Raw genomic sequence first — 57,406 nt, forward strand, 5'->3', positions numbered from 1 at the left:
CGCCCACTCGGATCTACCGTCACCGCCGTGGGAGTCGTCCCGGTTGCCACCGGCGCGCCAAGGGACGTCAACGCTCCGCTACTCCCATCAATCGCAAAGGCTGACACCGTGTTGGACCCGGAGTTCGCCACATAGGCCCACCGCTCGCGCAAGTCCACAGCTACATCACGCGGGGCCGTCCCCGTAGCAAACGGACCACCTGCCACAGCCGTCAACGCCCCCGTCGTACCATTGATCGTAAAGGCCGACACATCATTGGATGCCTGATTCGCGACATAGGCGAACTTCGGCGTCACCTGAACCGGCACCGGTCCACGGACCAGGGCCAGTGAGCTCGGCGAGGTGCGCGCCGCAACCGTCCCGGATGCCGCCAAAGGCGTCAGCGCCCCCGTTGTGCTATTGATCGCAAAGGCCGATGCCGTATTCCCAGACTCGTTCGCCACATAGAGAAATTGCAGACTCGGGTCTACCACGACGGAGATCGGGCCCGCCCCGGTTGACACCGGGCTGCCGACCGCCGTCAGTGCCCCTGTCGTGCTATTGATCGTATAGGCCGACACCGTATTGGCCCCGAAGTTCGCCGTATAGGCGAACCGTCCGCTCGGGTCCACCGTGATCGCTCGCGGGTCCACCCCGGTCGCCACCGGACTGCCTAGCGCGGTCAACGCGCCGGTCGTCGGATTGATCGTGAACGACGAAATATTGCTGGAGTCGCGGTTGGCGACATAGACCCGCTGTCCGCTCGGATCCACCACAATGGTCCGTGGGCTTGCACCCGCAGCAAACGGGCTCCCCACCACTGGCGTTAAGGCCCCCGTGGTGTTATTGATCGTATAGGCCGATACGTTGTCAGAATAGAGATTCACCGCATAGACAAACCGCCCGCTCGGGTCCACCGTCACCACCATGGGCGCCGTCCCGGCTGCGACCGGCGCACCCACTGCCATCAATACTCCCGTCGTGCTATTGATCGCATAGGCCGACACCGTATGGGACAGACGATTGGCCACATACGCAAACCGTCCGCTCGGGTCCACTGTCACCGACATGGGCAACGGCCCGGCGGCAATCGTGCCGACCGCCGTCAACATCCCCGTCGCGCTATTGATCGCATACGTCGACAGACTGTCGCTTTGATTCGCCACATAGGCAAACCGCCCACTCGGGTCCACCGCAATGGAGAAGGGATAGAGCCCGGAGAGCACATAGCCGAGCGAGCGCAACTGCCCGCTCACCGCATTGACCGCATACATCGAGATAGTATTCTCGTCCGTGTTCGTCACATAGGCGAACCGCGGAGCGTCGGTGCCAGTTGGCGTGCCAGATCCAAGACTCCCGCCTGTTGTGACCGATGCCACAGGTGCAGATGTCCCACCATCTCCCCCGCTTCCACAACCTGCCACTGTGAGACTGACGATGCTTAGCGCCACAAGCCCCAGTAACGAGGCCACGTTACGCCTGAAGCGCCCGCGAGTGCTAGGAGGTTGAATCATGGAAAGAACGCCGATTGCTTTCATGAAAATATCCTTTCGAAAGTGCATATCTTGGAATAGGTCATGGGGCTAGTCTTCAGGTCGTCATAATTTCCGATCAGCCTCGACAAGTGAGGGCATTTTGCCGGATTCACCCGTATTTCGAAACCCCTATTTGGGGGGGGATCGATTGGGACAGAAATGAACAGCCTTAGCGGATGTCCTGAAAAAAATGCACCCTGCAGGGACGTTAGACGGAATCCGACGTGGAGAATGATGCACAACACATGAAGAAGGCTTCCCAGATACTCACTTTCAAGAACTTGAAGGCGATTGTGCCTCCCGGGGGTGAACGTAGAAACAGACTGACGACAATGATCAGCTTTTCGCAGAAGGCGACGGCTGAGAAAGTCAGCTGAGAGGGAAACCCAGCAAGCGGGGTAGAACAAAGCACAACGAACGAAGAGAGCTCAGTCGCCCTAAGTCAATGATCCTGCTGCGGATGCATCGGAAATTATCCAGAAACGAAATCAGCTTCAACCGCCAATCGTCACAGGAAAATAGGTGGGCGATCTCAAGTGGTTCGTTTGACCTCATCGCACACCAGCATGGACGTGCAGCCCGGCAGGAGCAGGGCAATTGAAAAAACACACGCACTCGTTTTTGGATGGATCTGCCGCATGGAACTCTCCTTTTAGCCTCGCCTGTGATGGGCTAGACGGAGGAGTGGAAGAAAGGTAAATGGGATATGGCCTATGTTTATCGGACGTCCCGGAAGAACGCGCGGGGCAGGACCGGCAGGCGGAACTCGACGTGGAGGATGATGAGCAACACACGAAGAAAGCTTCGCCAGATACCCATTTTCAAGAACTTACGAGCATCTGTGACGACCGGAGGAGAAAGTAGGAGTGGGCTGGTAATCGCGATCAGTCGTTCGCAGAACGCGACATCTTCAAGGATCGGCTGGTTGGGGAATCCTCCGAGCTGTTCGAATAGACCGCGGCGGACGAAGAGGGCCTGGTCGCCATAAATAATTCGGCTGCGGATACATCGGAAATTATCCAGAAACGAGATCAGCTTCAGCCTCCAGTCATCACCGGAAAATTGGTGCATGAAGCCGCCGGCTTGGATAGTCTGGTCCGCCTCCATCTCGTTCAGCCGCTGAATCGCACCGGACGGCAAGACCGTATCGGCATGGAGAAAAATCAACCATTCGCCCGCAGCCTGCTTCGCTCCGGCATTCATCTGAGAGGAGCGGCCTTTGGGCGCCGCTAGCATGACCCGTGATTGGCGCTGGGTGATGAATGAGGAGTCGAAACAGAACCCCTGTTCGAGAAGAACCTGTAGCGTCCGATCGGTACTGCCGCCATCGACGACGATAACTTCGTAGTCACCGGACTGGCGAAGAAGTTCGCGCAGCGTATGTGGAAGCGCCTTCTCTTCGTTGTAGGTCGGGATCACGACTGTAACCATCGTTCCTTCTTCGGCTATAGGCTATCAGCCATCTGCCATCGGCTCTGGTGTCAACCACTCCGGCAGAAACTTCCGCACATCGTTAGCCCAGGCCGTGGGATCTTCGGCGATCGACTCGAACAGATCGCTCAGGGCCAGCACCATCTGATCGGTCAACGCCAGATAATCCTGCGCGCGGCGGCGCAATGTCTCGGCATCGATCCGGTCCTCGGCCATAGCCCGTTCGAGCATGTGCCGGCCGAATCCATGATGGGCCTCTTCCTGCTGCAACAGGATTCTCCGCAGTCGACCGAACGGCGCCGCGCGTTTAGTTAACCCTTCCTCGATGCGCGTCAAGATCGCTTCGCCAAGCCCTTCAAGAATGACCTGTTCGGCCAGAAACGCTTCGAGCACGTCCTGCCTGGCCAACGCATCGTCGAGCATCTTCCGGTAGACTTCCAACGCGGGAAGAAATGGCGTATCGCCGAGGTGTTTCGGCGCTAACCAGGCAATGGCTCCCTGGAAAACCAGCGCATGTGCAGTCTCCTGGCGAGCCTGCCTGAAAAGAAACCGGCGCGCCCCCCCATCCGGCATCAAGACAGCCTGAGCCCTGGCACAATCGTGGGCCATTCGCTCACCATGTTCGAGAAAGGTGAGCAGGCGGGCGATGGGCACCTTTTCGTCAGAACGTACCAGCACGTGTGCTCTCCTTGGGCGCAATGCCGTTGAGGCTCCAATCGTAATCAAGATATTCGATGCGGTAGCCAGGCTGCATCAGCTCCTTCGCCAATTCAGGATCGTCGACGTAGTGCGCGATATAGGCCAAGACCGATCCAGTTGCGTCGGCGAAATCTGTTTCGAACCATTGAAAGATCATCGACAACGACGCGATCTTCCGCTGTCGGTCGAACCGATTGCGAGAGGGATCATTGATAAACCCTCTGGCGGCATACGCGAGCTGACGATCGAGTTGATCAGGTTGATAGGCCCAGGGCTGCAGTTTCGGACAGGAAGCCGATGCGCAGACAATGCCAAAATGCATCAGCGGCTCATGGAACTGCTTGATCAGCACATCCCGCTCAAGATCATAAAGATTGATGGTGACACCACCGACATGATAGTCCCGGCCGATGAAATACCGATAGCGCCCCCAAAGCGTCATCGGTGAATAGTGGTCGAGGATGCCCTGGACGGCAAAAGCATTGTAGGCATTGATCCAAAACGCCAGCTGTTCCTCCCGCTTCGCCAACCTTGTCGGATCGATGCGGTTGAGTGCGCTCACATAGCCATCGAACGTGCCATCGGCCTGTATGGCTGGATAGTCCACCTGTCCATCGTGAACGTGAGCCTGAACGATCCGATCCCAGGCCTGGTGAGAAACCCGATCAGGGGCAATGGGATCGGTGGGCTGGAAGGTTCGCGGTGTGATTGAACAGCCGGCCAGCATGACGAGAACGAGGACCGCACCGATCCAGCGACTCATGAGAGGGCTCCTCGTGAGGTGAAGGACCGCGCCGTGCGCAGCGCGACGATCGGATGGCGCAAGATTGTTCCGACAACACGGCCATCAAGACGATTACATGAGGAGTTATCGGAACAGATCTTGATGGCTCCCCGGTCAAACCGGTCCAGGATCTCGCTCAGCGACGACTCCAGCAGGTTTCCCACAGACGAAAAGGCCAAACAAGGAGACACATTCCCGGATGCGTCGATGGCCACGCTGTACCGTCCCGCGTCACACGGTTCAAGCTTCTCTCCACTCAGCCAGCTCGCATTGTCTTCGACGAACGTTCGAAGGTAGCCCGGAGGCATCAGCTCGTCATCGAGGAGCCCGCGAAAGACGGCGGCAGCACTCGATTGCTCATACATGAGTAATTCGTCTCGTCGGCCATAGGTCCCAACGTTCCAATGGTAGGCGCCTACCACCGGCAAAAACCCCTGTGCTCGTGCGAATCGAACAACCGCCTGGACCTCGGTTCGATTGGCCTCGCTCACGATGCAGGTCAGAAACTTCTGATGGGGAAACCCCCTCAGCAACCCGATGCCTCCCAGCACCTGTTCCAACTGATCGGCCCCGCGTATACGCTGATAGATCTCTCGGTTCAACGTGTCCAAGCTCACCGAGATGGCCAGCGGCAGCCGACCCAGTCGCTCAACAAGTTGCGGTGTGACCTTCGTGCCGTTCGTAATCAGCGTGAGATGATAGCCGATCGCTGAGAGGTCTTCGAGGATTTCCGGCAAATCGCGCCGCAACAACGGCTCACCCCCCTGCACCAGCACAAACCGCACACCCTCGCGATAGAGACCGGAAAAGACCTGCTGGATTTCCTCCCGCGTCATCTCGTACCGCCCGATATTGAGCGGCAGGTCGCAATAGCCACAAGCGGAATTACATCGCAAGTTGACCTGGAAGATGGCCAAGACCGGCCGACTTGCCACGAGATTTCTGAGTGGCTTGAGCACATGGCTCAACATCGCCAAGGGCCCTGCCATTACCTATTCTCACAGCGGCAGATAGGGTCATATTTGGACAGGTTCATGCCGTTTTTTTTCCTATATTTATTGGCATTTCGAGGCACTTCCCGCAACAACTCTCATAACCTGCTGAATTCCCTTGATCAGTCTGACCACCTGTTTCGGCATACGCCTTGCTGAGGGGTTCTAGGTTGAAGACAACTCTCACGTTGCAAGGAGGTTTTGGCATGAAGAAGATAAACAAGCACACGTTTACGGTCCTGGTGAGCACCCTGGCTATTGTGGCATTGGCGCTGACCCCGGCGTTGGCTAAGGACTCGAAGAGCAAGAAGTCCGGCCATTCGTCTGCCAAGGCGGCGGCTGAAGCCGTCAGCCACGTCCCCGAGCAGGGCGTGGCCCCCAAAGCCGGCCACCATGACTCCAAACCAGGCCCGGCCTGGAAGACCCTCGGTGGAACAGTAAAAAATGTCGAAGGCGACATCTATACGGTTGAAGACTACGAAGGTAACCAAGTCAGCCTGCGCGTCGGGCAAGGCACGAAACACATCAAGCAGAAGAAGGTCGGGGACACCGTCCGCGCGGAAATTACGCGAGGAGGCTTCGCGAACTCTATTCAGTAAGCCCATTTCGAATCCGCGCACCCACCTCACGCGCGATGGTGTCCATGAACGGGCTGGCCCTGAACAGGCCGGCCCGTTCACAATAACCCATCACACAGATCACGGCTCCCGATTCGACATCGTCACCGATCGGTGAAAGACAATATCGCCGTAGTAGGCCGTCGCCTGTTCCTTCGTATTATCCGTATCCGTCATGATCGCCACACCATTGATCATCGGCGGCTCTTCCCCGAAGGCTCGCTTGTAATCCTCGTAGATATTCCGTTCCTCCACGACCCATGTCCCGACCTTCTGAGGCCCACTTTCGACCACGATCATCTGTGCGAAGTCCGTATAGGCATTCTCGACGATAGTCCCAACCGGGGTCTTGGTTTCCCAGATATAGTTGAGCGCCCCGATAGGAATGTCGCCGAAGATCGCACGTCCGGCCTTATACTTCAGCTTCTTGCCAAAACTCACCTTCTCGGAATCGTATTCGAAGGTGATGTAGAGCCGGGCAGGAAAGTCGTCGCCCGCCTTGAGCGCTACATCGCTGCCGTTGAGTACATGATCGATTTTCCACCGCCATCGAACGATCGGGTACTCTTTGGGATCGATCCTCACCTCTTTGGTCAGACCTGAGGCAGAGGACTGACTCACAGCCTTTACCACCACCTCGCCCCCATCATTCACGACTTCGTACGAGGTATGTTTTGGAATTTTCTTAAAGGTGAGCGGTTTCCACCCCTCGGGCATCGCCTGCCCGATCGTCCCGCTCGAAAACTTCGCCACCTCGATCACCGCAGCTGGTTGGCCCCACGAGGGTTGATGCCGGCCGGATACCACGAGCGTGAACAACACAAACGCAGAGACTAGAAGTAGAAGCTTCATGTTAACGCCTCATCCAGGCAAACAACCTCATCAAAAAATTCTTCGTCCGCGGTGTGAAATGCGCCTTCCTCCACAGATTCACGACTTTCTTGTTCACCTCGGCTTGCGTCGGATAGGGGTGGATCGTCCCGGCAATGATTTTGGCCCCCAGCCCGGCCTTCATCAGCACGGAAAACTCGTTGATCATCTCGCCGGCATGCGCCGCAACGATGGTCGCGCCGACAATCTTGTCCGTACCTTTCTGGATGTGAATTCTCGCGAAGCCTTCGTCTTCTCCGTCTAAAATCGCACGATCGACTTCGTCGAGTTTATACGTGTAGGTTTCGACCTCAAGGCCTTTCTCCTTCGCATCCTTTTCGTACAGCCCCACATGAGCCACTTCCGGCTCCGTAAAGGTACACCACGGCATGATCAACGATTCGACGCTCGCATAGCCCAGACCCAAGGGGTGCGGGAACAGGGCATTCTGGATGACGATCTGCGCCATGGCATCAGCGGCATGAGTAAACTTGTAGCGGGAACAGATGTCGCCCGCCGCAAAGATGCGGGAGTTCGTGGTCTGTAGCCGGCCATTCACCTTCACCCCGTTCTTGTCGTACTCAACGCCGACCGCTTCCAACCCTATTCCATCTACGTTGGCCGTCCGACCGACGCCGACCAGAATCTCGTCGACCGTGAAATCGTATTGCTGGCCGTGAGAATCGACGGTGAGTCGCTTACCGCCATCCGTTTTGCTGATCGTGAGATCTTTTCCGCAACAGAGCAGCTTCACGCCGTCGCTCAGCATCTGCTGTTTCACAATCTCAGCTGCGTCTCGGTCTTCGTTCGGCATAATGCCGTGCTGCGCTTCGATCAAATACACCTGGCTACCGAACCGCGCAAACGATTGCGCCATTTCGCATCCAATGGGACCGGCTCCGATCACGCCGATGCGCCGTGGCAGTTCCGTGAGCGAGAACACCGTTTCATTGGTGAGATAACCTGCCTCTTTCAGACCCTGGATCGGAGGCGCTGCCGCCCGCGCACCGGTGCAAATCGCCGCTTTTGCAAAGGTAAGGATTCGATTGCCCGCTGGCCCTTCGACCTGGATTGTCCTGTCCCCTGTGAAGCGTCCGCTGCCAATGTAGACGTCCACGCCCAGCTTGGTATAGCGGTGGACTGAATCGTTAGAACTGATCCGTGCTCGTAGCTTTCGCATGCGCGCCATCACCGCGCCGAAGTCGTACTTCACGCCAGCCGGAATATGGAGACCGAACTCTGCCGCCTGCCGCACATCGGCCCAGGCGCGAGCCGCCCGGATGACCCCTTTCGACGGCACACACCCGACGTTCAGACAATCGCCGCCCATGAGATGCCGCTCGATCAACGCGACCTTAGCCCCTAGACTCGCGGCGATCACGGCAGTGATCAGCCCGGCCGTGCCGGCGCCGATCACGACGAGGTTGTAGCGGCCCGTCGGCTCAGGATTGACCCAATTGGAAGGATGGACATTGGCCACGAGCGCCTGATTGTGCTCGTCGTTCGGTAGGACGAGATGCTCTCCGTGCAGGTTCATCGCACTGATCCTCTCTGGGAAAAGACGGTACGCGCGGTCATGACTGCCTGGCTTTGAACTTGTTATGCGCCGTGGGAACAAGGGCCAGGAGGCCTAATAATACAAAGGCCCCGATCACATTCGGCGAGGCAATTTCCTTGAGTGAATTGATCGTCCCCAGTTGCCGCCCGGCGTAGGCATACACGAACGAACCGGGGATGATGCCCAATGCCGTCGCCGCCACATACGTCCCAACATTCATGCGGGTGAGGCCTGAGACCAGATTCACGACAAAGAAAGGGAACAAGGGAATGAGCCGCAGGGTCATCAAATAGCTGAAGGCGTTGTTCGTAAATCCCTGTTGAACAGGTCCCAGCCACTTCCCGAACTTCTGCTCGACCCAATCCCGCAGCAGGTAGCGGGCCGTCAGAAATGCCAGGGTCGCCCCGGTCGTCGCCCCCAGATTCACGAACAGCGTGCCGAACAGGCTCCCGAATAAGAACCCGCCAGCCAAGGTCAGGATGACCGCGCCAGGCAACGACAAGCCCGTCACGACAATATAGGCGAGGATGAATAGCCCTGCCGAAGAGACATAATTCGCCTCGGTGAAGGACAGCAATGTATCTCGATGCTCTTTAAGAGCCGTCAGCGATAAAAATTGTCCGAGGTCAAAGTAAACAAACGCACCGACGGCCACCGCGATCACCGTGGCCATGACAATTTTCCCGGCACTCGACCCGGCCGGTTCGGCTGTCTTAGGTACTGACGTTGGCATCGTAACCTCAGGCTGTATCATGGGGGCTCCTCTCAAGGCTGTCAATGTCGCCTCCTGCGAGATGAGTCGCGGCCCGCGCAACTTTCTTACATCAGCCAAGGCCAAACAGGCATGCGCAGGCTCAGCCACGGCGAGTGGTCTGTATGGGACCTACGACTAGGTTCGTGAGATGGACCTGCAGACATGCCGATGGAATTCTGATGACCTGCGGGCGAGTATTGACGGGAGCAGACTGAACGAACGAGGACTAGGGCTCTTATGGCCTGGGCATCCGCACGGCTGTGGCGGCGCCACTGAGCATCTCACCGACGCGGGTCCAGCCTGTTGATGGGAAAGAGCATCGTCCTTCTGCTGCGGGCCCTCTTTCCATCGAAGGCTGGCCGGGGCGACAGATATTCCCGGAAGACTCGGCATTGACGTGAGGGCGTGAGACATCCGGACCGGCGCACCCGAATCCGAACAAAAGAATGAGGAACAGGCCTGCGCGCATAAGAAAATCCTTCCCCCTTGATAATCGCTACCTCACTTGTCGGTCGAGCCAACGTGAATCTGTAGGGAGAGCTTGTACGTCAGAATAGCTATTCCCTCTGGTGGTTGCTCACATCACGATCCATATCGAGGCGTCCGAACGCACGCTCGAACGGATCGATCATGCCGTCATGATTTTTATCGAGTTCCTGGAAGTGCTCGTGCTGAAGCTCACCGGCCTGAGGATTTAGCGCTCGCCCTGTCTGGCGATCCCGGCTGGGGTCATAACGTTGCGGCTGCTCGAACATGCCATGATAGGAGAGATCCGGCTTCGGCTGAACGATCGCCGGTGGGCGCCGCTTGTTCCCAGCCTTCCGATAGCGAGAGGTCTTCCGATGAGCTCGATCGACAGACGTTGATCTCTGAGGCCCTGCGACCAAAGCTTTATTCGGCTCCGGCTTGGCCTGTGATTTGGCGCTCGCCTTGGGTGGTACAGACGAACCCTTGCGATCCAGCCCGAGGGACTGACCGGCCGACGACTGAACCCCCTGCTTCGAGTTGGGAGGAGCGGCCCATAGGAGCGGCTCCCAATCGCTGAACCCACCCAGGGTCGCAAGGACGGCTACCAACAGAAGCCTGCATGGATCTGGATGTGACGACATCATACCCCTCACGAATTGAGCCAAACGTCCCTCAAATCTACCAGCTCCATGATGCCCCATAGACCGCTGATTCTCGAAGAGAAATCCCACTCCTGTTACAATAGTCCTTGCCACCGACTCACTATCTAGTTGTCAGAAAGACCCTGGCTCCCGTACTCTCTCGTGAGGAGGCCACCATGGACGATCCCAACCGACTGACCGAGAAGAAAGAACAATGGGCCAAGGCCCGACGTGGAGGAGAAGAACGCGAGGTCTTCTACGAAGGCGATGACCGGCTGCCCCAGGGACAGCATCTCGTTGAAACGTTCCCCGTACTGGACCTGGGCTTCAAACCGGACATTCCCCTTTCCGAATGGACGCTCACCATCGGTGGGTTGGTGGCTCATCCCATCACCTGGACCTGGGAGGAATTTCTCGCCCAGCCTCAATTCAAAAACATCTCGGATTTTCACTGCGTGACCAGTTGGAGCCGCTTCGACAACGAATGGGAAGGGGTCAGCTTCAAACACCTGCTGTCCGTCGTAAAGCCGCTACCCTCGGCGAAATTCGTACTCTTTAAATCCTTCGACGACTACACTACCAATTTGCCGCTGGACGCCTGCGACGACCGGGACGTGCTGCTGACCTACACCTGGAACGGCAGGCCCCTCACGAAAGAGCATGGCGGGCCCGTGCGGGTGATCGTGCCGAAACGCTATGCCTGGAAGGGAGCCAAGTGGGTGAAGGAGATTACGTTTTCAGAGAAAGATGAAAAAGGGTTTTGGGAAGTCCGTGGCTATTCCAACACCGCATTTCCCTGGAAGAATGACCGTTACGGGTGAGCTCCCTATTTCTTGACCCAGCCGCCTGCGCCCTCAATGAAATTACCGGAACTCGTATTCTGAACTGCCTTCTCCCCTGCCAGGATTTCCACCGCAGTCACGCTGGTTCCATTACGGCGGGCAATTTCCTCATAGGCCTGACGCCGTTTCTGATTCACGTCGGTCATGAGAGCTTGCGCCTCACCGCTGCCTGGCGAAACAAGGCCCAAGTACCCATTTGATTTTTCTCCGACCAGGCCCTTCGCCTTCGCGTCGTCAAGCGTAAGGGCTAACAACGGCTGCACTGCCACAAGACACCACAACATTGTGCCGACCGTGATCACTCGTTTCCACATTGTCATCGCCCTCCTCCTCTGCCTAACAGGTGCCTGAGAAACCATGCAAATATTCATGAGCTATCCCGTCTTGGAAAACAGAGCACTACCGTGCAGGATGCTAAAATAGACCGCTCTTGTCGGACAACACCTGGTCTAACTCTTTGTCCACTTTCACGCGAATCTCATGATCGATCTTTACGTTCAAATTGATGGTAATCGGCTTATCCGACGGCGCCACTTCGATACGTGGCGTGCAGGCTACCGAGGCAACCAATGTCCAACCGGCCACCATTCCGATTGCGATCGTCAACATCGTCCTGCTCTGCATGGTCATCCTCATGGAATTCATGGCCGTTTGAGTTTCTTCTGAACCGTGTCTTGAATATCCTGGGTCAGGCGAAGACTGTTCATGAGGGTCGGAATGTGCTCCTGCACCGTCAGATTGAAATGGATAGGAGGGCTCTTGGCGAGGTCCGGATTCCTCCCCTCGAGCCGTGCACTCAAATCCAACATTCCAGTCTCCGCATACTCTACACCAACTCGCAGCCGCGTGTAGTGAAAGTTATTGAGAGCCTGCGAAACCAGGGATAGCGGGCTGTCGGACTCCGAAATGATTTTCGATGACTCAGGAGTCGACAGATACCGTATCACCCCGCCCGGAGGCTGCGCCTCAACCACCCCACCTTCGATGACTACACCATCAGGGGTGATCGTGAGAGGCAGCGTCCCGTTCAACGTTCCTGTGCCCAGGAGTCCCTTCTGCTGTTCCACGCTGAGGATCTTGGCCAAGTCGAGGCTGCGTAACGAAAAAGTCGACTGATAGGAACGCTTGGCCAGATCGACCAGCAGCCCAGGGCTCGTAACCGACCCCCCGAACACATCACATTGGAAGTCCTTCACGTCGATGACCGGCAGTCCGTTCGGCAGCCTCCACTTTACCTGGAACAGGGTGGAGAGGTTCGTCACCTCGACTCCCGTCTGCAGGGAGGCGATCGTCACCGGCACCGGTTGCACCGTCGCAATCGATTCAAACCCATCAGCGCGCAACGCCATCGTCGCACTGACCCCCTTCACGCTATAGTCTCGATAATGACCGGATAGCTTGTCGGCCACGATCTTCGCCGTCCCCGATGTCACCTGAAACCCCTGTACCGAATCTCCGAGACCACCAGACCAAGACGCATCGAAGGTCGCCGTCAGTTGGCCATCTATCACATCCGTAGACAGAGGTAAGCCCATCAGCAACTTGCTCAACCGCCGTTCAGCTGCATCGAAGCCCATCGGCCCGATTGTTCCATGCAACACCCCTTTCGCTTGGCTCAAGGGTTGCTCAATCTTGGCGGTGATCAGCCCCTCCCGGGCGAGCGCGTCGACGCGAAGGTCGGCTTTAATCCCCGCTTGGTCTGCCGAAAATCTGACCTTCCAATCGGTCGATGGCAGTCCCCAAGGAGCAAGATCCACCGCCAATCCGTTCACTGCGAGGACACCCTGGGCATTCCAGGCCGTCCCGGTCGTCTCGGCCTGCTGAACCCGTAAGATTCCCTCAGCCATGCGAACACGCCTGCCCATGACGCGGAGACCTGGAGCCCGGATCTCCACCGTTGCTAGCCCCGCCGTACAATGAGTCGCTGCGATATCGCACTGTACGGTGAGGGCCTCGTCAAGTTGCAGCGTCACGCTTGAGGCCACTACCGCCTCCTGCTCGATCTGCTTGACTATCACGGAGGACGACGGCAAGAGGATGCCCTTCACGTGGGTGCGAGCCAGCGTCACCGTTCCTCGAAACCCTCCCGTCGCCTCCCTGGCCGAGAGAAGGTCCGTCACCGCCTTCGGAAGAACACCCTCGACTCGAAACGTCCCCTCTGCCAACACCAGCTCGCCACCGACCCCCTCAGCCCGACTCGTCTCGAATTCTGCCACCAACGGCCCCGGTGTCAGGCCATAGGTCACATGCAATGGCCCCTCAGCGGTCACGCGCACCGGACTGTCCGCCCAATACAACTTTCCCTGAACCGGCTTAGTGCTATCAATCCGCAACGGCTGATCCCCGCGCGGGAGCATCATGCGGATCGCTTCTGGAATAATCTTGGGTTGCGCATTCACCGTCGCAGTCAATAACACGCCGGGCTCCAACGTCCAGCCCACCTCTGTCGCCGTCCCGGTGAAGGTGCCCTCATAGGCCACCGCAATGTCCTTCGCGATCCCCTTCAGGCCCGGCAGCGTGACATTCACTTGGACCTGTCCATCCAGCTGCGTACGCGAGTCCTCCTGCAACGACTCCAATGTCGCATCAGCCGCCGCAGTCCCGGCCCAACGTACCGCGACCTGCCCCGTCACCCGCCCCAACTCCGGCCCAATCGGAATGAGTAGGGCGATAAACGGTGCCAGCTCACGCACGTTCACCTCCAGCCGCCCATTGACCTGAATCTTCGAGCCTTCCGGATGCGCCTGCGATTGCCATGAAATAATTGGCTCCGCCTGAGGCCGTTGAGACGCCAGGGTGGCTGACCAGGTACTGGCCGAGTGCCCCGTTACCGTCAATCCGTAGGTCGCCGTGTCACGCCCCTGAAACGACAGATGCCCTCCCAGCTCGCCATCCCGATACATCACGACACCAGAAATCGTGACCCGTCGGAGAGGTCCCGTCGCCTGTTCGCGAAAAATGGTCACATGATCCAGATGCAACTCCTCAAAGGGGAGAATAGGCAGGCCTCGTAACAGATCGCCGGCGGTCAACAGGGTCCAGGGCGAGTCTTCACTCTCCACTCGACCGTGAACGGCGCCTCCTTCCTCGCCCAGTCCAGACGGCGGAAGATTCAGGATCTGGATGGCCACATAGGGAAGAGACACCCGATCGACATGCCCATGGATAAGCTGCGGCACCCGATACTGAATCTCCGCATTCGTCAACGACACCATGACGCTTTCACCGGCCAATTCCTGTTGGAACGACACGACGGGAATGTGCATCCCACTCCAGCCGGGATAACCCAGCTGGATGATGACGTGTTTGTAGCCATACTGGCGAAGTCCCTGAGCCAACAGATACGATGCCGTCAACGGCAAGAGCAGATAGAGACTCACCAGTGCGACTAACCCGAGGAGCAGCGCGACCTGATATCGATGAATCAGCATAGGTTCCTGTTCAGTCAATCAACCTTCTACGGACGGTTGTCAGATAATCACGACAGATCTGTCAAGAGCGGCAATGCCAAGGCCCAGCGTCCCCTCCCCGTCGCTTCGTCCCACCGGGTTCCTTCGGGCCACCGTTGACAGGCTTTCACACACGCCGGTATCTTGCATGAGCACCAATCCGTCTGTTCATACCCATCGAGTCACCCATTGCTCCCCACCCCATTCGTTCGCCATCTCTGCAACATCCGAGTCCCTCTGAACCAACTCACGAGACGGCTCGCACCGACCATGCTCCTCGTGCTCTGCGGGCTCATCCTCGGCGTATCTCCGCCCCTCGCTTCAGTCACGCAGAGCCAGCAAGAGCGTTCAAGCGACCGATATATTCATCAGCTCGATGATCTCTCGGCGCTCTGGAGTTTCTACAAACAGACCTACATACAACATGGCCGGGTCGTCAGTCTGGACGAACAGGGTATCACGACGTCCGAGGGGCAAGGCTACGCCATGCTCCGTGCCGTTTGGTCGAATGATCGCACGACGTTCAATACCGTGTGGGCTTGGACGAAGCAACACCTCCAAGTCCGTGACGACAAGCTCTTCGCCTGGAAGTGGAAAGGAGTCGTCCTCGACAACAACTCGGCGACGGACGCCGATACCGACATTGCGCTCGCCCTTATTCTGGCCGCGCGGCGATTCGATCACCCACCGTTCGAGCGGGAAGCGCTCACTATTGTCCATTCTATCTGGGACCGGGAAGTGATCCAGATCGGCTCGCGCGCCTATGTGACTGCCGGCAATTGGGCACGCGACGAGGACTACCCGACGATCCACGTCGCCTATCTTGCCCCCTATGCCTACGCAATCTTTGCCTCCATCGATTCTCACCATCCATGGGCCCATGCGATCGAATCCAGCTATGCCATTCTGCACTGGCTCTATGATGAAGAAGCCCTGCCCGTCCCTCCGGAACTCATCTACCTAAACCGACAGACAGGCCACTTGACCGTCCGGCATCCCGTGACCGGAGCCTCATCCTCGTTCAGCTATGACGCCTTCCCGATCTATTGGCGCATAGCGCTCGATGCCGCCTGGTTCGGACGATCTGAAGGGGCCTTGCGGCAAAAGATGCTGGGATTCTTCCAGCGTGAATGGAAGGCCCAGGGGAAATTTGTCGACCACTATTCCCTCAAGGGCCTGCCGCTATCATCAAACGAAGGATTGCCGCTGTATTCCACCGTTCACGCCCTGGCATTCCAGGAACAGCACGACCTCGCCCGACTGCTGAGCGAAAAGAAACTCGCCCAACTCGAAGCCGCCGCACTCGCCGGGAAACGGCTCCCCTACTACTTCCATAACTGGTTGTGGTTCGGGCAGGCCCTCTCGCTGTCGCAAGTCCGCCACTACGACGAGTTCTTGGGGTTTTTGCGACCGTTCGACGTGGTCGGGTTCTCGGCTCACTTTCCCTGGGAACTCTTTGCCGTCACCGTCATGCTCTACCTGATCGCCACGTGGCATCCGGTTCTCAAGTTCGCCTTTCTGGCTTGTGGATTGAGCCTCTGTCTCCGCTACCTCTACTGGCGGCTCTTCCACACCTTGAACTTCATGGAATCCGGCGGCCCGTTTATCAGCATCGCGCTGTGGGCGGCAGAATTCTATGCCTTCTCCACCGTTCTGCTGCTGTTCATCCAGGTGGGGGTAGGCTGGAGACCTCAGCCTGTCCGTCCCCTTGAGCCAGCCCAAGGCTTTGCTCCCTCAGTCGACGTCTTTATTCCGATCTATTCAGAATCCTGCGAGATTCTGGAGAAGACCCTGATCGGCGCCTCCGCGATGGAACAGGCTCACAAACGGATATACGTATTAGACGACAGCCACCGAGACGAGGTCTGCCGACTGGCCGAACGGTTCGGGGCGACCTATATCAAAGGACCCCGCCAACATGCCAAGGCGGGCAACCTGAACCATGCCCTCACGCAAACGGACGGCGAACTCATCGTGATCTTCGACACGGACCATATTCCCGTATCGACCTTTCTCACAGAGACCGTCCCGTTTTTTGCAGACCCCAACATCGGCTTTGTGCAAACGCCTCACCATTTCTACAACCAGGATATTTTTCAACGGGCCCTCGGCGCCAGCCCGCGCATTCCCAACGAGCAGGACCTGTTCAATCACGCGATTCAGGGCGGACGCCAAGGCTGGGGCGGGGCATTCTTCGTCGGCAGCGGGGCCGTCTTTCGGCGGTCGGCGATCGCTGAGTTGAATGGATTTAACTTGATGAGCATCACCGAAGACATTCATACCAGCCAGCACCTCCATGCCAGGGGATGGAAATCTGTCTTCGTCGATAAAAACTTGGCGGTCGGGCTGACGGCGGAAAACCTCGCATCGTATATTGTTCAGCGACGGCGCTGGATGTTGGGCTGTCTCCAGATTTTCTTCAAAGACAACCCACTCCTCTGCCGGGGGCTGTCGCTCCGGCACCGGCTCGGGTACTTCGCCTCGCTCTACTACTTCTTCTTCCCGATCGCGCGGGTGATATTTTGGATCACCCCCCTCTACTTCCTCCTGTTTCACCTGCACCCGATTTTTGCCGATGTCTCGATCCTGGTGGCCTACCTGCTGCCATTCATGATCGTCCTCCCGATGATTTCCTCCAGATTGCTGCCCGGATGGCCCAGGCTCATGTGGTCGTCCCTCTACGAAGGACCGGTCAGTTTCCCGCTGTTCCGGTCGATGTTCGATCTGCTGCTCCCGAAAAACTTGGGGTTCAAAGTCACCCCCAAGGGCCTGCTCTCGGAGCAACGGTCGTTCGACTGGCGATCCTCTGCCAGCCTGGCCATTGCCACCCTCATCACGCTCGCCGCAATTGCGAAAGGCCTCTGGGAGTTCTGGTATTTCGGCATCGAAAAGGACGCCTATTTCTTCAATCTCAGCTGGGCCTCCTTCAATCTGCTGACCCTGATCGTGGGACTGCTGATGGCTTGGGAAAAACCTCAAACGCGAACAGAAGAACGCATCATCAAACCGATCCCGTTCGAACTGCAAGCTGGCAATCTGTCCATCACAGGCACGACACACGACGTGAGTCTGACCGGGGTATCATGGTTCGGCATATCGCCCGGTCCGCTACCTCCGACCATGGACATGAGCTTGCACGGAAGAATCCCCTTCACCTGCCAGGTCCGATTGGTCTATCATGACCGACTGTCAGGGCCTGGCACAAAATGTGGGCTGACGTTTCACAACCTCTCAGAAGAACATCGTCGACGCTTGCTGCTGAACCTCTATAGCGATCCCGCGACATGGGAGCATGCGCAGAGAGACCGCCTGCGCAGCAGCCTCCTCATGGCAGGTCACTTGCTTATCGGTCTACTGAAGCACTTCAGACCATTAAGACTCAGGCGGCGGCAGAGACCCCGACAATGGCGACTGAGGATGGTTCAGGTTCAGATTGGAGAGAGCGAGTACCGCATGATCGTGCGCGATGAATCGGCGAGTGGCCTCGGTCTGCTGATGTACAACAGAAAGATTCCACTCACCACGCCGTGGCTGGTACGGAACAGCAGCGGGCAGCGGACAGCCTATCGACCCATCTACCGCTCCAGGATCTGGGGCCTGATCTCGCAGGTGGGTCTCAGTGCCGCCCCCACGACGTCACACCTCTAGATATTCGACACATGCACCAGAAACCAACATGTAGGAAAGGCTCCAGCTAGATATTATGCGATTACGCCCCCTGACCATACTCAGTTTCACGTTATTGATGGTGACCGGACTCGGCACTGTCTCGCTCGCGGAAGACTTCACGGAAGCCTGGTATCTCTCGCGTGGACGGGCCAACATGGAGATTGAAAACTATAAAGCGGCCATCGAAGCCTATGAGAAAGTGGTAGAGCGGGCTCCCAACCACCGCGAGGCCATGCGCAACCTCGGCCTCGCCTATGAAAAACAGGGGCTCAAGGACAAAGCCATCGAGACCTTCGACCGCTACCTTGCGAAGTACGACGACGACCCGGAGATTGCCTTCGACCAGGCACAGGCCCTGGAATGGTCTCGCTATGCCTACCGAGAAAAAGACATGCTGAAGTATTTCCGCATGGGCCTGAAGCGGAAAGACGATACGACCATGCGCCTCAAATATGCGGCACACCTGGCCCAGCATAAGGAAAGCAGCCAGGACGCCATCGCACAATACCGCACCATCCTCGACCGGCAGCCCCGTAATCCCGAAGCCCATCGGGGACTGGCAAAAGCCTATGCCTGGCTGGGGAACAACGATCTGGCCCTCTACCACGCAAATCTGGCACGGCAGTCTGCGAGGCGGGAGCCAGGCGATTTGACCAGTCTGCGCCAGGACATGCTCAAGGGACGTGAACCGACGATCGAAGGAGTGATCGGGATTCTTGCCCAACCGGAAAAACCGTTCGAGCTCTATGGCTTCCGGATCGGATCGCGCGGCAAAGTCGATTTGACGCCGTTTACCACCACGATCCTCGAAGTCGGCGCCGAAAACTTCTGGAGTTCCAAGGAGCAGCTCGCAGGCAGCTACGTCTCATTGGCCAATCAGGTTCGATTCAATCCGTCCAATCGTGTCGACGCGATCCTGGAATACCACGGAGCCCCCCGCGGAGACGGCCTCGCGTACAAATTCGAATATGTGTATGAAGGACAGTCCTTCTCGATCCGCCCGGGCGTGAAGCGCGAATTCAAATATGACTCATTCGCCTCGCTCGCCGGCTCCCGCAGCTCAGGCCAACTCTTGGGCCTCGCTCGCTCGACCCTGTTCTACAGCACGGTCTCCTTCGATGCGGGCTCGGTTCGCGTGGACGTCACGCCCTTCGTCGGGTGGGTGACGTCTGAGCGCTCAAGTTCGAACGACCAGGTTGGGCTCGACCTCAAGACCTCGTTACCTCTGTGGAAAACGGACCATTGGGACCTGTCGGCGGAGTATCTCTTCTACCTGACTCACTATGGAGAAAATCAGAGCGGATTTGTCCCCAGCGCGAGGGAACCCTTGCCGGGCGGATACTTCAGCCCCCAAGTGTTCGTGAATCAAATTCCACGGCTAGCGACCATCTACACGATGGAAAACAAGGATGAGTTCTCGATTGCCGCAGGCCCGGCGATTCAATACATCGACGAATCGACTAAATCGTCAGCCTTTCGGGTAGGAGGCGATGCCCATGCCTCCTACACCAATCATCTCTCAAAGGTCTGGTTGCTGAAGCTGATGGCCGACTATACCCAGATCGCCAATATCTATACGCGCATCCAGTTCAACGGCCTCTTGGTCTATACCTTCAACTAACTGAAGAACAGAATTTTTCTGTCCGATGAACAACCTGACAATAACCATACGTACGATAGAGTTCTGGCCGGTTGATGTGCCCATCACCGACCCCTTCGTGGTCGCCACCGGCGCACGAACGGTGGCCGAGAATGTGTTCCTGCGAGTCACCTTGGCCAATGGCGCACAGGGGTATGGGGAAGCGGCGCCGTTCCCGGAAGTCGGAGGAGAAACTCGGGCAAGCTGCCTGACCTCCCTGCTCCAACTCAGCAAGGCAATTCTTGGCCGCTCAGCCTCCGACTACAAGCAGATCGGACAAAATCTCTCTGAAGAGGCGCAGGCTCATCCTGCCGCCCGCTGTGGGATTGAAACCGCCGTAATCGATGCCTATTGCCGCGCATCACACATCCCGATGTGGCAGCTCTGGGGTGGCTCGGACGTGAGCGCGCGAGAGACCGATATCACCATTCCTATCGCCGACCTCGACAAGACCGTCGCCCTCGCGCGCGGTTGGTACGAGAAGGGATTTCGCCTCTTCAAAATGAAAGTCGGCAAGGATGTCGAGGAGGACATTCGACGGCTCTCAGCCGTACACCGCGCGCTCCCTGGTATTTCGTTCATTGGCGACGGCAACCAGGGATTCTCGCGCCAGGATTGTCTGACCTTTGCACAAGGAGTAAAGACATTCGGCGGAGCAATAGTGCTGCTTGAACAGCCGGTGGTACGGGACGACCTCGACAGCATGGCGGCGATCCGTCGAGAGACCGGCATTCCCGTCGCGGCGGATGAATCGGTCCGCTCACTCGCGGATGCGCAAGAAGTCGTCGCCCAAGGCGCGGCGGACTACATCAACATCAAGATCATGAAAACCGGCGTTGCCGAAGCCCTGGAGATTGCCTCCTTCACCACAGCGTCCGGCCTCAAACTGATGATCGGCGGGATGGTCGAAACACGCATAGCAATGGGCTGTTCGTTCAGCCTGGTCCTAGGCCTTGGTGGCTTCGAGGTGCTCGACCTCGACACCCCACTGCTGCTAGCCAACGATCCCGTCACCGGCGGCTACCGATATGAGGGGCCACAGCTGCAACCCTGGTCAAGACCGGGCCTCGACATAACAGTAGACCCGTCCCAGAACACCACGACCATCGAGTAGATTACGCCGTCGCTTCGTCGCACTTCTTACAGTTTAATATTTCGCCAAGATGCTGGCTGCGGCCTTCCTCGGTGAGGACCCAAGGCCGATTCGTCATCGGCGGCTGGTGGCGCACATGTTGTCCATGTCCACATTGAAGATCGGCCACCCAATCGTTATATTCGTCCAGATGATAACCCATGATAGGTTGCTGCATGCAGGAACTTCCCTTCCAAATTTTCCATCGGCTCGTAGGCCTACGCGGCACTCGTGCCTTCGAATGACCGCATGCTAACACGAACGAAAGGGCCCGCGAGATGAGTCAGTCTACGACGAAGATCGGCTTCGTGGGAGTCGGACGGATGGGGGCCAACATGGCTCGGCGGCTGAAGGACCAAGGGGAAACCATCGTGGCCCTCTACGATCGGGATCAGGCCACCGCCACTGCCATTGCGACCGAACTGGGCAGTGAAACAGCTGCGACTCCTGCCCGGGTCGCAGAACTCGCCGAGATCATTGTCACGGTCGTATCAGACGATGCCGCGATGCGACAGATCTTTTCTCCGACCGGCACAGAGAGTCTTCTCCGGCATGCCAAGGGTCGGCTCTTCATCAACTGCGCCACACTTTCGCCAGATATACACATCGAGGTTGAGGCGTTGGTGACGCAACGTGGAGGCCGAACTCTGGAAGCCTGTATGGCCAGCAGCATCACACAGGCCCGCCAAGGCACGCTCTATCTCATGTGCGGAGGACGACAGGATGTGTTCGAGTCAGTGAAGCCGCTCTTGAACACATTGAGCACACACGTACGCTATGTCGGATCGGCAGGAGAAGCCGCAAAGGTCAAAGCCCTCGTCAACATGGTGATGAACTGCAACACGGCTGCACTGGCAGAAGGGCTTGGGCTTGGAGCCGCGCTCGGCCTCGACCTGACGATGGTGCGGGAGATCTTCTCCCAGACAGGAGCGGCGTCGCGTGTCTTGGAGACGGATGGTGAGGATATGCAGAACCGCGCCCATGACTGCTACTTCTCGGCTGCCCATGCCGCCAAGGACTCTGGCATCGCCCTGGCCTTAGCAAAGACCGCAGGGATCACCCTCCCATTAGCTCGAGCGACCTACGAGCAATATCAGCGGCTGGTCACGCTCGGCAAAGGCGAGCTGGACAAATCCGCCGTCTCTGAACTCACGTTCAAAGACCGAGGCTCGCACTAACGCCAAGAATGGCTTCGGAACGGCGAAATAATGGGCGCTATCGTCCTACGGTGTGACAAAGTCGTATGGTTGCGCAAGAGGGGTGGAGAGAAGCTGCCGGAGCCATATTGGCTGACGCACGACGTCTCAGTTGCGTTGATTAATCACGACACGGCCACATTCTTGGCACCCCAAGCTGCGTCCGCCACCAGACCATTCAGGCTCGTTATTGCCGGAGGCTCCTCCACCGACAGAGGCATTCGAGGCCTCGCCGGACGATATCGTCCCCGCATTGCCCAGATATCGCACCGTCGCAAACATGCCAATTTCGCTCACGGGAACTCGGTCCACCTGCACGGCCCCATCACGATAACTCGTCAGGAGCCACGAATCAGTCGCTGACGCCGCGACCGGCAATGCACGAACCTGATAGCTGATTTTGTCTGTATCGGCGCCCTGCCGTACTTCCGGGGTGTAATACTTCAACGCTCCGGTCATGGCAAATCCCAAATCGGTCAGGTTGTTTGTATAGCCATGATTCGATGCGTGATAGAGGTATTCCAACCGCTCGATCTCGCGAACCACGATCTCACCTTCAACAGACTTGGCCTTGGTCATAAAATGGCTGTACGAAACGGTGGCAAGGGACACGAGGATCCCCAGGATGGCCACCACGATCATCAACTCGATCAAGGTAAAGCCGCCGCAACTCCACATGCGAGGATGCCGGGAGAGATTCATGGTCGTCGTTCGTGAGGTGGTCCGATCTCAAATCGGTGCAACGCAGCGTGAATGCGATCCAACGCCTCCGTTGTCGTCTGTAATTGACGGAGTGCCTCCGACCCTCCCATCCCCTGAGCCAACAAAGTCTTCGTCGCGCCATCGACGGCGGCCCGCGCGCGAGACGATTCCTGTTGCACCGTCTCGACCCCCTGCCCAACGTGACTCCAGCCTTGATTGAGCAGCTGCGCCAGATCCGTCAACCGGTCTGCCTCCCGGAACTGGAGTCGATGCAATACCATTCCGGATGCCCAGGCGCTGGCACTCTGACCCACGCGTTCGAGCGCATCGGCAATGCGACGCGTCACCAGCAAGCTGAATAGAATAGCCCCAAGAAAAAACACGGGGATGGCAACCCACACCGTGTCGCTCAGCAACAGCAGCTGGCTCGCGGCAACCTGGCGATCCGTCAATGGCACATCAGAGAGGAGCGTCACGGCCGGCAGAACATAGGGCCCGCAAAAGGCCAGCACGAAGAACAGACAGGCATAGAGCGCCATACTCACCGCAACCTTGAACGTGTAGGCCCTCTGTTCTTTTCGAACAGCCGCCACATGCTGCTCAGAGTTGGAGTTGGACAGGTTCAACGCCACCGTCGTCATATCATCCTCCTGAATCGCTCCTCCGCTGAACCCACATTCATGGGCCTATGCGCCGTCCCTTATGAGATCAAAGCGTACCACCACCTCCTGAAACCACAAGTGTTTTATCGACTTACTCGCGGCCGACGAATGGATCCGGGCTAGGCAGCCCCTCCCCCATTCCTTCGGCGCACTGAGGTGCCTTGTTACCGCTTTTCAAAGGGGAGTTCTGACCGCTGGCTGGCAGAAAAGTAGGCCCATTGCTTCTGCTCGTTCTCGTCGAAACTGCCGAGGAAGGTCACGTAGCGATCGAGGGTGCGGAACTCGGCGAGTGTGATCGTACAATGCACCGCATCGATCACGCGGGCATCGAACTGACCCACCACATACAGCAGGCCCGTTCGCGTGCGATACAGGTTCCGCCGGCTCACATACCCGGTGTTGGGGAATAGGTCATCATCGATGGAGCAGCCTCCAGGCCCGACGAGCGTGAGTCGAAGATCGTGCCGGGAGAGGAATGGATTCGTGGCGACCCTGGTAATCGTCAGGCGCACCTGCTCTGCCGGAAACTCGACTGAGGCCGGTGCCGGCACATCGCTATTGCAGGCGACAAGCACGAGCAGCAGACTCACGATGCAACTGGCCCTGTGCCCCCTCGTCACTTTATCGCAGGAGCTTTCGGCGCAGCGCCGATCGCGTCCAGGCCCGCCTGCGCACAGGCATCGTCGAGCTGTGCCCCTGGCGCCCCGCCGACCCCGATTCCACCAACGACCTCGCCGGCAATCTCAATGGGCAACCCACCCCCAAGAATGAGGATCTGCTCGTTCATCTCGCGAAGCGCCTGCAAGGTCGGCACCTTGTTGATCAGTTCAGCTAACTCGGTCGTCGAACGACGAAGGCTGGCTGCGGTATAGGCCTTCTTCCTGCTGCTATCGACCGTATGAGGTCCGGCGCCATCCGCGCGGCTCATGGCGCGCAGCACACCGGCGCGATCCACGACGGACACCGTTACCTTATAGCCATCTTTTTTGCAGGCTTCCAACGAAGCCTGGATCGCTTTATTCGCGAGCCCTATCGGCAAAATCGTCTCTTTCGGCAACTCATCGGAAGCCGGCGCCAAACAGGGCATCAGCATCACGAATACCGCCGCGGGCAAGAGTCGGGCAACGACGGAACGCCGATGAAGCAGATACAGAGGTGCCATGATTCTCTCTCCTGGTGATTACGGGAACATGTCGGATCAGGAGCGTACGAAGGCGCGAGAGGTCTGTCAAGATGGAGGGGTGATAGTTGTGGGATCAGCCGATGGAGCGCGCGGTCGTCAGCTCCAGACAACGCGCTCTTGATTGAGGAGATAATCGATCACTTCGATGCTATTGCGCATTTGGATCTGCGCCTTTTCTGACATGGGAAGAACGGCACCAACCAGCTTGCCAGATTCGACGTCGTCGAGCGACGGAATCCCGTCAAATCCACCCTTCTCATGCTCTTGTCGGTAACTTGCCACGGTCGCCTCCAGTTCCTCTGACCATGAATCAGCAATTCCTGCGCCAGAGGTCCATCATCCATCTGACTTATGGCGTACAAGTAGCATAGCACATGAAAATCCATGCTCTGCTGAAGTCCTCTATCTTATTGATTCAACTCTATTTGTCAGTCGATCGACGAGCAGCAGTTGCGGCAGGCGCAAGCGCGCCGAGATAGGGAAATTGGCCGATCTTCAGGAGGGGCGTGTCAAGACGCAGGCGAAAATCGTCATGCGATGGGTCGACAAAGTACGGGTCCCCGGTAATATCTGACTGGGCCTTAAGCTCAGGAGCCGGTTGGTTCGGATCACCCACACGAAGATAGTCGCCATCCGTATTGAAGAACGCATTGAACGAAGTGGTGGTCCGACTGGACGGGGCGATCAGAAAGCCCACGCGATTCAGCCCCACCACGTTGCCGGTGACGTCACTCTGGGATTGCCCGAGAAACGCGGCCCCGCCGCCATTCTTGACCAGGGTATTGCTCACGATCACGGCACGGGCATGGCCGCTGACCACGATGGCGTCAAACAGACTTCGGGTGATCACGTTTCGCTCCAACCGCACCGTCGACTTCCCCGCAATCGAGACGCCATGATCGTTGTCGTGAATGAAATTCCCGATCATGACCGCCTCTGAATCGGCAAACTGCACGCCGGTCGTCTCGCTCCCCCCGATGTCACAATCTTCGATCCGTACATCATGGACCTGCTGGCTAAACAACATCCCGTTGATCTTGAGCCGGCGGAGGACCAGCCCTTGCCCATTGAAGAGCCCCATCGCATGGCCACCATGATCGTTGATAGTCATGTCGCTGATCTCGATATCCGTCGCCCCATAGGGCCACTTACCGACATGAAGGGCGCCCACCACGATATCGCGGCCTAAAATCGTCACTTGATCCACTCCAGCCCCGACGAACTTGATCTTTTCTTTACTATGGATCGTCACGTCCTGAGGATATTGACCTGCCTTGACGAAGACGGTGTCGCCTTTCTTGGCGGCATCGACCGCTTCCTGCAAAGAGACGAAATCTCCCGTCCCGTCGAGTGCAACCACAAGAGTCCGAGGACCCATTGGCGGCCCTTCATCGGCCCACAACAAGCCGGAGCTGAAAAATCCAAACAGCGCGATGGACGCAACCACTAAAATATTTTTCATGCAGAAACTCATACAGGCCTCTCTAGCCACAAGTCAATTGGGCCCGCATAATTCACGAAGACTTCTACTGCAACCGCCGATGCGCCGCTACGACACGCCTGACGGCGGGCGGGCTCGCCGCTCAGTCGGTCAACATACTGTGTTAAGTATGCCTCCCTCCTTCACGGCTCCGCGCGCCCGTCTCGCCTGGCGTCTCGGCGGTTTCGTCACGAACTCTCGTGAATAATGCAGGCCAGGTTTGTTGTGAGGCACGCAGTCGCATGTTATGCTCCGCACCCATGATTCTGGTCGGCCTCACAGGCGGAGTCGCCACCGGTAAAAGCACCGTCGCCGGGATGTTTACGCAATGCGGCGCGGTAGTCATCGATGCCGACCAATTGGCTCGCGATGTCGTGAAGCCGGGCAAGCCGGCTTGGCGAGAGATCGTCACCCTATTTGGCAAGGCCGTCCTCAACCCTGACCGCAGCCTCAATCGCCAGACGCTCGGAGCCATCGTCTTCCGCCATCCGGCAAAACGCCAGGCGCTCGAAGCCATCATTCACCCCCGCGTGGCGCGCGAGCAAGTCAGATTGACGAGAGACGCGGCACGACAACATCCTCAATCCGTCGTCATCTACGACGTCCCGCTCCTCTTCGAGGCCGGTATCGATAAGCGAGTCGATCACACCATCGTCGTCACTGCCGACCGCAACACCCAAATCGCGCGCCTCAAAAAAAGAAACGGCCTCTCCCGCGCTGAGGCTCTTCACCGGATTAAGAGCCAGATGCCGATATCCCAAAAGGTCCAGCAGGCAGACTATGTGTTGAATGGAACCCTCCCTCGACCGGCGCTTCGCAAACAAGTCGGCCGATTATTCACGAGCCTTCACGCGCTCGCATAACGACTCGCTCTCCTCCGTGCATTCCCGCTACCCCCTGTGTTAAGTTTTCGCCCATGCGACACGTCGTCATCATTGGATCCGGGCCAGCCGGCCTCACCGCCGCCATCTATGCGGCCAGGGCGAACCTCTCGCCTCTACTCATCGAAGGGTGGCAGTCGGGTGGACAATTGACCACGACGACGGAGGTCGAGAACTATCCCGGTTTCGCCAAGGGCATCATGGGGCCGGACTTGATGAAAGAAATGCGCGCACAGGCGGAACGATTCGGCACGGAATTCTTAACCGCCGATGTCACGGCTATTGCACTCACACCTCGTCCTTTCACGCTGACGATCGACGGCGAACAATCTGTTCAAGCCAAAACCCTCATCATTGCGACCGGCGCATCGGCCATTCAGATTGGGTTGAAGAACGAGGCGCGCCTCACGGGACATGGCGTCTCCACCTGTGCGACCTGCGACGGATTTTTCTTCAAGGGCAAAGAACTGATGGTCGTCGGTGGCGGCGACAGCGCGATGGAAGAAGCCACCTTCCTGACTAAGTTCGCCAGCAAGGTCACCGTGATCCATCGCCGCGACAAGCTGCGAGCCTCCAAAATCATGCAAGACCGCGCGATGAAGAATGAAAAGATTTCCTTTCTCTGGAACTCCGTCGTCGAAGACATCCTGGGGAACGACCTGGTCACTGGCGTGCGTGTGAAAAATCTTGTCACAAACAAGGTCCTGGAAGTCCCTTGCGCCGGCGTCTTCGTCGCGATTGGGCACCGCCCCAACACCACCCTCCTCAGCGGTCAATTAGATATGGATGCCAAGGGCTATATCCGGACAACCAACGGAACCGCCACAAGTGTCCCTGGCGTCTTCGCCGCAGGCGATGTGCAGGATTCGGTGTATCGCCAAGCCGTCACCGCCGCCGGCTCCGGCTGCATGGCCGCGATCGACGTCGAACGATTTCTCGAATCAGACAGTCATAACCTCTAAACCCTCCGCGGGATGCTCAAAATGGTCGTCCAACAAGGCCGCAGGCGAGACACAGACCGGAGGCGTACCCTCAAGGGTACGTTGAGGATTGTGTCGAGCCGAGAACGACGTTGGCGATCATTTTCAGCATCCCGATAAACCATGCGCTGCGCCATCGTCCACTACCACGAAATCGCCCTCAAAGGCCGCAACCGGGAATATTTCGAGGAACGCCTCGTCCACAATATCCAATGGATCTTGAGAGACCTCGGCGTTAGACGTGTTGAGAATCTCCGCAGCCGGATTCGCGTGGTCCTGCCTGACGAGGTTCCGGACCAGATCATCATCGACCGGCTCACCAAAGTCTTCGGGATCGCCAACTTTTCGCTGGCGCACGGGTTGCCGCTCGATCTGGCCAAGCCGGACTTGGAAGCGCTCAGCGCAGCGGTCATCGAGGCGCTCCGGTCGGAATCGTTTTCCACCTTTCGCGTCTCGGCAAAACGAGCAGACAAACGATTGACGTTGACCTCCATGGACGTCGCGCGGGACGTCGGCGCTGCCATCTGTGACGCCACCGACAAGAAGGTCAGTCTGAAAGATCCAGATCTCACGGTCTATCTCGAACTCCTTGCCAAAGAGGTCTACTACTCGATCAAAAAGGTTCAGGGCCCTGGTGGCATGCCGGTGGGAGTCAGTGGGAAAGTCGCCTGCTTGATCTCCGGCGGGATCGACTCGCCGGTCGCAGCCTATCGTATGATGAAACGCGGATGCCGGGCCCTCTTCGTCCATTTCTCCGGCCGGCCGCTCGTGAGCCGCGCCTCAGAAGAGAAGGTGCGGGAACTGGTGCAACTCCTCACCGCCCATCAATATACGTCGAAGCTCTACGTCATTCCGTTCGGAGAGATTCAGCGGGACATTGTGGCGAGTGCGCCGGCCCCCTATCGCGTGGTGCTCTACCGGCGCGTCATGATCCGCATCGCGCAGGAATTCGCCAAACGTGAGCATTGTTGGGGATTGGTCACCGGCGATAGCCTGGGGCAAGTGGCCTCGCAGACACCGGAGAACCTGACCGTCGTCGAAGCGGTGTCAGAGTTACCGCTCCTGCGCCCACTCATCGGCATGGATAAGCTGGAAATCACCGACCAGGCGGAGCAGATCGGCAGCTTCGCCATCTCCATCGAGCCGGATCAAGATTGCTGCTCACTCTTCACCCCGCCACACCCCAGCACAAAAACCAGACTCGAAGATATTCTGGAAATCGAGAAGATGTTCGATATCGATGCGCTGGTGAAGCAGGGGATCGAGAAGGCGGAGTTGTCCCAATTCACCTTCCCTCAGTAGCAGGATGCTGAAACAGGCCGCTAGCTTCGTTCTCAGCTCGCAAGAATCCTCAACGTACCCCTAGGGTACGCCTCCGGTTCTTGCTCCGCCTGCGGCCTTGCTAAACGGCCTGTTTGAGCATCCTGCGGGAATATTCTCTTTGTGCCTCGCTCATCGCCCCGACTGCTGCTCCTGCGCGCGCGCGAGCGCCTTTTCCTTCAGGATTCGAAAATGGGATTCCAGGTCTCGCCGCGTTGCGAGCGCGATGAGTTTACCAGGTAGCACCGACTCAATCTCCACGATAAGCTCGAAGTCCGCACGGGTCTGCGCGCCGCCATCGATCGACGTCAATGTCCACCGACGATGATAACGTTTGAAATCTCCGCTTTTGAGATCGGCCACCAGATCTCCGCTTGGCAACAACCTCGACTCAGTCACCAACCGACGTTCCCCCGGCAACAACATATGCTCGATCCTGATATCCGTGGTGGCGACTCCATCCAGAATGCTCACGTCCGCTATCTTCATCCGCACCTCGAACAGTTCAGGCCAATGAGCATAGTCAGTCAAAATCGCCTGCACCACCGAAACGGGCGCGGGCAAAACAATCGTCGCCGTCGCCTTCACGCCGCCACTGGACTCCGTCCGAACATCCAGCAGGCCTGGTTCTGCCGCACCGCTCCACCCGGACCAGCCGAGCAACAGACAACCGACGATGCTCCTCACATGCCACAACATGGCGCGATTATATATGAGAGCCGGGCAAGTACTAATAGGATGCGAAAAACTATTTCACAGACTACCACCACGGCAGTCTGTCCATGCTATACAGCGGGTAAGCAATCTAGCTGGATGCTCAAACAGGCCGTCCAGCAAGGCCGCAGCCGACGAAAGCACCGGAGGCGTACCCTCGGGGTACGTTGAGGATGCTTTCAAGGTGAGAACGCAGCTGGCGGTTTGTTTCAGCATCCTGCTGTCGAGACGTGATTGACTCATCCAAATACCCCTGTGCTAGGATGCAAACGATGAAACGACTATCCTTCATATTATTCACAGCCATTAGCCTATTGAGCCTCTCAGCTGCGGCTCAGGCGCAACCTCTCTCTGAATCGACCGCCACCACAGAGCAGGTCTGCAGTTTCGGCATGGCCAAGGGAGAAGCCTCACAGAGCTGTCAGGTCCCGTTCCCCACCGGCTGCCTCGTGGCCAATATTCCTGGCACTGACAAACCCTGGACCACCGTCTCGAAGGGCGGAAAGACCTTCTGCCGATTCGACGAAAAAGCCACTGACTGGAAAACCAAAATCACCGGCTCCTGCAGCCGCTGCAAATCCGACCATTGTTCGGTCCAGTTTATTGTTCGTTACGACTGTTCTCAGCAAGCCCACTAGCTATGTCACTCGCTGAGGCGATTAAGGCCGAAGCCCTCGCCCTGGGTTTCGACGCCGTCGGCATCAGCCGAGTCACAGATAGCTATCAGCCTTCAGCCAACAGCCTTCAGCAGAGCCCACCTCTAGACCCCGCAACCCCGCTATCCCATCACTTATTCGGTCGTCTCTCAGAATGGCTCCGGCTAGGCTACTATGGCACGATGGCCTGGATGACTCGCGACCCCTCCCGTCGCAGCGATCCACGATTGGTACTACCAGGTTGCAAATCGATGCTGTCGGTCGGCATGAATTACTACACCGACAATCGTGCGAACGAGCAGCCCGGCATGGGCCGCATTGCCCGATACGCCTGGGGACAGGATTACCACGAGGTGATGAGCCAGCGGCTCGCACAACTCGAAGCGAAGATCGCAGCCCTGGCGCCAGGCGTGACCACCCGCACCTACGTCGATACAGGCCCGATCATGGAAAAAGCCTGGGCGCAGCAGGCAGGTCTCGGCTGGATCGGGAAACATTCCAACCTCGTCTCCGCCGAATCCGGCTCCTGGCTCCTGTTGGGAGAGATCCTGACGACCCTTGAGCTGGAGCCGGATGAACCAGCCACAGATCTCTGCGGAAGCTGCACGTTGTGTATTCAGGCCTGTCCAACCGGTGCCATCGTCGAACCCTATGTCGTGGATGCCCGCCTCTGCATCTCCTACCTCACCATCGAACTGCGCGGAGACCGGGACGTGATCCCGAACGAGCTCGCCTCTCAGATGGGAAACCACATATTCGGCTGCGACGATTGCCTGGACGTCTGTCCGTTCAATCTTCGTTCGGATGCGACGAGCGAGCCGGCCTTTGCCCCCACCCCAATCACACTCGCTCCAAGCCTCCAGGCTCTGGCTCAGATCAACGAGGAGAGTTTTGCTGCCACATTCAAGGGGAGTCCCATCAAGCGAGCCAAACGGAACGGCCTTCTCCGTAACGTAAAAGTCGCGCAAGAAAACCTCACGAGACAAACAGGGGGCCGGGCCTCATAAGCACCCCCTTTTTTCCTGGAGGGAAGAGGAGTAGGCTATCTCTAGTAGTTGATGGTTCACGGGAGGCATGACCCCTATGCATCCTCCGATCCTTCTGCTCATCTCCGCCGATTCCCACACCAAACCGTTGCTCGAACAGGCCCTCGAGAGCCGCCACGTCACCATTCTGACTGCAGCAACAACTGAAGAGGGTCTACGCCTCCTGAAAGAGCAAGCGGACCTCGCACTCGTTATCTGCGATGAGAGTCAGGGACGGATTGCAAGCCAGGTGATCCTCTCTCAAGCCAGGCGCATCGATCACAACCTCCCGGTGATCATCCTCGGAACAGACGGATCGGCCAAGGCCGCGGTGGAGGCATTGCACCGAGGCGCCACCGACTATCTCGCGCAACCGGTCACGGCAAAAGATCTCCAGACCGCCCTCCACAGAACCCACGCCTTCGCCGCACCGGAGCCCCAAGCGAGGGAAGCGCGTTCCTCCTCGTTCGATCAAATCATCAGCCGGTCGCCTCAGATGAAACTACTGAAACATCTCGCAGCCGAAGTCGCTCAAACCGATGCAACCGTCCTCATCACCGGCGACAGCGGCACAGGCAAAGAACTCTTTGCCCATGGCATCCATGCAGCAAGCCCACGGTCCAACGGCCCCTTTGTGGCGCTCAACTGCGCCGGCATTCCCGAGCAGCTTCTGGAATCGGAATTGTTCGGCTATCAGCGCGGCGCCTTTACCGATGCGAAACAGGCCAAGCCTGGGAGATTCCAACAAGCGGAAGGCGGCACCCTCTTTCTTGACGAAATCGGCGAAATGAGTCCTTCCGCGCAGGCGAAGCTCTTACGAGTCCTGGAAAGCCACGAAGTCGATCCACTAGGCGACACGCGCAGCATCCACGTCAACATTCGCGTGATCGCCGCCACGAACGAAGATTTACCGGCGCAGATCAAAGCCGGACGTTTCCGCCTGGACCTCTACTATCGGCTGAACGTCTATCAACTGCGCATCCCGCCGCTCCGTGAACGCCCAGAAGATATCGAGCCGATCCTGATCTCGTTCCTGGAAACCGCCCGCCGGGATCATGGCTGTCGCATCAAGAGCATCACCCCCACGGCTCTGAACATCTTGCAGACCCACGACTGGCCCGGCAACGTACGCGAGCTGCACAACGTCGCCGAAGGACTCACCATCACATGCAAGGACGAGACGATCCAGCCGGACCACCTCCCTGCCTCTGTGCGAGATACCCCACCAACAGGATCGAACGGAGAAGGCGAGAAGACCTCGCTCCTGGCCTTCGGCCTCTCGGCTCAGGAGATGGAAAAGAAACTCTTGAAAGAGGCGCTGGATTCCGCAGGCGGCAATATTTCTGAAGCTAGCAGGCTGCTCAAGATCACGCGGAATACTCTTCGCTACCGCATGGCGAAATACCACCTTTAGTGAGGGTGCTGAAAAAGTCCGCCAGCATCGTTCTCGCATCGTTCAGACCCTCAACGTACCCTCCGGGTACGCCTCGGCCCTTCACTCGCTGCGGCCTTGCTGAACGGCCTTTTTGAGCATCCTCACCTGAACTCACAGAACCTCATCTGTTAAGAAATCGCGGAAGGAACGAGACTTGAAAGCCCTGAAGCCTCAGAGATTATAGGTGGCAACCTAGTCCAATCATTTCCTTCTCAAACACGTACAGAAGAGTTAGGGGTCGGTAAGAAACCGAAAAAAGACGGTCGGAAACGATAGTTCAGACACAGTTTAGCCACTTTGGGGCAGGGAGATACAGTTCACGATGTTTGCGCCAATGTTTATGGATGGCTATACTCGCCAGGCCTAACTGAGAACTTCTATGCTTGAACGTTTAGTAAAGACTATCGAGGAAAACCGGGGCGTTATACGAAGCGCACCTTGGGCATTTGCCGTGTCTGTTTTGGCCGCGTCATCTTTGGTCGGATTCATCATTCATTTGTATAACATCGGCCTAATCGACGAATTAAGGGAGCAAAACCAAGGGCTCAGAGAAACAGTCAACAGTTACAGAATCCATACACGTGAGGTTAGTCCGTCTGCCGCCACAACGTTAACTGAAAAAACGAACCGGCAGCTGAAACGTCAAGCTGAAAACTTAGTCAAACAGATTCGCTTCATACAGGATCTTCACGTGCGGAATCTGGAAACTATTTCTGAGCAACTAAAGTCTGGAAAGGTGCCGAAAGAAAAGTATTGGGAGATGGCTACCAGAGAGACTAAGCGAGCAGCGAACCAGTTTAATCCGATTCGAACAGATTGTATCGTGACGGTCGATGAACTTCGCGAGAGGATGGCTCCTGCTGTTAAGGAAAAGGTTATTGGAGCTAATCCGGGCTTCCGTTCGGCAGACTTTCCTGACGCTGTAATCAACTTTGCAAAGATATCGGCGGGCCAGGATTGGTTTACGCTGGAAATCAATCTTGGCTTCTTACTGCGCGAACTAGAAGAACTAGGACGTCTCCTGCCTGACACACTGGACTTCCGACATCCCGACAAGAATTAATGCGACCAATCTGCAGCAGGGAGCGGCTTGCACATTCGGATCCTCAGTCTAAGACGTTGAACTAGTAAGACTATTCATTAACCTGTGGCTCAAGTGCGGCTGATATCAACGTGACAAAATCCCATCAGCGTCCAAGGCAACCAGTACAACGCGCGAGTGACAGTTCAGCAGCGTCAGCCACCATTTTCTTTCCCGGGCTCATCCAACAGTCCTTCCACACTCACTCACGTCTCCCTTCCAGGGCAGGCTGGTCGATACTCGAGTGCGTGTGTCCAACGAGGGTCTTCTGAGACTGCGCGTTGCGCGAGCACAGAAGATCATCAGCCTCCATCCCCTCTCCTCCCACGACCAGCAAACGCCCTGCATTCGATATATAATGTGATCGAGTCCCGCTAGGTGCCGAGGTCTTCCAAACCGGAGGCGCTTATGAAACAGACGACGCCCGCTCCCCTCGTCCTCTCCGATTACGAGATTTCGCCTGACCAAGGGTTTCTTCCCCGCGACCCTCAAGAGCAACTGCCCGACTGCCCCACATTGAATCAGCTCGGACATGAGCTACCGAAACTGCTCAGCGCACGCATGGTCCGGAGGTTCATCGATGAACAGCCCACGCTGCTACCATCCGTGCCTGCCTCCTGGCGCATCGATGACTATCGGGCCGCGATGCGCGTCCTCTCCTTTGTCGGCCATGCCTATGTATGGGAAGTGCCGGACCAACCGGCCAATACCTTGCCGCCCCAACTGGCTCAACCCTGGCACCAGATCGCCAAACACCTTGGCCGGCCGCCGGTGCTCTCCTACGCCTCCTATGCCCTCGACAATTGGCGGAGACTCGATCCTGCCAAGCCCATTCGGCTCGACAATATTGTCTTGCTACAGAATTTTCTCGGCGGGCTGGACGAAGAATGGTTTGTCGTGGTGCATATCCAGATCGAGCGGGAAGCAGGGCCCGGACTCGCCGGACTCGTGCAGGCAGTGAATGGCGCGGTCGCTGACAAGGAAGAGGAGGTGTTGCTCGGGCTCACATCCCTGGCACGGGCGCAAGAAGCGATGCGCGACACCTTGCTCAGGATGAAAGAACGCTGCGATCCCTATGTGTACTACAACCGCGTGCGGCCCTACATCCATGCCTGGAAGAATAACCCTGCGCTCCCCGACGGCCTGATGTACGACGAAGTCGCGGCGTACGAGGGCCGCCCGCAACAGTTCCGCGGCGAGACCGGCGCCCAGAGCTCCATTGTGCCCTGCCTCGATGCAGGGCTGGGCATCGGCCATTCGCCGGATCCGTTAACCGTCTACTTACAGGAGATGCGCGACTACATGCCTCCGCGCCATCGGACATTCATCCAGGCTCTGGAGGAAACCAAGGACCAGCGGGGCCGACCGATGCTCTCCGGCTATGTCCGCGATCGCACTGTCAGCCGTCCCGACCTCTGGATAGCGTACTGCCGCTGCGTCGATCTGCTCGCGCAGTTCCGCGACATCCACATCGGCTATGCCGACAGCTACATTCACCGGCAACATCAGTCCCACGCAAGCAATCCCACCGCCGTCGGGACAGGCGGAACGCCCTTCATGACCTATCTCCAAAAACATCTTGATGAGACCAGACAGGCGATCGCCGGGTAGCGTCACGCTTCAAGCGGCCACCGTTTTATCGGAATCTTCCGTGTGATACTGGGGCGAGAGTAGACTCAGGATGCTCAAAAAGCCTGTCAGTAAGGCCGCAGGCGAGTCGAAACCGGAGACGTACCCTTGTGCTACGTTGAGGATTTCGATGAGCCGAGAACGAAGCTGGCTAGCTTTTTCAGCATCCTGTCAGCGCAAGGTTACGATCGTCACCCCATCCCCACCTTCCGCACGATCACCAGGTCTGGTGCCTGCGACATAGGGAGAGTCTTTCAAATAGTCTCGCAAGGTGGCTTTCAGCTTCCCTGTGCCGTGGCCATGGATGATACGGAGAAACGGCACGGCCGCCATCGTCGCGCGATCCAGCGCCGCAACCACCTGGTCCAACGCCTCGTCCGCCGCCCTTCCTCGCACATCCACGACCGTCTGTTCATCCAGCCCCAGCCCGCCTCCTGGCTGGAACCGGCGCGGGGCCGATGGTGCTGATGCCGGCTTCGACTGCGCCGTTTGCCCTCGTGCGAGGCCTACGAGATTCGCCACAGTGGCCAGCAGTTCTCCTGCCCCCACCTTCACCCTCACGCGTTTCTTTCCCTGCGTTGTTTCGAGGAGCATGCCGGTCATGCCGAGCCCGCTAATCTCGACCTGATCTCCCACCTTCAAATGCTCAAGCGGGATCGGCGTGCCGGCCGGAGCCAACTCGGCTCTTGTCTGCGCCTCAAGCTCGAACAACCGTTGCTTCGCGGCTTTCGCTTTGATCAGCTTCTGCTCACCCTTGACGGTATCGACTGTGGCCTGCACTTCCGCACGCGCGCGGCTGAACTGCTCACTGAGTTTTCGCTTGAGGCCCCTCTGTGCTTCCTTTTCGGTCTCTTCCAAGTGCGCCAACTGTGCCTTCGCTCGCTGTTCCGCCTGCTCCGCTTCACGTCTGGCCTCGACCGCGCGGGCGAGGTCGTCGGACAACTGCCGCTGCGTCGCTTGCAGATCCTGCAGCATCGTTTCCATGGCCCGCTCATCTTTATGGAGCTTCAGCCGCGCCTCATCCAGCAAGGCCCGGTCCATCCCCAACCGGCCGGCAATCTCCAGCGCAGACGATCCCCCCGGCACCCCCATGAAGAGCCGATAGGTGGGTGAAAGCGTCGCAACGTCGAACTCGACGCTGGCGTTCGCAAAACCCGATACCATGTGGGCCAGGGTCTTCAACGATCCGTAGTGGGTGGTCGCGACGACTTTCATGCCCAGCGTGGCCAGCCGGCAGAGCAAGGCTTCGGCCAGGGCCGCGCCTTCTGTCGGATCGGTCGAAGTGACTGGTTCATCGAGGAGAACCAACCATTGCCGAGGTTCGGACGCTCCGTCGCCGCTGCGCTGACGGTCTGCCTCATCGAGCAACTGAATCATTTGGGTCATGTGTGCGGAAAAGCTGGAAAGGTCGCGAGCCAGATCTTGGGCATCGCCGATATCGGCATAGACATCGGGAAAGAACGCCATCTCGGATTCCGTGTTACAGGGCAGGTGCAATCCGGCACGGACCATCAGGGCAAAGAGCCCGACGATCTTGAGCGTCACGGTCTTCCCGCCCGTATTGGGGCCTGAAATGACGAGCACCTGGATCGATTCATCCAGGAGAATATCGTTGGCGACGACCTCTCCTTTCGACAACACCAGCAGGGGATGCCTGGCCTGCAGCAGCATCACGCGTCCTTCTGCGTTGAGCCCGACAGGCTGCGCCTTCAGTTGGCGGCCGAATGAAGCCCGTGCCGCGATCCCATCCAGCTCGGCCAGCGCCTCAAGCCCTGCCAGCATGAGCTCGGCTTGTGCGGCGACGAGGGCAGACAACTCACGGAGGATGCGCCGCACCTCCCGCTCGATCTCCAGGTCCGCCACTTTAATGGAATTGTTCAGCTCAACCAGCTCACGCGGCTCGATAAACACCGTGGCTCCGCTGGCCGAGACGTCATGCACGATCCCCGGCACCCGCCCCCGCATATCGGTCTTCACCGGGATGACATAACGGCCTTCACGCTGAGCAAAATACTGTTCTTGGAGAATCTCCTCGAAACGGCGCGAATGGAGCATCTGATTGACTTGATCGCGGATCTGCTGTTTGAGCGCATGCGCCTGATGCGTCAAGCGCCGCAACTCCGGCGTCGCCGACTCTTTCATCGAACCGTCCTGGTGGATTGCCGCATCCAGCGCGCTCTTCACCGGGCGCAGTTCCCCTGCCGACTGCAGGGATTGTCCGGCAGCGCTCAACGCAGGAGCATCCTGCTGGTGTCGCAGGATAAACCGGCCGCTCTCTTCCAATAACTCCAGCACAACCGCGCAGTCCCGGAGTTCGAGCAGCTCCAGCGCCGCCCCTTTCTGAGCCCGGGCGAGCGGATCCCGAATATCCGGAAACATCAAGGGCGGCAGACCATCGCCCGCATCCTGCAGCCGCCCCATCTCCGTCGTTTCCTGTTGGCGACGGATGGCATCTTCTAGATCGTTAGCCAATTCGAGCGCACGACAACGCGCCGCCCCCATCGTCGAGCGGGCGTGACCGGCAAGGGACTCGAGCAGTCTCGGCCATTCTAAGACCTTCGTGGTTTGTTCGAAGAGATTCACCGGTACCTCTGGGAGCACGTTTCAGGCTGGAACCGACGAACTCTAACGAACCCAGCGATAGAGACGCAAGGCAGCGGGCAGCAAACCTCGTCGCCGCTCTGCTGAGACCCGGTCCAACTGACAGCGAAACTTCTGTGATCCTGCGCGGAGTTACCGCTTTGGTATGGCTTGACAAGGCCTAGGGTGGTCGATACTATCGCCATCATTGTGGCCGGTGATGGGACCGGCCCATTTTTATTGAGGAACTACTCGTCATGGCTATTCGGATCGGGATCAATGGATTTGGGCGGATCGGACGGAACGTCCTGCGGGCATCACTCGGTGATCCCAGCCTACACATTGTCGCAATTAACGACCTCACAGATGCGAAGACGCTCGCCTACCTCTTAAAGTACGACTCGGTCCACGGGACGTTACAGGGAAGCGTCGAGGCCAAAGACGATCAGATTTTCGTCGACGGCAAGCCTATTAAGGTGCTGGCGATGAAGGACCCCAAAGACCTGCCCTGGAAGGATCTGGAAGTCGACATCGTCATTGAATCGACCGGACGTTTTACCGACCGCGAAGGCGCGGGGAAACACCTCGCTGCCGGAGCCAAACACGTCATTATTTCCGCGCCGGCGAAGGACCCAGATGTCACCATCGTCCTGGGCGTCAACGACGAAGCCTACGACCCAAAGGTGCACCACATCATCTCCAACGCCTCCTGCACGACCAACTGTCTGGCTCCCATGGCCAAAGTACTGTTGGATAATTTCGGCATCAAGCATGGCGTGATGACCACGATCCATTCCTATACCAACGACCAGCAATTGCTCGACCTACCCCACAAAGATTTGCGGCGCGGACGCGCAGCCGGCATGTCGATGATCCCAACCAGCACCGGTGCGGCGAAGGCGCTGCATCTTGTCCTGCCGCAACTCAAAGGCAAGATCGACGGCCTGGCCATCCGCGTCCCCACGCCGAACGTCTCGCTGGTTGATTTGACCGTCGAAACCGAAAAAGACTGCGACCTCGCGGCCGTCAATGCTGCCTTCCGGAAAGCGGCGAACGGCCCGATGAAAGATATCCTGCATTATTCTGAAGACCCCATCGTCTCGATCGACCAGAAGGGCGATCCCCATTCGGCCACACTCGATGCCCCGCTCACGATGGTCATCGACAAGCGGCTGGTCAAGGTGACGGCCTGGTACGACAACGAGTGGGGCTATTCATGCCGGGTGCGAGACCTAATCAAAGTCATCGCGGCAAAAACGACAGGGCGCTAAAGCATCAGGCTGATTGTGTATGAGTCTGACTGGTAGGATCGACCTCACGGAGCCGCTATGAATCTGCGCAAACAAACGATCGACGATGTCGTCCTGCGAGACAAGCGCGTCATCATCCGAGCCGACTTCAATGTCCCGCTGGACGATTCGCACCAAATCACCGACGATACCCGCATCCGCTCGACGCTGCCGACCATCAATCGCGCCATCGACGACGGTGCCAAGGTGATCCTCTGCTCGCACCTGGGTCGGCCGAACGGAAAGTTCGACCCCAAATACAGTCTGGCCCCGGTCGCTAAACGCCTGGGACGGCTCATGGGCAAAGAAATTGTATTCGCACCGGACTGCATCGGCCCGGCAGTGGAAGCGCTGGTTGCCAAGATGAAGTCGGGAGACGTCCTGCTCCTTGAGAACCTCCGATTCCATCAGGGTGAAGAAACAAACGACGATGCCTTTTCGAAAGCACTGGCATCCCTCGGCGACGTCTATATCAACGACGCATTCGGCGCCGCGCACCGGGCCCATGCCTCCACGGTCGGCATCACCAAATATATTCCTGCGTCGGCTGCGGGCTTCCTCCTCAAGAAGGAAATTGAATATCTTGAGGGAGCAGTCGAAAACCCCGTTCGGCCTTTTGTCGCCATACTCGGCGGCGCGAAGGTCTCGGGAAAGATCGGCGTCATCGAAAATCTCGGCAAACGCGTCGACAAAGTCATCATCGGCGGCGGCATGGCCTTTACCTTCCTTAAGGCGAAGGGAATGGAGATCGGCAACTCCCTCGTCGAAAACGACATGTTGGACTTTGCGAAAGGCATCGAGGAACATGCCCTCTCACGCGGCGTGAAGTTCTATCTGCCGGTCGATTGTGTCGTCGCGGCCAGCCGCGAGCTTGGAGCGGAATCGAAAATCGTTCCGGTCCAGGAGATTCCGAAGGGGTGGTACGCCCTCGACATTGGCCCAGCCTCCGTCAAACTCTTCAACGAAGTCGTCCAAAACGCGAAGACCATTTTGTGGAACGGACCGATGGGCGTCTTTGAAATCGATGCCTACGCGCGCGGGACCCTCGCCATGGCTCACACGGTTGCCAATGCCTACGCGCTCACGATCGTCGGCGGCGGCGAAACGGCGCTGGCCGTCCATCGAGCCGGCGAATCGGAGAATATGTCGTTTATCTCGACCGGCGGCGGCGCCGCATTGGAATTGCTCGAAGGCAAACAACTCCCGGGCTTAACCGCCCTCCCGGATCGAGTCGCCTAACCGCTCATCGCAACGCTCACACCCTCTACCAACATCGAGACGCCAGTGCGCAAACCCCTCATCGTCGGCAACTGGAAGATGAACAAGACGGCCTCTGAGGCCGCCGCCTTCATTCGCGACCTCCTGACGCGACTGCCTGCGGCATCCTCCAGCGCTGACGTGGTCCTTGCGCCACCCTTTACCTCCCTCGAATCGGCCCGCAAGGCCTTAGGCCCCTCCTCATGGATTAGCCTCGGCGCGCAAAATGTTCATTGGGAGACGCAGGGAGCCTTTACGGGAGAAATCTCCGCTCCGATGTTGCGCGATCTTGGTTGCCGCTATGTGATCGTAGGCCATTCTGAACGCCGCGCGTTGTTCGGCGAACGAGATGAGATGATTCAGAAGAAAGTCCGGGCGGCGCTCACGCAGGGCCTGTCACCGGTCCTCTGTGTGGGAGAGTCGCTGGCTGAACGAGAGGCAGGCCAAACAGAGTCGGTTGTCACGACTCAGCTCACCGGTAGCCTGGCTGGATTCACCGCGCAGGATCTTGCAACCGTCACCATCGCCTACGAACCGGTCTGGGCCATCGGCACAGGACGAGCGGCCACCACGGAACAAGCCGTGGCCGTACACCGCTCGATCCGCACGTTCGTGGCGGCCAGCTGGGGAGAAGCCACGGCATCGACCATCCGAATCCTGTATGGTGGAAGCGTCACGCCTCACAATATTGCGTCGCTCCTTGCTTCGGATGCGATCGACGGAGCATTAGTCGGCGGGGCTTGTCTCAACCCCGACTCCTTTGCTACAATCGTCGGCATTGCTCAGACACAGCGGGCCTAACGGATCGGAGTGCCATGTATACTTTCCTTATCGTCATTCACGTCATGATCTGCTTTCTGATGATCGGCGCCATCCTCTTACAGTCTGGTAAGGGCGCTGAGATCGGCGCATCGTTCGGAGGCTCCAGTCAGACCGTGTTCGGGAGCCGTGGTCCGGCCAACTTCTTGAGCAAATTCACGGTCGTCGTCGCAGCCATCTTCATGCTCACCTCGTTGAGCCTCGCCATCATGGCAAGAGAACGAACGTTTTCCTCCACGGTAATCGACCTCAAAAAGAAAGAGACCTCTCAGACCGCTCCAGAAACTCCGACGACAACGCCTGCAGCCCCAGCCGCCGAGACTCACGCCCCTGGCGACGCAGCCCCCGCTCATTAATCGGACGCTGAACAAGTCCATTCTCATCGTCCGCAAAGCGTCGTTCGTCTCTCGCCAAAAAGAGCATAGGGCTCATAGCGTGCAATCAGGAATAAAGCGGGATGGCGTTCCCACAGCTATGCGTTCGCATCCCTCCCGAGATACGAACGACGCTTCACGATTCACGGATATCAAGAATGCCGCGTGGAGACGGATGGTGAGAACAGAACCCGTTTCGCGTCTAGCTAGATGCGGGTGAGCCAGGCCTCGCGGGAAGGATCTTCCCCGCGCACGATGGAAAAGAAGGTCTTCTGCAGGGCTTGCGTAATCGGCCCAGGCTTGCCTGTTCCAATCCGGCGATTATCGATTTCCCTCACCGGGGTGAGCTCGGCAGCGGTCCCGGTCACGAATACTTCATCGGCGATATACATGTCATCGCGCGTAAAGCGCTCCTCGGCCACTGGGATCCCCTTCTCGCGCGCCAAGTCGATGACGGAACTTCTGGTGATGCCGTCGAGGATCGAGGTCAGCGGCGTGGTCTTAATCCGCCCTTTCCGCACGATGAAGATGTTCTCCCCCGTTCCTTCGGATACATACCCCTCAGTATCGAGAAGAATGGCTTCATCGTAGCCGTCGGCTTTGGCTTCTCGCTTCGCGAGAATCGAATTCACGTAATAACCAGAAATCTTCCCTCTCGTCATCGAGACGTTGACGTGATGCCGAGTAAACGAGGACACGCGGGCTCGCATCCCGTTGGCCAAGGCGTCGTCGCCGAGATAGGCGCCCCAGGTCCAGGCTGCAATCGCGAGCTTGATTGGATTGTCACCGGGATAGACCCCCATCGCGCCATGCCCGATGTAGACGAGCGGGCGGATGTAGCAGGCATCCAGCTTATTGATCCTGACCGTCTCCACGATGGCCTCTGCAACCTGCTTCCGGTCGAACGGCAACTGCATCATCCCGATATGGGCGGAGTCAAACAGCCGATCCACATGTTCTTGTAACCGGAAAATCGCAGAGCCGGATTTACCCTTGTAACAGCGAATGCCCTCGAACGCAGCCAGCCCATAATGGAGTGAATGGGTCATGACATGGACATTGGCGTCCGCCCAATTGACGAACGACCCGTCCATCCAAATTTTTCCTTGAGTCTCAAGCATAAGTGGCAACCATACAGAGGTGAGTCAGAGTAAATCGAAAACGGAATATAACAGCGGGCCGGAAGGAGCGTCAAGCAACGGCCCAGGCGAGGCTAGGAGAGCGCAATGAAGGATGCCGCTCGCGCTCAGCGTGGCATCTGATGGGCACGAATCTGCTGATTCATGGCAGCGGCGATGTGCTTCGCCGAGACGGGACTGATATGGATGAAATCTACACCGAAATCATATCCATCGACCCAGCGGACTGTAACCAGTTCAATTTCTATGGTCGGGCCATCTTCCGCAAGTGAGAGACGTAACGCCAAACAAAGACCTGGCTTCACCGCATGTTCGCCTTGAATCCGCATGCCAGATTGAGAGAGATTGGTCACCACACCCTTCCCAACGCTATCTCCGCTGAGATAGTAGAGCACACGCCAGATTGGGATGCGCCTATAGGGTCGAAGCACAAATCGAGTGCTCGCCGGGTTGGCAAGACTGGACTTCGGGGTAGCGGCCATAAATGTTGTCTCCAATCCGTGAACTAACTCGACCATAAAAAAACAGCATACCCCAGGGGGCCGGAGCGGGATAGCCCACGAATAGGGTAGCTCGAAGGAGGGGGTCCGACTGATCCTGTCGAGGCGGAATCTCAGGGGAAGGCACGCCTTTACCTTGACAGCCTTCGAACCCCTGTGTTACACAATCATCTTCTGTAACGGAGGCAGGTGTTTATGTACGCAATCATTGAGACAGGCGGCAAGCAATATCGCGTTGAAACTGGATCGTTGGTCCAGGTGGAGTCCCTTCCCGGCGAGATCGGGGGAACGATCAACCTCGACCAGGTTCGACTGGTTCACGGCGAAAAGGGCATGGAAGTCGGACAACCGTTGGTCAAAGGGGCCACCGTCAAAGCCGAAATCATTGCCCAGGATCGCACGCGTTCCATCACCATTTTCAAGAAACAACGGCGCAAGAACTATCGGCGGACCCGTGGCCATCGCCAGGGCTTCACCAAGCTGCGCATTACCGGTATCGAAACAGCCTAACGAGGATCAGTCATGGCAACAAATAAAGGCGGCGGATCAACTAGAAACGGGCGCGACAGCAATCCGCAATATCTCGGGGTCAAAGCCTACGGTGGAGAGACCGTGAAAGCCGGATCGATCCTGATCCGTCAGCGAGGAACGAAGTTCTTCCCCGGCTTCAACGTGGGCCTCGGTAAAGACCATACCCTCTTCGCCCTTATCACGGGGATTGTAAAGTTCGAGCGCGGCCGTGGACGGAAGAAGATCAGTGTCTATTCCGACTCCATACCTGTGATTTCCTAGCGCATCTTTCTCCTTTCTCTCGTCATAACTTCGTTACCCGCGAGGACTCCCGGCATGACTGTACGTGCAACGGGATGCTCCTCGCAGGCAATGGTCTCGCAGCTCTCACACTGAAGAAACGGTGCGCCGATGTTTGTCGATGAAGTCCGTATTCGTATCACAGCCGGCCGAGGCGGCGACGGCTCATGCAGTTTTCGGCGCGAAAAGTTTGTGCCGCGCGGCGGCCCTGACGGCGGCGATGGCGGCAACGGCGGCAACGTCGTGTTCGAAGCGTCGCCTCGCATGACCACGCTCCTCGACCTCCGATACCAAAAACACTACGAAGCGGAAGTCGGTCGCCAGGGAGGCGCCGCCAATTGCTCAGGAAGATGCGGAGAAGATGTGGTGGTACTCCTTCCCGTTGGCACCGTCATCTTCAACGATGAAACCAACGAGGTCATGGCCGACCTGGTCGCCCCCGGACAGCGGTTTGTGGCAGCACATGGGGGCCACGGCGGACGAGGCAACAACCATTTCGCAACCCCGACGAACCGCACGCCCACAGAGTTTGAAACCGGCACTGAAGGCGAAATACGATCCCTCAGACTTGAGCTCAAACTGTTGGCCGACGTCGGACTGGTCGGTTTTCCTAATGCCGGGAAATCGACGCTTATCTCCGTCATCTCGGCAGCACGACCCAAGATTGCCGACTATCCCTTCACCACGCTGGTGCCGAATTTGGGCATCGTGCGCTGGGGAGAAAAGGGCAGCTTCGCCGTCGCAGACATTCCCGGAATCATTGAAGGCGCCCACGAGGGCAAGGGCCTGGGACTCCGATTTCTCCGGCATATCGAACGCACGTCGTTTTTGCTCTATTTGGTCGATGTGTCGGAATGGGCTCCCGAGGCACCGGTCAAGAGCTTCGAAATCATGCGTCAAGAACTGGCCGCCTACGACGAGCCGATCACCGCACGCCCCTTCGCAGTCGTCGCCACAAAAATCGACGTACTCGGAGACGGCACAGGACTGCGTGACTTACAAAAGTATTGCAAGCGCCATCGCTACCCGTGCCTTCCGATCTCTGCCGCCACAAGAGAAGGGCTCACGGAACTCGTCAACTATGTGGGGCAACAGGTTACGCAGCTTCGAGCCACGCCATGCGAGATCAGCTCCTAAAACAGGCCACCCGCATCGTCATCAAAATCGGGAGCAGTCTCATCGCGTCCCGAGAGACTGGGCTGCGCCCGGAACAGATCGATCGGCTTGCAGATGAAATCGCAATACTCCGATCGAGTGGCCGTGAAGTCCTGATTGTCTCCTCCGGCGCGATTGTCTCCGGCATCAAGAAGTTAGGCCTGACGGAATACCCCAAAAGTCTCCCCGTGAAACAGGCAGCCGCTGCGGTCGGCCAGAGCCGGCTCATGTGGGCCTACGAAAAATCGTTTGAACGGCTTGACGTCAAGGTCGCGCAGATCCTCCTGACGCACCACGACCTCGCCGATCGCCGGCGATTTCTCAACGCCCGCCACACCTTGAATGCACTGATCGGGTTCGGGGTCATCCCCATCATCAACGAAAACGATACGGTTGCCGTAGACGAAATCCGCGTGGGAGACAACGATACCCTGGCCGCCGAGGTCGCCCATCTGGTCGACGCGGAACTGCTAATCATCCTGTCCGATATCTCAGGCCTGTTTACCGAGGACCCACGCAAAAACCCGTCCGCCACGCTGATTCCATTGATTCAGGACATTACCAAAGATATTGAACAGCGGGCAGGGGCTTCCAGCTCATTCGAGGGGACCGGGGGCATGGCGACGAAGGTTCGGGCTGCCAAGAAGGTCAGTGAGTATGGTGTGGCCACGTTGATCTTGAATGGGCAAGAGGCTGGCCTCCTTCCTCACGTATTGGCCGGCGGCCCCGGCGGGAGCCTCTTCCTTGCGAAAGAACGTCGCTTCACCAGCCGCAAACATTGGATCGCCTTTACGCTCCGACCGCGGGGAACCTTGACGCTCGACCCAGGAGCCGTTGAAGCGCTGGCCCGGCGAGGCAAGAGCCTCCTGGCTTCCGGTATCGTCAATGCCAGCGGTCCATTCGAAGCGGGCGATGCCGTCAGCTGTCTCGATCAGGACGGCAAAGAATTCGCGAAGGGGCTGGTGAACTTCTCGTCCGATATGATCGTCAAGATCAAAGGGCTCAAAACCACCGAGATTCAGCAACAACTCGGTCCTCAAGAATATGAAGAAGTCATCCATCGGGATAACTTGGTCCTCTTGGACCAACGATAGCGCGTGGGTGGCCTACCATGAAACTCGGTCTCCTCGGCGGCAGTTTCAACCCCGTGCATAACGGTCACTTGGCCATTGCGCGCCAAGCGCGCGAAGCCCTCGGACTCGACCGAGTGCTCTTCATTCCCACGAGTCAACCGCCCCATAAGCCGAGCGGAAGCCTGGCTCCGGCCCAAGACCGTTATGAAATGGTCCGCCTGGCGATGGCTTCTGACCCCACGCTCGCCATCTCGGATATCGAAATCCGTCGACCCGGCAAGTCCTACTCCATCGATACGATTCGCCTGCTGCAGCAAGAATATGGTACACAGACTCAGCTTTTCTTCCTGATCGGGCTCGATGCCTTTCTGGATTTTCCCACCTGGCGAGACCCTCAGACATTGCTGGAACTCTGCCAATTCGTCGTGCTCTCCAGGCCAGGCTTATCGTTTCGGTCACTATCCACGGTCCGCCTGATTCCGCCGATTCCAATCCCTTCTCTGTTAGACCTGGATGCAGGGCGGATTACCAGAATCGAGGCACCGCTAGGGGCGCAAGGCCTGACCTGCCTGAAGCTACCGCCCTGTCCGATCTCTGCATCGGACATTCGTACAAGAATTCGCCAAGGGCTGCCGGTGGTAAATCTGTTGCCGCCCTCCGTAGAATCTTATATACTCCACCATCATCTATACCAAGAGGACCGCGATCGTACCAACAGCTAGATCCACGGCCCTCGCCATTGCCAAGGCCATGTTCGACAAAAAGGCCACCGACGTCCTCGTCCTCCAGGTCGCGCCTCTGACCTCCGTTGCCGACTATCTCGTCATCGGCTCTGCAGATTCGGATCGCCAAGCGAGTGCCATCGCCGATCATATCAACGGCATCCTCACTCTCGCCGGTTCCAGAGCACGCAGCATCGAAGGCGCGAGAAACTCACAATGGGTCCTGATGGATTACGGCGACGTCATTGCCCATATCTTCCGGCAGGACGTCCGGGGGCATTACGCCCTCGAACGGCTATGGGCCGATGCAAAACGCATCCCCGTATCGGACGAACCGCCGGTTGTACAACCGGTTGCCGCCCCGGAACCCGTGAAGAAGCCGAAAAAAGTACCGGCGAAAAAGGCATCGGCAAAGAAAGCCTCGACGAAGAGACCACCAGCGAAAAAAGCACCGGCAAAAAAGGCTCCTGCGAAAAAAAAGGCCTAGATCGATGCTCCGACTGCTTACCACTATCTTCCTCATCTGCGTCGGGATCTTCCTCTACAGCTATTTTCGCGAGTTGAACCCAGGCACGGTCGCAGTCCACACCAGCCCCTCCATCCAATTTGAACTCAGTCCGGTCACACTCGTCGTCTTTTCCATGGCCGTCGGCGCCGTACTCGTCGCCCTGGCTGTCGGCATGCGGCAAACCGCCCACGCCATCGGCAACTGGCGCAGCACGCGACTGTTGCGCCGCAGAGAAAAGATCGATGCGCTCCATCGTGAAGGCACCCATGCCTTCATGTCCAAACGCATCGTCGAAGCGATCGGCCTATTCGAGAAGGCCCTGTCCATGGATCCGAATCGGGTCGATTCGCTCCTCTGGCTAGGTAACATTTATCGCGCCGAGAGCAACTACGCAGAGGCCATCCGCCTGCATCAACGGGCGAATCGCGTCGACGATCGTAACATCGAAATCCTGCTGGAGCTCGCAAAAGACCTGGAAGGCGCCAAGCGTTACGAGGACGCCCTACAGGCCCTGCACAAAATGCTCAGGATCGAACCGGACAATCTCACCGCGCTCATTCGCGAACGCGACCTCTTGATCCGGCTTGAAAAATGGAGCGAAGCACTTGAAATCCAACATCGCCTGCTGAAAGCCAACCTGCCTGAGCCGGAACGCAAAGCCGAGGCCCATCTCCTCACCGGCTGCACCTACGAAGTCGGGCGCCAACTGCTGGAACGTGGCCACCCCGATAAGGCACGGCGCTATTTCCGTGGTGCGATCAAGAAAGACCGGACCTTCCTGCCTGCCTACATCGGCATTGGAGAAATCCTGATTCGGGAAGGCAAAACGAAAGACGCGGTGGAGATCCTCAAGAAGGTCTATGCCAGGACCCGCAACATCATCATTCTGCACCGCCTCGAAGAGCTGTTTCTCGAACAGGGTGAACCCAGCGAAATTATCCGAGTCTATCAGGAAGCCCTCCAGCAGGACCCGAACAATGCGGCCCTCCAGTTTTATTTGGGCAAGCTCTATTACCGGCTCGAAATGGCCGACGAAGCCTTCGACATCCTCTCAACCGTCGAAGGGATACAGGACCAATTGGTCGATTACCATAAGATCATGGCCAATCTCTTTCTGCGCAAGCAACATATGGAGCAGGCAGTCGTCGAGCTCAAGAAAGCGCTGCATTTCAAGAAGCGCGTGGTCGTGCCCTACGTCTGTACCGCCTGCCAACAAGAATCGACCGAATGGTCGGGACGCTGCCACCGCTGCGGCACGTGGAATACGTTCGTGGCACTGCCCTGGCCGAATGCCGGCCAAACGGTCCAAGGCCAAGCCAACAGCCCCTCTCCAGCCTCCCTCGTGCCCTATCAAGGCATTGCTTCTCCCTACGAAACCGTGTAGGTTTTCAGCCAGTCTGGCTATGTGATGCAGGCCCAGACCATCACGCATCGCAGTCAATTCAATCTCATCAGATAATGGAGTGTCCCATGGTCGACTATCAGGATTTCGCAGCTAAAGCCTTGCGCGACGAGACGCTGACCAGAAATGAATGTCAGGCCGTGCTCGATAGTCCCGATGAGCGATTGCTGGAACTCCTCCAAGCCGCCTTTACCGTCCGATCACGTTATTTCGGCAAGACCGTCCGTCTCCAGATGTTGCAGAACGCCAAGAGTGGGGCCTGCATGGAAGACTGTCACTACTGTTCTCAATCTGCGATCTCCACCGCCCCGATCGAGCGCTATAACCTCTTGCCGCAAAAAGAGATGATCGACGGTGCCAGGCAGGCTGCCGCCTCGAAAGCCCAACGTTATTGCATCGTCATCAGCGGTCGGAGTCCGTTGGACCGGGAGATCGACGAAATCGCGGGAGCCGTCCGCGCGATCAAGCAGGAGATTCCAATTCAAATTTGCTGCTCACTCGGCCTTATGAGCGAACCACAGGCCAAACGTCTGAAGGCGGCGGGCGTCGATCGGGTGAACCACAATTTGAATACAGGCGAAGCCTTTCACGCGTCCATCTGCACCACGCATACCTTCCAGGACCGGCTCAACACCATCCAGAACGCGCGGGCAGCAGGACTGGAAATCTGTTCAGGCGGGATCGTCGGAATGGGAGAAAAGGACGAAGACCTCATCGACCTGGCCATGGCCCTGATCGACGTCAAGCCGGACTCCATTCCGCTCAACACACTCCATCCGGCTACGGGCACGCCGCTGGAGAACTGTGACAACCTGACCCCTCAACGCTGTTTAAAAGTGCTCTGCCTCTTCCGGTTCCTGCACCCACGCACAGAACTCCGCGTAGCAGGCGGCCGTGAACATAACCTCCGCAGCCTCCAGCCCTTGGCCCTCTACCCGGCCGACTCCATCTTCGTGAACAACTATCTCACGACGCCAGGCTCTCCTGCCCCCGAAGTCTGGGGCATGATCGAAGACCTCGGATTCAAGATCGAAGTGGACCACCAGCAGCCGGTCGGTAACTAGCTCACGCTCTAGCTTTTCCCTATTCCTCCCTCAGCCCGTCCACGAGAGGCTGCCTTGCGGCCCAGCGCGCAGGCCAATAGCCTGCTACCAGGGCCGCAGTAAGAGCGAGGGCGACTGCTTGTAGAATCAGTCCACCTGGGATCGTCATCTGAATCGTCCAACCAAATGACTGTTTATTGATCACCTGGATGAGCAGCGTCGCAAGCAACAGGCCTCCGACGACACCCAGCGCCGCCCCGATCAATCCAAGATAGGTCGCTTCCCATAAGACCAATTGCTCTACCTGCTTCGGACTGGCGCCGATCGCCCGCAGTGTGGCGAATTCACGACGACGCTCCAGCACCGCCGTCACCAGAGTATTGATGATGCCCAACATTGCCACCAACACGGCAATGGTTTCGAGAACATAGGTGAGCACGAAGGTGCGGTCGAAGATATCGAGAATCTCCTTCCTCAACTCGTGGTTTCGAATCACAGACGGTGGAACCGTCACGCCATCCATCCCCGAAATATTTGTGAGAATCGACTGCCGCACGCGCTCACGATCGACCCCCGCAGCGAGGTAAATTGGAAATACCGTCACACGCCCATCGTCCCATCGTTGCTGATACCAGTCCCGATCCATCACCATCTTTCCACCGTCGGTCGCGTAATCGTAGAAGATCCCCTCGACGGGCACATTCACTGGTCCTGCCTGCGTCGTGACTAAAATCCTGCTCCCCTCGCGAAGACCGAGTCGATTCGCCAACACTTCCGACAGGAGCACGCCACCGGTCTCGGCGGCTCGCTGCAAGGCCACAGTTGAATCTCCTTGGACCATCAGATATCGGCTGCGCTGTGCATGGAGCCTGAGATCTCGTGAGACCAACGAAACCGGACGGCCTTCTACCTCCACATGCACCTCCCGATAGGTATCGACAGCGGCAATGCCGTCAATCGCCGCCAGGGTTGCACGCCAGGCCCCCGGGAGAGCCCGTGACGCCTGGCCAGACTGCTTCCCATGGGGCCAGGATTGTGGGGCCACGATGAGATCGGCGATGACGGTCTCGTTCACCCAGACCTCGACGGTGTCGCGAAAACTGCGCACCATCACGGCCACACCGATCATGATCGATAGTCCCACCATCAACGCCGACACAGTCACAGCATTCCTGCCAGGATGGCGCGCAGCCTGATCTGCCGCGATATGCCGCAGGCTCCCCCCGAGCGCCATGGCCTTACTCTCTTGGCGAGCGCGCCGCATGCCCAAGGCCTTGATACAGAGTGGCGCAAGACAGGAGAGAGCTCCCAAGAGACAGATCGTCGAGACATATCCGAAGAGGGGCAGACCTCCGACCGGACCCATCAGTGAGCAGAGGCCTCCCAGCAACAACAATGCGAGGCCGATCCACCCGAACAGGCCTGCCCGCAGTTGATGTGCAGATTCATAGTCTCCAGGCGCCAAGGCACGAACCGTCACGGTTCTACCTGCTTCCACACTGGGAGCCAAGGCCCCTATCATCGAGACCACGGTTCCGAGCAGCACCCCCTTCGCCACGGCCACGAACGTCAACATGTCCATCCACATAATCGACCCGTCGGATGCAACCGGCGCATAGAGGTCTGAGATGGTCCGGCTCACGAGCGACACCAACCCTCTGGCTAACCAAACCCCGCCAAGACCTCCCACGAGCCCGCCAAGGAGACCGAGGATCCCTGCCTCCACGAGGAAGAGGCCGACGACCCGTCGCTCCGTCATTCCCAATGCGCGATAGATACCGATCTCACGCCGTCGTTGCGCCACAGCAAAGGCCATCGTGTTGTAGATCAAGAACATCCCGACGAGCAGACCAACCCAGCTCAAGACCGTCAGATTGAGTTGGAAGGCCCGCACCATATTTTCGAGCTGCTTCGTCCGTTGAGCCGGCCGTTGCACAACCATATGGGGCGGGAGCACCGTCCGGACAGAGGCTATGACGTCGTCGAGCGACTGACCGGCCTGCGTCACCAACTCGATCCGGTCCAATCGTCCGATCGCTTGGAACAACCGCTGCGCCGAAGCAATATCCATGATCGCCAACCGATCCCAGAGGGAGGAACGCCCCGCCTCGTCGTGAATAAGCCCTACGACCCGCAGCCGCACAAGACGTCCCCCCGCCGTCACCTCAAGGGTGCTACCGACTCCAAGGCTCCACTCAGCCGCAACCTGACGGCCAAGATACAACGCGTCCGGAGCCAGGAGTGTATCCAGCGCCACCTCAGTGTCAGCCTGCGAGAGCTGGAATCCACGCGTCCCGACCTCCGCAAGAAGATCCAGACCCAAAACCTTCAGCACCTGCCCATGCTGTGCTCCCTGAGCAACCACGACCGTTTCGTCAATGACTGGAGCGGCGCTTGCCACCCCCTCGGCCATGCGGACAGCCGAGATGACGGATTCATCCAGACCGAGATCACTGCCCACAATTTCCAAAGTGGAGGGACCGGCCACCGTCGTGACGGCCTGCTCAAACGACCGCAACACTTGAACGTTCGCCGTCCCGATGGCCACGGAAGCCAACACGCCCAGGGCGACTCCGGCGACGCTGAGCAAGGTCCGAAATGGCTGCTGGAGGCCATGGGAGCGGATCAGAGCGATATTAAGCATAAGTGGTATAGTTCTCTAAGCCCCTGCCTCAGGAGACAACGAATGAACCATGGCCGATGAGGGTACGGAGAAGGATGTCATCCTTCAAGCCAAGACGGAAGCCCTGCACAAATGAGTGGTTTCGTTTACAGAAATATAGACCTTTGCTAGACTTCTACGAGTTGACGATGAGAGGTTCTTGATGGGCGCGAAAACTGCTTTGAGCCGAAAAATCCAGCCGATAGAAGAAGAGATCGATGCCGATCTCCTGACGCCCCGGCAGCGTGACATCCTTCGCCTGGTGTCGATCGGGCATACGAACCGTGAAATTGCGGAAATGCTCGAGATCAGCGTCCGCACCGTGGAAGTGCACCGATTCAACTTGATGCGGCGGTTGAACGTCAGAAATGTGGCTCAGCTACTCCGGCGGGCTCTGCAGCTCGGACTCCTAGCCAGAACGTTCGGCGCGAAGTAGTCCTACAATTCCTTCAGCTTCCCTCTGCAATCCTCCAACTTCGTATAGCCCTTCTTGCCACACTGTGCTGCCAGCTCCCGTTCCAATCGACCAAACACCTCGACCCCTTCCTCAACCAAAATCGTCCCGATCTGCACAGCTGACGCGCCGCAGAGGATATGTTCGAAGGCATCCACGCCATTGACCACGCCGCCGGTCCCGATGATCGAGATGCGGCCTTCGAAGATCTTCCAAAACGCCCGCACGTTGGCCAGCGCAACCGGCTTGATGATCGTTCCACCCAGTCCGCCAAAGCCGCCCTTCGGCTTGATGACGACCTCTTCGCGGTCCGGGTCCACGACCAACCCGTTGCCGACAGAATTAATCAGATTGAGAAAATCGACTCCGCAACGGCCGATCACCTCGCCCATCGCTTTATGATGGGCCGGATCGAAGTAGGGCGGCAGCTTCACACCCATCGGAACCGTAATGACGTTGCGAACGCGCTTCAGCAATCGCTCTGAGGCTTCGGCGTCATAGCCGATCTGAGGTTTGCCCGGGATGTTGGGGCAGGAAAGATTGACTTCGATCAAGTCCGGCTTGGCTGCATTGATGACCGCTGCGATCGTCGGGAAATCGTCTTCGCAAAGGCCTGCCACACTGGCAATCACCGGCTTGCCGATGGCCTTCAACTCTGGAATGAGCGCGGCATAGGCCTTGTACCCGAGATTCGGCAAGCCCATGGAGTTAATGGACCCGCCGGGAAATCCATAGTACCGGGGCGACGGATTTCCTTCACGAGGCTCAACCGTCATCGACTTGGTGACGATGGCGCCGGCACGAGACCGGCCAAGGGCCAACAGTTCTTCACGCGTCACACAGAGCGCCCCCGAGGCGTTCATGAAACAACTGGGAAATCGTACGCCGGCAATGGTGGTCGAAAGATCCATTAGGCTCCTACCGAGACAGGCTCGTGCGACGTTTTCGTCACGAGCTGCCCATCCTTCATAGCCCAGACATAATCAGCGGCCTCCGCAGCCGCGTGACTGTGGGTGACTAACAAAATGGTTTGACGAACATGTCCAACGAGCGATCGAAGGAGCGCGATGATCTCGGCTCCATGCTGGGAATCCAGATTCCCGGTCGGCTCGTCGGCGAGAATGATCTGAGGCCGATGTACGATCGCTCGTGCAATCGCCACACGCTGCTGCTCCCCACCGGAAAGTTCGCTGGGGCGATGGTGCCGCCGTGCGGTCATCGAAACCAACTCGAGCACCTCCTCGACCCGCGATTGAACCGATGCCCCTCGCTCTCCCCTGAGCAACAAGGGAAACGCGACATTCTCCATGGCCGTAAGCCCGGGAATCAAATGGAACGCTTGAAAGATAATCCCGACGGTTTCCCGCCTGACTCTCGTCCAATCGTCGCTGGTAAATCGACTGGTCGATCGCCCTGCGAGAAGGATACCCCCAGAGGTCGGTACATCCAATCCGGCTACCAGATTGAGCAATGTACTCTTCCCACAGCCGCTGGGACCAATAAATGCGCAGAAATCGCCCGTCGCCACCTCGACCGTGACCCGATCGAGCCCGGTGATGGTATCTCCACCGCGTTCATACATTTTCGATACCTGCTCGAGCCTCACCACAGCGATCGACGCCTCCAGCTCCACCCGCACGGCCTACTGCCTTCGTATATCACAACCATTTACAGAGCAACAACCTTGACAGGCCTGGCACATTCTCCTAGAAGAGAGGCCTATACCGGCTGATTGGAGCGCTTCCCCTGCGATGGTACGTAAAGACATACAGGATCGGCTCTTCGGATGGTGCCGTCAGGCTCTCCGGTTTGTGCTGCCGGTAGAATGCCTGGCCTGTGGCCATCCACTCAGCATCGATCCGGTACCCTTCTTCTGTACATCCTGCTGGCAAACGATCCACCCGCTCCGACAACCAGCTTGTGCCCGCTGCGATCAGCCGTTTGTCTCAGAAGCGGCCAGGACCTATACGCCCAACCATCAATGCCAAAACTGCCAGAAACGGCCGCCCGACTTTCAACGGGCCTGGACCCTCTTCCCCTATCTCCCGCCACTGCGGGAAGCCATCTGTTCGTTCAAATATCGAGGCAGACATACCCTGGTCAAACCGCTCGCACGTCTCATGATCAACGCCCTGCCTCGTGAACTCGACGTCGACATGATCATCCCTGTGCCCTTGCACCCAGCCCGCTTACGAGGGCGCGAGTATAACCAATCCCTGCTGTTGGCCGATCAACTCGCCCGACACATGGCCCGCCCGGTATCGAGCACCAACCTCATCAGGATTACCTCCACCGATCCGCAAACCACGTTACCGCGACAGGCACGGCTGAACAATCTCCGGAAAGCCTTTGACGTCCGTCGGCCGCAAGACCTCAGGGAAAAGCGCATCCTCCTTGTGGATGACGTCTTTACCACCGGCACCACGCTGAACGAATGTGCGAAAGCGCTACGACAAGCCGGCAGCGGGCCAGTATTCGCGCTGACCCTGGCCAGAACGGTCGATGCGGCGCTGGTGCCGGATCGACTCTGGGCCGAGCAGGGGATACCGGCACACACACATATAGGACTATGATCCATGCCGCTCTATGAATATCGATGTCTCGACTGTCACAAGCGCAGCACGGCCCTGGTCTTGAGCCTGACCAATCACGCGCCGGCAACCTGTTCCCATTGTCTGAGCCCTCGAGTGGAACGAATGCTGTCTCGGTTTGCCTCCCCGAAATCCGAAGCGGCGCGCCTGGAAGCCCTGGCTGAGCCAGACAATCTTGCCGGGCTCGATAAAAACGACCCCCAGAGCATGGCTCGATTCATGAAGAAGATGGGCGACGAAATGGGTGAGGACCTCGGAAGCGAACTCACAGAGGCGGCAGAGCAGGAAGGAGCCGGCCCTCTCGAATTGGAGGGCACTGACAGTCTGTGACATACATTGTCATGTATTTTCGCTTGACAGATCGCCCCATATTTCCTACCCTGGCAACAGTATCCAAAGCCTCGTGAGGCATATGCATCTCTATCGAGCCAGGTTTCCCAATGGCCAAAGAGCCCAAGAGCGAGCTGATGACGGCGGAGGAGACCTGTCAATACCTCAAGATCACCCCGCGGACGCTCTATCGATATCTACGGAGTCGCCAAATACCCGCCTTCAAGCTTGGGAAAGAATGGCGCTTCGTACGTTCGGATCTGGAGCAATGGATTCGCGATCGAACCAGGACGCCACAAGCCTCGTAAGGAATAGGACTCATTGATGTTTGCCGGCTCATATTCATGCAAAGTCGATGAGAAGGGACGATTTATCGTCCCCTCGCCGATCCGTGAACAGGTCGAATCCGATGGACAAGCTGTCGTCTTCATCAAGGGCCCTGAAGAGTCGACGTTCCTCTACTCCATGAAGGAATGGGAAAAGGTTCTTGAACGGACAAAGGCCTCGCTGGATGAAGAACAGAGCCGGTTGTTCATGCACCACATCGTGTCGGAATCCGGCACATCGGAACTCGACAAAGCCGGACGGATTTTGATTCCTGGCCGCCTCAGAAAACTTATTCCGTTGGATGAGGACCAGGAAATCGTGCTGGTCGGCATGTACCATCGTATGGAAATCTGGAATCCGAGCGACTG

57 protein-coding genes (1 of these 57 cut by a window edge) are annotated in these 57,406 nt (G+C 57.9%); 31 read left to right on the plus strand and 26 right to left on the minus strand.

Going from position 1 to position 57,406, the window contains the following annotated elements:
• From Q8N00_08545 to Q8N00_08565, 5 genes are all read right to left on the minus strand, one after another.
• Positions 1-1,517, minus strand: a 1,517-nt coding sequence (locus Q8N00_08545) for a beta-propeller fold lactonase family protein (protein ID MDP2382841.1), incomplete at its 3' end; no start/stop codon positions are given.
• 714 nt (positions 1,518-2,231) lie between these two features.
• Positions 2,232-2,945: a TIGR04283 family arsenosugar biosynthesis glycosyltransferase gene (locus Q8N00_08550; GenBank protein ID MDP2382842.1), complete on the minus strand. Its 714-nt coding sequence runs from the start codon at positions 2,943-2,945 to the stop codon at positions 2,232-2,234.
• A gap of 24 nt (positions 2,946-2,969) precedes the next feature.
• Positions 2,970-3,623, minus strand: a complete 654-nt coding sequence (locus Q8N00_08555; GenBank protein MDP2382843.1) for a hypothetical protein — start codon at positions 3,621-3,623, stop codon at positions 2,970-2,972.
• On the minus strand, positions 3,607-4,407 hold the full coding sequence (locus Q8N00_08560) for a DUF547 domain-containing protein (protein ID MDP2382844.1): 801 nt from the start codon (positions 4,405-4,407) through the stop codon (positions 3,607-3,609). Before Q8N00_08560 ends, Q8N00_08555 begins: the two co-directional genes overlap by 17 nt.
• Positions 4,404-5,417 (minus strand): radical SAM protein, encoded by a 1,014-nt coding sequence (locus Q8N00_08565; protein ID MDP2382845.1) that lies wholly within the window; start codon positions 5,415-5,417, stop codon positions 4,404-4,406. Before Q8N00_08565 ends, Q8N00_08560 begins: the two co-directional genes overlap by 4 nt.
• Positions 5,418-5,626: 209 nt before the next feature.
• On the opposite strand from Q8N00_08565, the gene Q8N00_08570 reads away from it, so the two are divergent.
• The gene (locus Q8N00_08570) at positions 5,627-6,019 is read left to right on the plus strand and encodes a hypothetical protein (GenBank protein ID MDP2382846.1); all 393 of its coding nucleotides are present in this window, start codon (positions 5,627-5,629) and stop codon (positions 6,017-6,019) included.
• Positions 6,020-6,118: 99 nt separating this feature from the next.
• Here Q8N00_08570 and Q8N00_08575 read toward each other — a convergent pair whose 3' ends face one another.
• From Q8N00_08575 to Q8N00_08590, 4 genes are all read right to left on the minus strand, one after another.
• Complete coding sequence (locus Q8N00_08575) at positions 6,119-6,889, minus strand: DUF3047 domain-containing protein (protein ID MDP2382847.1); 771 nt, start codon at positions 6,887-6,889, stop codon at positions 6,119-6,121.
• 1 nt (position 6,890) lies between these two features.
• On the minus strand, positions 6,891-8,444 hold the full coding sequence (locus tag Q8N00_08580; GenBank protein ID MDP2382848.1) for a mercuric reductase: 1,554 nt from the start codon (positions 8,442-8,444) through the stop codon (positions 6,891-6,893).
• A gap of 37 nt (positions 8,445-8,481) precedes the next feature.
• Positions 8,482-9,198, minus strand: a complete 717-nt coding sequence (locus tag Q8N00_08585; GenBank protein ID MDP2382849.1) for a TVP38/TMEM64 family protein — start codon at positions 9,196-9,198, stop codon at positions 8,482-8,484.
• 578 nt (positions 9,199-9,776) lie between these two features.
• Complete coding sequence (locus tag Q8N00_08590) at positions 9,777-10,295, minus strand: hypothetical protein (protein ID MDP2382850.1); 519 nt, start codon at positions 10,293-10,295, stop codon at positions 9,777-9,779.
• 209 nt (positions 10,296-10,504) lie between these two features.
• On the opposite strand from Q8N00_08590, the gene Q8N00_08595 reads away from it, so the two are divergent.
• Positions 10,505-11,149 (plus strand): sulfite oxidase-like oxidoreductase, encoded by a 645-nt coding sequence (locus Q8N00_08595; GenBank protein ID MDP2382851.1) that lies wholly within the window; start codon positions 10,505-10,507, stop codon positions 11,147-11,149.
• Between the two features lie 5 nt (positions 11,150-11,154).
• On the opposite strand, the gene Q8N00_08600 is transcribed toward Q8N00_08595, so the two are convergent.
• The 3 genes from Q8N00_08600 to Q8N00_08610 form a co-directional block, all read right to left on the minus strand.
• Positions 11,155-11,490, minus strand: a complete 336-nt coding sequence (locus Q8N00_08600) for a YdbL family protein (GenBank protein ID MDP2382852.1) — start codon at positions 11,488-11,490, stop codon at positions 11,155-11,157.
• 94 nt (positions 11,491-11,584) lie between these two features.
• A complete protein-coding gene (locus Q8N00_08605) occupies positions 11,585-11,758 on the minus strand; it encodes a YnbE family lipoprotein (protein ID MDP2382853.1) in 174 nt (57 codons plus the stop codon).
• A gap of 53 nt (positions 11,759-11,811) precedes the next feature.
• A complete protein-coding gene (locus tag Q8N00_08610) occupies positions 11,812-14,601 on the minus strand; it encodes a YdbH domain-containing protein (protein ID MDP2382854.1) in 2,790 nt (929 codons plus the stop codon).
• A 207-nt stretch (positions 14,602-14,808) separates the two neighbouring features.
• On the opposite strand from Q8N00_08610, the gene Q8N00_08615 reads away from it, so the two are divergent.
• The 3 genes from Q8N00_08615 to Q8N00_08625 are packed head-to-tail and all read left to right on the plus strand — an operon-like array spanning position 14,809 to position 21,041.
• The gene (locus Q8N00_08615; GenBank protein MDP2382855.1) at positions 14,809-18,267 is read left to right on the plus strand and encodes a glycosyl hydrolase family 8; all 3,459 of its coding nucleotides are present in this window, start codon (positions 14,809-14,811) and stop codon (positions 18,265-18,267) included.
• A gap of 55 nt (positions 18,268-18,322) precedes the next feature.
• Positions 18,323-19,909, plus strand: a complete 1,587-nt coding sequence (locus Q8N00_08620; GenBank protein MDP2382856.1) for a tetratricopeptide repeat protein — start codon at positions 18,323-18,325, stop codon at positions 19,907-19,909.
• Between the two features lie 25 nt (positions 19,910-19,934).
• Entirely contained in the window at positions 19,935-21,041 is a 1,107-nt protein-coding gene (locus Q8N00_08625; GenBank protein ID MDP2382857.1) for a dipeptide epimerase, read from the plus strand.
• A gap of 1 nt (position 21,042) precedes the next feature.
• Here Q8N00_08625 and Q8N00_08630 read toward each other — a convergent pair whose 3' ends face one another.
• Entirely contained in the window at positions 21,043-21,237 is a 195-nt protein-coding gene (locus Q8N00_08630; GenBank protein MDP2382858.1) for a DUF3565 domain-containing protein, read from the minus strand.
• A 100-nt stretch (positions 21,238-21,337) separates the two neighbouring features.
• On the opposite strand from Q8N00_08630, the gene Q8N00_08635 reads away from it, so the two are divergent.
• Entirely contained in the window at positions 21,338-22,237 is a 900-nt protein-coding gene (locus tag Q8N00_08635; protein MDP2382859.1) for an NAD(P)-dependent oxidoreductase, read from the plus strand.
• Positions 22,238-22,363: 126 nt separating this feature from the next.
• Here the strand turns inward: Q8N00_08635 and Q8N00_08640 are convergent, their stop codons facing one another.
• The 6 genes from Q8N00_08640 to Q8N00_08665 form a co-directional block, all read right to left on the minus strand.
• Positions 22,364-22,957: a prepilin-type N-terminal cleavage/methylation domain-containing protein gene (locus tag Q8N00_08640; GenBank protein MDP2382860.1), complete on the minus strand. Its 594-nt coding sequence runs from the start codon at positions 22,955-22,957 to the stop codon at positions 22,364-22,366.
• Positions 22,954-23,598 carry a hypothetical protein gene (locus Q8N00_08645; protein ID MDP2382861.1) on the minus strand — a complete coding sequence of 215 codons (645 nt, stop codon included), beginning with the start codon at positions 23,596-23,598 and terminating at the stop codon, positions 22,954-22,956. Before Q8N00_08645 ends, Q8N00_08640 begins: the two co-directional genes overlap by 4 nt.
• Before the next feature lie 185 nt (positions 23,599-23,783).
• The gene (locus Q8N00_08650) at positions 23,784-24,209 is read right to left on the minus strand and encodes a hypothetical protein (GenBank protein ID MDP2382862.1); all 426 of its coding nucleotides are present in this window, start codon (positions 24,207-24,209) and stop codon (positions 23,784-23,786) included.
• Positions 24,210-24,235: 26 nt separating this feature from the next.
• Positions 24,236-24,712, minus strand: coding sequence for a heme-binding protein (locus tag Q8N00_08655; protein MDP2382863.1), 477 nt, complete (start codon positions 24,710-24,712; stop codon positions 24,236-24,238).
• A gap of 186 nt (positions 24,713-24,898) precedes the next feature.
• Positions 24,899-25,084, minus strand: a complete 186-nt coding sequence (locus Q8N00_08660) for a hypothetical protein (GenBank protein MDP2382864.1) — start codon at positions 25,082-25,084, stop codon at positions 24,899-24,901.
• Positions 25,085-25,223: 139 nt separating this feature from the next.
• Positions 25,224-26,264 carry a pectinesterase family protein gene (locus Q8N00_08665; protein ID MDP2382865.1) on the minus strand — a complete coding sequence of 347 codons (1,041 nt, stop codon included), beginning with the start codon at positions 26,262-26,264 and terminating at the stop codon, positions 25,224-25,226.
• Between the two features lie 260 nt (positions 26,265-26,524).
• On the opposite strand from Q8N00_08665, the gene coaE reads away from it, so the two are divergent.
• The 3 genes from coaE to thiI all read left to right on the plus strand — a co-directional run bounded on the left by coaE (position 26,525) and on the right by thiI (position 29,445).
• Entirely contained in the window at positions 26,525-27,145 is a 621-nt protein-coding gene (coaE, locus tag Q8N00_08670) for a dephospho-CoA kinase (protein MDP2382866.1), read from the plus strand.
• 53 nt (positions 27,146-27,198) lie between these two features.
• Positions 27,199-28,125, plus strand: a complete 927-nt coding sequence (gene trxB / locus Q8N00_08675; protein MDP2382867.1) for a thioredoxin-disulfide reductase — start codon at positions 27,199-27,201, stop codon at positions 28,123-28,125.
• Between the two features lie 141 nt (positions 28,126-28,266).
• Positions 28,267-29,445 (plus strand): tRNA uracil 4-sulfurtransferase ThiI, encoded by a 1,179-nt coding sequence (gene thiI, locus Q8N00_08680; GenBank protein MDP2382868.1) that lies wholly within the window; start codon positions 28,267-28,269, stop codon positions 29,443-29,445.
• Positions 29,446-29,595: 150 nt separating this feature from the next.
• On the opposite strand, the gene Q8N00_08685 is transcribed toward thiI, so the two are convergent.
• Complete coding sequence (locus tag Q8N00_08685) at positions 29,596-30,162, minus strand: SRPBCC family protein (GenBank protein ID MDP2382869.1); 567 nt, start codon at positions 30,160-30,162, stop codon at positions 29,596-29,598.
• Between the two features lie 287 nt (positions 30,163-30,449).
• Between Q8N00_08685 and Q8N00_08690 the strand changes: the two genes are divergently transcribed.
• From Q8N00_08690 to Q8N00_08710, 5 genes are all read left to right on the plus strand, one after another.
• Entirely contained in the window at positions 30,450-30,815 is a 366-nt protein-coding gene (locus Q8N00_08690) for a hypothetical protein (GenBank protein ID MDP2382870.1), read from the plus strand.
• A 2-nt stretch (positions 30,816-30,817) separates the two neighbouring features.
• Positions 30,818-31,840, plus strand: coding sequence for a tRNA epoxyqueuosine(34) reductase QueG (queG, locus tag Q8N00_08695; protein ID MDP2382871.1), 1,023 nt, complete (start codon positions 30,818-30,820; stop codon positions 31,838-31,840).
• Between the two features lie 76 nt (positions 31,841-31,916).
• The gene (locus tag Q8N00_08700; protein ID MDP2382872.1) at positions 31,917-33,272 is read left to right on the plus strand and encodes a sigma-54 dependent transcriptional regulator; all 1,356 of its coding nucleotides are present in this window, start codon (positions 31,917-31,919) and stop codon (positions 33,270-33,272) included.
• Between the two features lie 400 nt (positions 33,273-33,672).
• Complete coding sequence (locus Q8N00_08705) at positions 33,673-34,356, plus strand: hypothetical protein (GenBank protein ID MDP2382873.1); 684 nt, start codon at positions 33,673-33,675, stop codon at positions 34,354-34,356.
• Positions 34,357-34,782: 426 nt separating this feature from the next.
• Positions 34,783-35,985: a hypothetical protein gene (locus Q8N00_08710; protein MDP2382874.1), complete on the plus strand. Its 1,203-nt coding sequence runs from the start codon at positions 34,783-34,785 to the stop codon at positions 35,983-35,985.
• Positions 35,986-36,174: 189 nt separating this feature from the next.
• Here the strand turns inward: Q8N00_08710 and Q8N00_08715 are convergent, their stop codons facing one another.
• Positions 36,175-38,586: an endonuclease MutS2 gene (locus Q8N00_08715; GenBank protein MDP2382875.1), complete on the minus strand. Its 2,412-nt coding sequence runs from the start codon at positions 38,584-38,586 to the stop codon at positions 36,175-36,177.
• Between the two features lie 254 nt (positions 38,587-38,840).
• Here Q8N00_08715 and gap point away from each other — a divergent pair, with 254 nt between their 5' ends.
• From gap to secG, 4 genes are read left to right on the plus strand one after another with little or no spacing between them, the layout of a single operon-like run.
• Positions 38,841-39,854, plus strand: a complete 1,014-nt coding sequence (gap, locus tag Q8N00_08720) for a type I glyceraldehyde-3-phosphate dehydrogenase (GenBank protein ID MDP2382876.1) — start codon at positions 38,841-38,843, stop codon at positions 39,852-39,854.
• Positions 39,855-39,911: 57 nt separating this feature from the next.
• Positions 39,912-41,111 carry a phosphoglycerate kinase gene (locus tag Q8N00_08725; GenBank protein ID MDP2382877.1) on the plus strand — a complete coding sequence of 400 codons (1,200 nt, stop codon included), beginning with the start codon at positions 39,912-39,914 and terminating at the stop codon, positions 41,109-41,111.
• Between the two features lie 45 nt (positions 41,112-41,156).
• Positions 41,157-41,930, plus strand: coding sequence for a triose-phosphate isomerase (gene tpiA / locus Q8N00_08730; protein ID MDP2382878.1), 774 nt, complete (start codon positions 41,157-41,159; stop codon positions 41,928-41,930).
• 14 nt (positions 41,931-41,944) lie between these two features.
• Positions 41,945-42,304, plus strand: coding sequence for a preprotein translocase subunit SecG (gene secG / locus Q8N00_08735; GenBank protein MDP2382879.1), 360 nt, complete (start codon positions 41,945-41,947; stop codon positions 42,302-42,304).
• 224 nt (positions 42,305-42,528) lie between these two features.
• Here secG and Q8N00_08740 read toward each other — a convergent pair whose 3' ends face one another.
• Complete coding sequence (locus Q8N00_08740; GenBank protein ID MDP2382880.1) at positions 42,529-43,443, minus strand: branched-chain amino acid transaminase; 915 nt, start codon at positions 43,441-43,443, stop codon at positions 42,529-42,531.
• A 125-nt stretch (positions 43,444-43,568) separates the two neighbouring features.
• Positions 43,569-43,943, minus strand: a complete 375-nt coding sequence (locus tag Q8N00_08745) for a PilZ domain-containing protein (protein ID MDP2382881.1) — start codon at positions 43,941-43,943, stop codon at positions 43,569-43,571.
• A 213-nt stretch (positions 43,944-44,156) separates the two neighbouring features.
• On the opposite strand from Q8N00_08745, the gene rplU reads away from it, so the two are divergent.
• From rplU to bioB, 8 genes are all read left to right on the plus strand, one after another.
• The gene (gene rplU, locus Q8N00_08750) at positions 44,157-44,471 is read left to right on the plus strand and encodes a 50S ribosomal protein L21 (GenBank protein MDP2382882.1); all 315 of its coding nucleotides are present in this window, start codon (positions 44,157-44,159) and stop codon (positions 44,469-44,471) included.
• Positions 44,472-44,483: 12 nt separating this feature from the next.
• Positions 44,484-44,753: a 50S ribosomal protein L27 gene (gene rpmA / locus Q8N00_08755; protein MDP2382883.1), complete on the plus strand. Its 270-nt coding sequence runs from the start codon at positions 44,484-44,486 to the stop codon at positions 44,751-44,753.
• A 129-nt stretch (positions 44,754-44,882) separates the two neighbouring features.
• Positions 44,883-45,908 carry a GTPase ObgE gene (gene obgE / locus Q8N00_08760; GenBank protein MDP2382884.1) on the plus strand — a complete coding sequence of 342 codons (1,026 nt, stop codon included), beginning with the start codon at positions 44,883-44,885 and terminating at the stop codon, positions 45,906-45,908.
• On the plus strand, positions 45,890-47,020 hold the full coding sequence (proB, locus tag Q8N00_08765; protein MDP2382885.1) for a glutamate 5-kinase: 1,131 nt from the start codon (positions 45,890-45,892) through the stop codon (positions 47,018-47,020). Before obgE ends, proB begins: the two co-directional genes overlap by 19 nt.
• 17 nt (positions 47,021-47,037) lie before the next feature.
• The gene (gene nadD, locus Q8N00_08770; GenBank protein ID MDP2382886.1) at positions 47,038-47,721 is read left to right on the plus strand and encodes a nicotinate-nucleotide adenylyltransferase; all 684 of its coding nucleotides are present in this window, start codon (positions 47,038-47,040) and stop codon (positions 47,719-47,721) included.
• Positions 47,722-47,737: 16 nt separating this feature from the next.
• Positions 47,738-48,208, plus strand: coding sequence for a ribosome silencing factor (rsfS, locus tag Q8N00_08775; GenBank protein MDP2382887.1), 471 nt, complete (start codon positions 47,738-47,740; stop codon positions 48,206-48,208).
• Positions 48,209-48,212: 4 nt separating this feature from the next.
• A complete protein-coding gene (locus Q8N00_08780) occupies positions 48,213-49,613 on the plus strand; it encodes a tetratricopeptide repeat protein (protein MDP2382888.1) in 1,401 nt (466 codons plus the stop codon).
• Between the two features lie 86 nt (positions 49,614-49,699).
• Positions 49,700-50,695: a biotin synthase BioB gene (gene bioB / locus Q8N00_08785; GenBank protein ID MDP2382889.1), complete on the plus strand. Its 996-nt coding sequence runs from the start codon at positions 49,700-49,702 to the stop codon at positions 50,693-50,695.
• A gap of 19 nt (positions 50,696-50,714) precedes the next feature.
• On the opposite strand, the gene Q8N00_08790 is transcribed toward bioB, so the two are convergent.
• Positions 50,715-53,318: an FtsX-like permease family protein gene (locus tag Q8N00_08790; GenBank protein MDP2382890.1), complete on the minus strand. Its 2,604-nt coding sequence runs from the start codon at positions 53,316-53,318 to the stop codon at positions 50,715-50,717.
• Between the two features lie 181 nt (positions 53,319-53,499).
• Between Q8N00_08790 and Q8N00_08795 the strand changes: the two genes are divergently transcribed.
• Positions 53,500-53,772: a response regulator transcription factor gene (locus Q8N00_08795; GenBank protein ID MDP2382891.1), complete on the plus strand. Its 273-nt coding sequence runs from the start codon at positions 53,500-53,502 to the stop codon at positions 53,770-53,772.
• Between the two features lie 2 nt (positions 53,773-53,774).
• Here the strand turns inward: Q8N00_08795 and Q8N00_08800 are convergent, their stop codons facing one another.
• Positions 53,775-54,701, minus strand: coding sequence for a dihydroorotate oxidase (locus Q8N00_08800; GenBank protein MDP2382892.1), 927 nt, complete (start codon positions 54,699-54,701; stop codon positions 53,775-53,777).
• Positions 54,701-55,429 (minus strand): ABC transporter ATP-binding protein, encoded by a 729-nt coding sequence (locus Q8N00_08805; protein ID MDP2382893.1) that lies wholly within the window; start codon positions 55,427-55,429, stop codon positions 54,701-54,703. The genes Q8N00_08800 and Q8N00_08805 overlap by 1 nt, the downstream gene beginning before the upstream one ends.
• Positions 55,430-55,541: 112 nt before the next feature.
• Between Q8N00_08805 and Q8N00_08810 the strand changes: the two genes are divergently transcribed.
• The 4 genes from Q8N00_08810 to Q8N00_08825 form a co-directional block, all read left to right on the plus strand.
• Entirely contained in the window at positions 55,542-56,363 is an 822-nt protein-coding gene (locus Q8N00_08810) for a ComF family protein (GenBank protein ID MDP2382894.1), read from the plus strand.
• A gap of 3 nt (positions 56,364-56,366) precedes the next feature.
• A complete protein-coding gene (locus Q8N00_08815) occupies positions 56,367-56,711 on the plus strand; it encodes a zinc ribbon domain-containing protein (GenBank protein ID MDP2382895.1) in 345 nt (114 codons plus the stop codon).
• A gap of 110 nt (positions 56,712-56,821) precedes the next feature.
• The gene (locus Q8N00_08820) at positions 56,822-57,019 is read left to right on the plus strand and encodes a helix-turn-helix domain-containing protein (GenBank protein MDP2382896.1); all 198 of its coding nucleotides are present in this window, start codon (positions 56,822-56,824) and stop codon (positions 57,017-57,019) included.
• Positions 57,020-57,035: 16 nt separating this feature from the next.
• Positions 57,036-57,406: the 5' portion of a division/cell wall cluster transcriptional repressor MraZ gene (locus Q8N00_08825; GenBank protein MDP2382897.1), read on the plus strand. The gene runs 70 nt beyond the window's last position; 371 of the gene's 441 nt are visible here — the first part of the coding sequence; the start codon lies at positions 57,036-57,038; its stop codon lies off the right edge, out of view.

Source organism: Nitrospirota bacterium (assembly GCA_030684575.1).
In the GTDB taxonomy this organism is placed as follows: Bacteria; Nitrospirota; Nitrospiria; order Nitrospirales; family Nitrospiraceae; genus Palsa-1315.

What these genes read in the sequence shown, in the direction of transcription:
- queG (MDP2382871.1), top strand. Translation starts at nt 30,818, where the DNA reads ATGTCACTCGCTGAGGCGATTAAGGCCGAAGCCCTCGCCCTGGGTTTC.
- Q8N00_08705 (MDP2382873.1), top strand. Translation starts at nt 33,673, where the DNA reads ATGCTTGAACGTTTAGTAAAGACTATCGAGGAAAACCGGGGCGTTATA.
- Q8N00_08630 (MDP2382858.1), bottom strand. Translation starts at nt 21,237, where the DNA reads ATGCAGCAACCTATCATGGGTTATCATCTGGACGAATATAACGATTGG.
- Q8N00_08640 (MDP2382860.1), bottom strand. Translation starts at nt 22,957, where the DNA reads ATGAATCTCTCCCGGCATCCTCGCATGTGGAGTTGCGGCGGCTTTACC.
- rpmA (MDP2382883.1), top strand. Translation starts at nt 44,484, where the DNA reads ATGGCAACAAATAAAGGCGGCGGATCAACTAGAAACGGGCGCGACAGC.
- Q8N00_08580 (MDP2382848.1), bottom strand. Translation starts at nt 8,444, where the DNA reads ATGAACCTGCACGGAGAGCATCTCGTCCTACCGAACGACGAGCACAAT.
- Q8N00_08690 (MDP2382870.1), top strand. Translation starts at nt 30,450, where the DNA reads ATGAAACGACTATCCTTCATATTATTCACAGCCATTAGCCTATTGAGC.
- obgE (MDP2382884.1), top strand. Translation starts at nt 44,883, where the DNA reads ATGTTTGTCGATGAAGTCCGTATTCGTATCACAGCCGGCCGAGGCGGC.
- Q8N00_08550 (MDP2382842.1), bottom strand. Translation starts at nt 2,945, where the DNA reads ATGGTTACAGTCGTGATCCCGACCTACAACGAAGAGAAGGCGCTTCCA.
- Q8N00_08565 (MDP2382845.1), bottom strand. Translation starts at nt 5,417, where the DNA reads ATGGCAGGGCCCTTGGCGATGTTGAGCCATGTGCTCAAGCCACTCAGA.
- Q8N00_08725 (MDP2382877.1), top strand. Translation starts at nt 39,912, where the DNA reads ATGAATCTGCGCAAACAAACGATCGACGATGTCGTCCTGCGAGACAAG.
- Q8N00_08740 (MDP2382880.1), bottom strand. Translation starts at nt 43,443, where the DNA reads ATGCTTGAGACTCAAGGAAAAATTTGGATGGACGGGTCGTTCGTCAAT.
- coaE (MDP2382866.1), top strand. Translation starts at nt 26,525, where the DNA reads ATGTTATGCTCCGCACCCATGATTCTGGTCGGCCTCACAGGCGGAGTC.
- proB (MDP2382885.1), top strand. Translation starts at nt 45,890, where the DNA reads ATGCGAGATCAGCTCCTAAAACAGGCCACCCGCATCGTCATCAAAATC.
- Q8N00_08665 (MDP2382865.1), bottom strand. Translation starts at nt 26,264, where the DNA reads ATGAAAAATATTTTAGTGGTTGCGTCCATCGCGCTGTTTGGATTTTTC.
- trxB (MDP2382867.1), top strand. Translation starts at nt 27,199, where the DNA reads ATGCGACACGTCGTCATCATTGGATCCGGGCCAGCCGGCCTCACCGCC.
- secG (MDP2382879.1), top strand. Translation starts at nt 41,945, where the DNA reads ATGTATACTTTCCTTATCGTCATTCACGTCATGATCTGCTTTCTGATG.
- Q8N00_08560 (MDP2382844.1), bottom strand. Translation starts at nt 4,407, where the DNA reads ATGAGTCGCTGGATCGGTGCGGTCCTCGTTCTCGTCATGCTGGCCGGC.
- Q8N00_08800 (MDP2382892.1), bottom strand. Translation starts at nt 54,701, where the DNA reads ATGGATCTTTCGACCACCATTGCCGGCGTACGATTTCCCAGTTGTTTC.
- Q8N00_08575 (MDP2382847.1), bottom strand. Translation starts at nt 6,889, where the DNA reads ATGAAGCTTCTACTTCTAGTCTCTGCGTTTGTGTTGTTCACGCTCGTG.
- bioB (MDP2382889.1), top strand. Translation starts at nt 49,700, where the DNA reads ATGGTCGACTATCAGGATTTCGCAGCTAAAGCCTTGCGCGACGAGACG.
- Q8N00_08710 (MDP2382874.1), top strand. Translation starts at nt 34,783, where the DNA reads ATGAAACAGACGACGCCCGCTCCCCTCGTCCTCTCCGATTACGAGATT.
- gap (MDP2382876.1), top strand. Translation starts at nt 38,841, where the DNA reads ATGGCTATTCGGATCGGGATCAATGGATTTGGGCGGATCGGACGGAAC.
- nadD (MDP2382886.1), top strand. Translation starts at nt 47,038, where the DNA reads ATGAAACTCGGTCTCCTCGGCGGCAGTTTCAACCCCGTGCATAACGGT.
- Q8N00_08600 (MDP2382852.1), bottom strand. Translation starts at nt 11,490, where the DNA reads ATGACAATGTGGAAACGAGTGATCACGGTCGGCACAATGTTGTGGTGT.
- Q8N00_08820 (MDP2382896.1), top strand. Translation starts at nt 56,822, where the DNA reads ATGGCCAAAGAGCCCAAGAGCGAGCTGATGACGGCGGAGGAGACCTGT.
- Q8N00_08790 (MDP2382890.1), bottom strand. Translation starts at nt 53,318, where the DNA reads ATGCTTAATATCGCTCTGATCCGCTCCCATGGCCTCCAGCAGCCATTT.
- Q8N00_08655 (MDP2382863.1), bottom strand. Translation starts at nt 24,712, where the DNA reads ATGCTGATGCCCTGTTTGGCGCCGGCTTCCGATGAGTTGCCGAAAGAG.
- Q8N00_08815 (MDP2382895.1), top strand. Translation starts at nt 56,367, where the DNA reads ATGCCGCTCTATGAATATCGATGTCTCGACTGTCACAAGCGCAGCACG.
- rplU (MDP2382882.1), top strand. Translation starts at nt 44,157, where the DNA reads ATGTACGCAATCATTGAGACAGGCGGCAAGCAATATCGCGTTGAAACT.
- Q8N00_08685 (MDP2382869.1), bottom strand. Translation starts at nt 30,162, where the DNA reads ATGTTGTGGCATGTGAGGAGCATCGTCGGTTGTCTGTTGCTCGGCTGG.
- Q8N00_08645 (MDP2382861.1), bottom strand. Translation starts at nt 23,598, where the DNA reads ATGACGACGGTGGCGTTGAACCTGTCCAACTCCAACTCTGAGCAGCAT.
- Q8N00_08745 (MDP2382881.1), bottom strand. Translation starts at nt 43,943, where the DNA reads ATGGCCGCTACCCCGAAGTCCAGTCTTGCCAACCCGGCGAGCACTCGA.
- thiI (MDP2382868.1), top strand. Translation starts at nt 28,267, where the DNA reads ATGCGCTGCGCCATCGTCCACTACCACGAAATCGCCCTCAAAGGCCGC.
- Q8N00_08700 (MDP2382872.1), top strand. Translation starts at nt 31,917, where the DNA reads ATGCATCCTCCGATCCTTCTGCTCATCTCCGCCGATTCCCACACCAAA.
- Q8N00_08570 (MDP2382846.1), top strand. Translation starts at nt 5,627, where the DNA reads ATGAAGAAGATAAACAAGCACACGTTTACGGTCCTGGTGAGCACCCTG.
- Q8N00_08585 (MDP2382849.1), bottom strand. Translation starts at nt 9,198, where the DNA reads ATGCCAACGTCAGTACCTAAGACAGCCGAACCGGCCGGGTCGAGTGCC.
- Q8N00_08625 (MDP2382857.1), top strand. Translation starts at nt 19,935, where the DNA reads ATGAACAACCTGACAATAACCATACGTACGATAGAGTTCTGGCCGGTT.
- Q8N00_08810 (MDP2382894.1), top strand. Translation starts at nt 55,542, where the DNA reads ATGGTACGTAAAGACATACAGGATCGGCTCTTCGGATGGTGCCGTCAG.
- Q8N00_08620 (MDP2382856.1), top strand. Translation starts at nt 18,323, where the DNA reads ATGCGATTACGCCCCCTGACCATACTCAGTTTCACGTTATTGATGGTG.
- Q8N00_08595 (MDP2382851.1), top strand. Translation starts at nt 10,505, where the DNA reads ATGGACGATCCCAACCGACTGACCGAGAAGAAAGAACAATGGGCCAAG.
- Q8N00_08610 (MDP2382854.1), bottom strand. Translation starts at nt 14,601, where the DNA reads ATGCTGATTCATCGATATCAGGTCGCGCTGCTCCTCGGGTTAGTCGCA.
- Q8N00_08780 (MDP2382888.1), top strand. Translation starts at nt 48,213, where the DNA reads ATGCTCCGACTGCTTACCACTATCTTCCTCATCTGCGTCGGGATCTTC.
- Q8N00_08605 (MDP2382853.1), bottom strand. Translation starts at nt 11,758, where the DNA reads ATGGTGGCCGGTTGGACATTGGTTGCCTCGGTAGCCTGCACGCCACGT.
- Q8N00_08635 (MDP2382859.1), top strand. Translation starts at nt 21,338, where the DNA reads ATGAGTCAGTCTACGACGAAGATCGGCTTCGTGGGAGTCGGACGGATG.
- Q8N00_08795 (MDP2382891.1), top strand. Translation starts at nt 53,500, where the DNA reads ATGGGCGCGAAAACTGCTTTGAGCCGAAAAATCCAGCCGATAGAAGAA.